The following is a 57,041-nucleotide window of genomic DNA, read 5'->3' as shown; positions in this document are numbered from 1 at the left end:
CAGGGCTTACGCCACACGTCCAGTTCCGGGTTCTTCAGCATCGACGACAGGCGCAGGGAGCGGGACCGGGGACAGAAGCGGGACGGGGCCTCCTCGTACTCCACGTGGAAGACCGCCTTGCCCGCCGCGATGAAGGGTTCGAGTCGGCCGCACTCGTCGAACTGGGCGCACTCCTCGTTGACCGCGAAGTCGAAGTGGTCCACCAGGGCGGGGATCTGGGCCAGGTCGTTCTTGAGGCCCACCGCCAGGCCGCGCTCGTGGGCGATGTCCGCGATCATGCGGTTGTAGCGGAGCTGGTCGTCCGCCGTCAGGGGAAAGCCGGTGTCGTTGCCGTAGCCCTCCACCAGGTCCGGTTCCACCGCGTCGAAGCCCTTGTCGCGGCACATGTCGAACCGCCGCTCCATCAGGGGGCGCAGGACGTCGACGCGGCGGACGTCCAGCCAGCGTTCGCCGTGCCAGCCGTTGGGGCCGCCCAGGACGGACTCGGGGAAGGCGTCCCGGTCGGGGCGGTAGTCCTCCCAGGCGCCCACGTTGACGTAGCAGATCACCTTTCGCCCGTCCCGGTGCAGCCGGGCCACGTCGACGGCGCCGTTCTCGAAGCCGTCGATGTCGTACACCGGCACGTCGACGGACGGGTCCACCCTGCCGTTGAGCTGCCACTGCCAGGACAGGCCGGGGCGCGGCTGCCAGCGCGCGCCGGACACGGGACGGCGGGTGGGCGCGGGGTCCGGCACGGGCCCGGTGGTCGTGGGCCGGCCGGTCGAGGTCCGGCCGGTCGAGGGATCGAGCGTCGGGCCGGGAGGCCGGGGCGTCGTCGGATCCCCGGTCGTGGGCGTGGGTACGGGCGCGGGGCTCGTCGGCCGGGCGGTCGCGGTGCTCGCGCCCGGTCCGCCCGTACCCGCTCCTCCGGCCGGCCCCGCGGGCTCCCCCGAGCAGCCCGCCAGGAAGGCCAGGGCCAGGAGCGCGGCCGTGAGGACCGCGCCCGGCCGCCGCCTCATCGGTCCGCCTCCGCCAGGGCCGGGGTCAGCCCCGCCCACGGGTTCGGCGGCTCTCCCGTCACCGGGCCGCAGACCCCCGCGCCCCGTTCGCGCGCGGTGCGCACGGCCAGCGGGACGAGCGGGGCGGGCACCCCGTACACCAGGTGGCAGAGCCGTTCGGACGGCAGTCGCGCCGTCCACGACGGGCGGCTGAACGTCGAGACGTACGTCGACCAGTGGCCCTCGAAGGTGACCGTCAGGTCCGCGAGCCGCACATAGCCGGGGGCGGGGTGGACCCCCGGGTTGATGACCACGGGGGAGATGCCCTCCCTGCGCAGCGAACGCACCGCGCGCCGGGCGGCCGGCAGGCCGTCCCGCCCCGCCGTCGTCTGGTCCAGGAAGCAGCCGTCCACCCCGTACCACTCCCGGTGCCGGAGCGCCTCCTCGGTGATGACCTCCGCGTCGCGCATGCCGTAGTCCGTGTCCACGTAGCCGAGCAGCCGGGCCCCCGCCGCGCGCAGCGCGCGGGCCGCGGCGACGAACGCCGGGTCCGGCGCGTCACCGGGACCGCTCGCCGGGTTGAGCACGACGGCGTACGTGTGCGCGGCGCCGGTGATCAGCCGGTGCCAGGCGTCCGGGTCCTCGGCCGGGTGGACGTACAGCGGGATCAGCAGACTCACGACGCCGCCACCCGGTCGGGCGCGCAGGCGTGCGGCCGGGCTCCCCACAGCGCCGCGAGCGACGCGTCGAGGGAGTGGGACGGGGCCCAGCCCAGGGCGGTGGCGGCCGCGGTGATGTCCGAGCACTGCCAGGACACGCGCGCGGACCGCTCCGAACCGCCCGCGCCCCCGTTCCCGTCCGCGCCCGCCTCCACGATCCGGCCCCGGAACCCGGCCGTGTCCGCGAGGCGCCGCACCAACTCCCGTACGGGAAGCGCCTCGCCGCCGCCGACGTTCAGGACCGGCGGCAGCGGCCCCGGCGCGGTCGCCGCCAGCTCCACCGCGCGCGCCACGTCCCGTACGTCCACGAAGTCGCGGTACGCGGAGAGGTCGCCGAGCCGCAGCTCCCCCTCCGGGTCCCCGGGGTCCTCCACCTCGGCCAGGAGGGCGGCGACCCGGCCCGGCAGGCCCGTGGCCGGAGCCCCGGCGCCCACCGGATTGCCCACCCTCAGCACGACCGCGTCGAGCCCCGACGACGTCACCGCCACCGTCCCCGCCAGCTTGGTCGCGCCGTACGGCCCCGCCGGGGCGCACGGCTCCGACTCCGCCACCCGCAGACCGGGCGTGCCCGGACCGTACTCCGCGGCCGACCCCAGATGGACCAGACGGGCCCCGGGGGCGGCCTCGCGCAGGGCCGCGCACAGGGCGGCGGGTCCCCGCGCGTTCACCTCCGCGAGCGTGACGGCGTCGCCGCCGGTCGCGCCCGCGCAGTTGACCACGGCGTCGGGCGCGGCCTTCGCCAGGGCCCCCGCCAGGAGGTACGGGCGGTCGGCGGCGAGGTCGACGGCCACGTCGGCCCCCGGGGAACGGCCGCCGACGAGGACCCGCGCGCCCGGGAGGGCGCGCAGCCGCTCGGTGACGTGGCCGCCCAGGTATCCGCCGGCGCCGAGGACGAGGATGCGCATTGCTGTTCAGGCTCCCTTGAGCAGGAGGGACTTGCGGCTGGTGAACTCCGCGTTGGCCCGGTCGTAGTCGTCGGGACGGCCGATGTCCAGCCAGTAGCCGTCGAAGTCGTAGGCGTGCGGGGGCGTCTCGGCGGCGAGCAGGTCGAGCACCAGCTCGTCGAAGCCGAGGGGGAGCCCCGGGGTGTAGGCGTCCAGGGTCTTCCGGGAGACGCCGTAGACCCCCATGGACACCCGGTAGTCGATGCTGGGCTTCTCGGTGAAGGCGACCACCCGGCTGTCGTCGGTGGTCAGCACCCCGAAGTCGATGTGCACCTTGCGGGCGTACGTGGCGATGGTCAGCGGCGCGCCCGACGTCTCGTGCCGGCGCAGCACGTCGGCGTAGTCGAGGTCGGTGAGCACGTCGCCGTTCATGACGAGGAAGTGCTCCGGCAGCCGGTCCCGCAGGTTGAGCAGGGGGCCCATCGTGCCGAGCGGGTTCTCCTCGGTGGCGTAGTCGATGCTCAGGCCCCACTGCGAACCGTCGCCCACGTAGGCGCGGATGATCTGCCCCAGGTGCCCGATGGCGAGGGTGCAGTGGGTGAAGCCGGCCTGGGACAGCTGGCGCAGCACGATCTCCAGGATCGCGTGCTGGTCCCCGATGGGGACGAGGGGCTTGGGCAGCGCGGTGGTGTACGGCCGCAGCCGGACACCCTTTCCACCGGCCAGGATCACAGCGTGCATGGCATACCTCCTGCGGGACGTGCCGGACGGGTCAGATGTTGTAGATGCCGGTCTTGTAGCGGGCCAGGTTCGCGGGGTCGGTGAACCACTCGGCGGTCCGCGCGAGGCCCTCCTCCAGGGAGTGGTCCGGCTGCCAGCCGGTCGCCGCGGTCAGCCGGGACGCGTCCGCGACCAGCCGCATCACCTCGGAGTCGGCCGGCCGCAGCCGGGCCGGGTCCTCGCGGACGTCGAGGGGGGTGTCCATGACCTTGCCGATCAGCGCGACCAGGTCGCCGACGGAGATCTCCCCGCCCGTGCCCGCGTTGAAGGTGCGGCCCACGACGTCCTCCGCCGGGGCCGTGCCCACGGTGAGGAAGGCCCGCGCGGTGTCCTTCACGTAGGTGAAGTCCCGGGTGGGACGCAGGTCCCCGAGGGTGAGGGTGCGCTCCCCGGCCGCCACCTGGCCGATGACGGTGGGGATCACGGCCCGCATCGACTGCCGGGGGCCGAAGGTGTTGAACGGGCGCAGCGTCACCACGGGGGTGCCGAAGCTGGCGTGGTAGCTGTCCGCGAGCCGGTCGCCGCCCGCCTTCGAAGCGGCGTACGGGGACTGGGTGTTGATGGGGTGGTCCTCGGTGATCGGGACCGTCTGCGCGGTGCCGTACGTCTCGCTGGTCGAGGTGTGCACCAGGCGGGGCGTCCCCAGGGCGCGCACGGCTTCGAGGACGTTGAGGGTGCCGGTCACGTTGGTGTCCACGTAACTGTGCGGCGCCTGGTAGGAGTACGGGATCGCGATCAGCGCGGCCAGGTGGTACGCGCAGTCGGCGCCGTCGAGCAGGCCGCGCACCGAGCCCGGGTCGCGGACGTCGCCCAGCACGATCTCCACCTGGTCGAGGACCTCGGGCGAGAGCGTCTCCAGCCAGCCGTAGGAGGAGAACGAGTTGTACTGGGCCATGGCCCTGACCCGGTGGCCGGAGGCGACGAGCGCCTCCGTGAGGTGCGAGCCGATGAACCCTTCGGCCCCGGTGACGGCGGCGAGCGGTGCGGAGGTCAACTCTTCGGTCCTTTCGACGGAGAACAGCACAGTGGTAGGGGGGAGGAGCGGCGGGCGGCCCGTCAGGCGTGCGGGGACGGCCGTCCCAGGAGGGCGACCACACAGGCCGCCAGGCAGACCGCGGCCGCGGCACAGACCGACGGCAGCACGGCGGACCCGTCGGGCAGGTCCGCCCGGGTGATGACCACGGCGCCCGCGGCGGTCGTCAGACAGACCACGGCCGGTGGCCAGGCCACGCCGAACGCCTGGAGCAGGAGGGCGGCCCACAGCACCGCCGCCAGGGACAGCAGCGCGACCGGTCCGGAGCCCAGGAGCAGCGCCGGGACCAGCAGGAGCAGCAGGTAGCAGACGAGACAGAGGGCGAGGACGCCGGAGGAGCGGAACAGGAACGCCCGGAGCGTCGCGCTGGCGCGCAGCGCGGCGACCGACCAGCCCCGGTAGCGGTAGAGCAGCCACTCCGCCGGGCCCATGCTCAGCGTCAGGACGATGACCGCGTACGGGTCCTGCCGGCCCTCCAGGGTCACGAGCACCGCCGCGGCGAGCCCGAACAGGCCGTACGGCACGGAGCCGCGCAGCCGGGGACGCGGGCCCTCGGCGGCCGGGACGCCGAGGCCGGAGGCCAGGACCCACAGGGCGACGGCGAGCGTGGCGAGGAGCGCGAGCAGCGGGAAGGTGAGCCGCAGCAGGGTGCCGGGCTCCCACCAGGGCAGCACCGCGGCGCCGGCGATCAGCGGGCTGAGCGCGGCGAGCAGCAGCCGCTCCCGGCCGAGCACGAGCAGGACGCCCGCCGCCGCCAGGTACAGCGACTGGGCCGCCGCCGCGACGGTGGCCGGGCCGCCCCCGGCGGGGATCGCGGCGAGGCCCGTGGCCACGCACGCCCCGAGCAGGGAACCGGCGAGCAGCGTGCGCGACGCCTCCCGCCGGCCCGTGGTGAGCCGCAGGTGCGCCCGGTGCCCGAGCCCCTGTCCCCACGCCCAGGAGACGACGCCCGCCGTGATCAGGACGGGGGCGTGCTCGTCGATCCGCCACAGCGGGGCGGTGAGCAGATAGGCCAGGGCCGGAAGCGCGAACAGCAGGCCGCGCAGCAGGCACCGCACGGTGTCCGGCCGCCACGGGTCCGGGGGCGCGGCCGGCTCGGGGAACGCCCGGGGCACCCGCTCGTACAGCGCCGCGGCCAGCGAGAACAGGGTGGGATGCCCGTACCGCTCCTTGATCATGGAGGCGGACAGGCCGTCCGCCTCCAGGAGCGCGGCCACCTCGTAGGGGTGGACGGCCGGGCCGATGCGGTCGGCGAGTTCGGCGGCGAGCGCGCTGACCGCCTCCTCGTCCGGGCCCTTCGAGGGGAGCCGGATCGCGAGCGTCGCGTCGTCCAGGAAGCGACGGGGGCGCGGCACGGCCAGGCGGATGGCGAGCGTGTCCTGCTCGGCCCCGCCGGGTTCGAGGAATATCGGGCCGCTCATCCGGCGAGGCTCCCCGTGCCGCTGACCGCCGGGACGGGCAGGACGATCCGGACGGGCTCCGACCGCCGTCCGCCGGCGGCCAGTTCGTGATAGATCGCGCGGAAGGTGTCGACGGTCTGCCGGAGGGTGAACCGTTCGATCACCCGCAGCCGGGCCGCCTCGCCCATCGCCCGGCGCCGGGCGGCGTCGCCGAGGAGCGCGAGCGCGGCGTCCGCCATCGCGGCCGGGTCGCGCGGCGGCACCACGAGACCGGTGTTGCCGACGGCCTCCCGGACCCCTCCGACGTCGGTGGAGACGGTCGCGCGCCCGCACGACATCGCCTCGATCAGGGTGAACGGGAAGCCCTCGCTGATGCTGGACAGCATCACGACGTTCCCGGCCGCGTAGGCGTCCTTGATGTCGTCGACGCGCCCCTCGAAGGTCACGGCGTCCGCGTGGCCGAGCTCGGCCGCCAGGGCCTCGCAGCGCTCCCGGTAGGCCTCCCCGCCCCGGGGCGTGCCGCCGAAGAGCCGCAGCCGCACGGCGGGCATCCGCTCCCGGACCAGGGCGAGGGCGCGTATCAGGGTCTCCAGGTCCTTGATCGGGTCCACGCGCCCGGCCCAGCTGAGGGTGGGGGCGTCCGGCTCGGGACCCGCGGGCGGGAAGGCGGCGGGGTCGACGCCGTTGTAGACGGTGCGGATCGCCTCGGGGTCGGCGCCGCCCTCCTCCTCCCACAGCCGGTTGTAGCGGTTGCCCGGGGTGATCAGGGCGGCCCGGCGGTAGCTCTCCTCCGCGAGCAGCCGGAAGAAGCCCAGGACCACGGCCTTCACCGGCCAGCGGTAGGGGGCGGTGCGGTAGCCGAGGTAGCGCTCGCGCAGGTACACGCCGTGCTCGGTGAGCAGCAGCGGCACCCCGTTGCGTTCGAGGGCCGCGAGGCCCGGGAGCGCGGCCACCCCGCCGCTGACGGCGTGCGCGACCCCCTCCGTGGGCGGCGGCGCGGACAGCGGCCGCAGGGCGTGTTCGAGCAGGGCCGTGGCGGTCAGCGCGTCGTGCAGGGTCGGCCGGGCCTCCCGCACGGCGAGCCCCGGCCGCCGCCACACGGCGGTGAGCACCGAGATCGCCGCGTCGCTCCGCAGGAACGGGCTGAGCAGACCGTCCCCGGCGGCGTGCGCGAGGGTGTACAGGGCGGGACCGAAGCCGGCCTCGGCGCTCGGGTCGAGCAGCGCCGTCAGGAACCTCTCGTAGGCGTCGGCGAGCCGTCGGCCCGCCCTGCCCCGGGGCGGCCGCCCGTCCGGTGCCGGCCCCCACATGGGGACGGACAGGACGCGGGAGACGTGGGACGGCAGGTCCCAGGCGAGCGGCTCGCGGCCGGAGCCGGTGACGGCGAGGACGTGGAAGTCGACGTCCGGCATGCCGGTGACGAGCTGGTCGCACCAGACGCTGACACCCCCGTGACTGTGCGGGTAGGTGCCTTCGGTCAGGAGGGTGACGCGCGGGGCGCCGGAGCGCCGAGCGCCGCGGTGTACGTGCATGGGTGTGTGCTCCACGGCCGTGGTGGGAGTGGTCGTGCCGGTCCCGGCCGCCGGTGGGCGGCCGGGACCTCGCCGCCCCTGCGGGGCAGGCGTCGGCGGTGCGGCGGTCAGCCGTCCGTGCCGGGGGCGACCGGTTCGGCGACGCCCGCGGGGACCCGGGCGGCCGGGGCCGGAGCCGTGGTCCGGGCCGGGGCGGGGCCGTCGGCCCGGAGGGGCGCGACGTAGGACAGCTCCAGGTCCAGCGGCGCGCCCGCGAGGGACGCCCAGCCGGACCGCTTGCCCGCGTACGCGTCGCCGAAGGCGGATTCGGAGCCGTCGTCGTACCGCAGGGTGCCCTCGGGCACGGTCACCGGGACCGTCGTGCCGTTCGGGGCCTCGACGGTCACCGTGTCACCGATGCGGTACGCCGTGACCTGGCCGTTCTGGACGGCCGTGCGCCACGCGGAGCGCCGCTGGAGCTCCTGCCCGATGTCCTTCATCCGCAGGTTCACCACCGGGGTGCCCGGAGCGAACAGCGCGTCGTACGCGTCGAGGACGCCGTCCAGGACCGGGTAGGCGATGCGGTCCTCGGCCAGGTTCGACTGGTGGATGAAGTGCGGCTTGGGGTCGTTGGCGAGGACGTGGCCCAGCGCGATCTGCCGCTCCAGGGGCACGATGTGGTCCGTGTAGCCGGTGGCCGGGTCGAGCGGGGCGGCCAGGCAGGTGGTGGTGGCCGGGTTGTCCTCGCAGATCCCGCTGCCGCCCTGCGCGCGGCTGGTGTAGATCCAGTTGTACTCGTCGACCTGCTCGGCCGCCCGGCCCGCGTTGTAGAAGACGTTCATCGGGTAACGGGGGACCGTCGTGGCCGTTCCGACCTGGCGCTGGCCGGGTTCGCGGGAGTTGTCCGAGGCCAGCCAGCCGATGCCGTTGTCGCCGAGGGCCGGCCCCAGGTTGGGGTTGTCGACGTTCTGCTGGGGCAGGACGCGCAGTCCGGAGTGCTCGCCGGTGACCAGCTCGTCGTTCTGCAGCGGGAGTCCGGCGGTCTGGCCCCACACGCGGTTGAGCGCGATCTCGTCGGAGACGTCCTGCCGGGAGACCCACTTGGTCGAGCCGTCGGGGTTGGTGGCGCACTGCCACGGCACCACGGTGGTGTTCTGCTCGCAGCCGAGGAAGGCGTGCGTGTAGGTGTGGTTGATCCAGCGGAAGTCGTTCCGCTTCGCGACGAACCGGTCGGCCAGCGGGTCCGCGCCGTTGTTGTCCGTGCGGAAGTCGACGGTTCCGGCGGCGTTGTACGCCATGTCCAGGGTGAAGCCGCGCGCGCTCTGCCAGGAGGCGGCGTGGTCCACGTCGGCCGCCGTCATCCGGATCGGGTCCGGCACCGCGTTGGGATCGGTGCAGTCCACGTCGCCGGGCGTGCAGTTGAGCGTGGAGTTCCAGCGGTCGTCGGCCGCGAACACGTCGTCGACGTGGACGGCGAAGTAGTTCCGGGAGGCGCCCAGGTGCGTCCCGCCGGTCATCCACTCCACGATGCCGCGGGCGAGCAGGCGGAACTGCTGCTGGTACTGGTTGTAGACGAAGGTGACGACCAGCTCGCGGCGCCCGTCGTGCCGGTACTCGCCGACCAGGGACCCGCGCTTGGTCGTCCCGGGTATCGCGGCATCGACGTACGAGGTGAAGTCCGCGCCCGCCGCCGGTGTCGACAGGTAGGCGTAGCTCTCACCCACGGAGGGCGAGTTGTCCTCGAACGGCACGGCTCCTTCGAGGTAGCCGAACGGCCCCGAGAGACCGGCGGCGGTCGTCTGGGCCCGCACCCCGTCGAGGCTCCCCGCGTATCCGCCGAGGACGGCGTACTGGAGGCCGACCTCGGGCCGGGCGTAGGTGTACGCGTCCACCTGCGGGACGTCGAAGGCCCGCTCGTAGTTCGCGAGCGCGCTCATCTCCGCGGAGCCGGCCGGGAACGGGTTGTCGTTCGGCAGGACGACGGCCTGGAACTTGGCCCGCTTCCGGCTGCCCACGGTGTCCGCGAGGTAGCCGGCGTCGATGACGGGACGGTCGGCGCGGTTGAGGTCGACCTTCGTGTACGGCGTTCCCGCGGCGTCCAGTTCGGCGGCGATGGCCTCCGTGGCCGGGCCGCCGTCGGTCACGACGAGGACCCGCAGGTCGATGCGCGGGTCCACTTCGGCGGCCTGCGCCGACGCGCCCGGCAGGACGAGGGCGGCGACGAGCGCGCCCGTGGTGAACAAGGTGGTGCTGGTGAGCCGCTTCATGCGGTGGTGTCCCCTCCCGGAGCAGGGGTGGGTACGGCTCCGAGGAGCGGACGCACCCCCTGGTGGGCGCCGGCATCCCCCTCGAAGGCCGGTCGTCCACGCATCCGTCGCGTCAAATGGTGAGGTATCTGTGGAGCTTTTGTGGTCCCGCCGCGAAAGGTGGCGGAAAAACGCGGGTGCCCGGGACGGTGGTTCCGGTGTGACAATCGGCCCGGAAGGCACGCCGGTGCCAGGCCGCCCCTCGCACCCGGGGATCGAAGACCAGGTGGGAGGGGAGGGAGGGGCGTTGGCGGGCCGTGGGGCCACTGAGGCGACCGCCATTGGTGTAGACCGGCGGGCCGGGCGGGGAATGGCCTGTTTCCGGACACGCCCCGACCGGTCGTCGCTCGCTCAGGCGCAGAGGACGCGGGTCTCGGGCGTGTAGACCGGACCGCCGCTGGTGCTGGAGCTGTCGCTGAACTCGGCGTAGAAGTACGAGTAGAAGCCGATGTTGCCGTTGCAGCCGGAATCGGCGGCGACCTGGAGGGTCAGGGTCACGGTCCTGCTCTGGCCGGGCGGCACGGTGGTCCCGTAGTTGGCGCCGAGGTTGGCGGGGCCGGTGCCGGAGCAGGGGGTGCTGCCGCCGGGGCCGGCGAGCGAACAGCCGGTGAAGGAGTACTTCAGGTCCGGGCGCTGGGTGGTCAGCCAGGTGGGGTCGATCGTCTGGTAGACGAACCAGATGTCGTGGGTCTTGTTGTTCGTCAGGGTCATGGAGAGGTTCACCGTGCCGCCGGGAGTGGTCGTGGCGGCGTCGGTGCTGAACGACAGCTCGGCGGGCGGGTTCGACTCGGCCGCGCTCGCGGCCGGCGCCAGGCCGAACACGGTCAGGAAGAGGGCGAGGACGGCGGTGAGGCCCAGGCGCCTCGTGAGGTGGGATCGCATGGCCCGGGAGGCTAGGGACGGGCGCGGCCCGGCGTCTGCCCCCGCGCGGGCGGCCCGGGCGCCCGGCGGCCGAAAGCGCGCTTCCCGTGAAGGAGCCGCGGGGAAAGCGTGAGGGGCCCCGGCCGCCCGCATCCGCGCACGCCGCGACGGGTGCGGCCCTTCGCCGCCGACCGGCCCGGCTCCCCGTACGCCTCCGAGAGGTGGGCTACACCATTGGCGCGTACGCGGCAGTTCCGCACGCCCGGCGTGCCCGCCGCGTCGGCCCGACACCGCTCGCTCCCGGCCAGGGGGCCGATTCTCGGCGCCCCGCGCACGTCCTTCCGGTGGGGGGCCCGTGTCCTTCCGCGCCGGGGCGCAAGTCCCGCCATGTGGGTGAAACCTTCTCGCCGCTCGCACCGTCCTCTCACCCGGGAGAAGGACCTGGAACAACGGGGAGTGGGCAATTCCATGGGGCGGAACAAGTACACAGCGCACATGGCCGTGGTCGCCTCCGCGGTCGGGCTCAGCCTGGCCGTGTGGGCCGCCACCGCGGTCACGCAGGCGGAGGCGGAGACGGACGCGGGGAGCGGACGCCCGACGGCCGGACGGTCACCGGCCGGACACACCGGGGGACCGGCGCAGGCGCCGCCGAGGAGGACGCCGGAGAGCATCGCGCACGCCGCCGAGGCGGGCGGCACGGCGGTGAACATCACGATCGACGACGGACCCGACCCGCGCTGGACGCCCCAGATGCTGGACATCCTGAAGCAGTACGGGGTCAAGGCCGTGTTCTGCATGGTGGGCCCCGAGGCGAAGCGGCACCCCGGGCTCGTCAGGAGGGTCGTCGCCGACGGGCACCGGCTCTGCGACCACACGATCTCCCACGACACCTCGATGGACAAGAAGTCCGTCGCGTACCAGAAGCGGCAGATCCTGGACGCGAAGAAGATGATCGAGGACGCGGCCGGGGGAGCGAAGGTCGAGTACTACCGGGCGCCGGGCGGCGCCTTCACCCCGGACAGCCGGCGGATCGCCGCGGCGGCCGGCATGCGCCCGCTCGGCTGGAACGTGGACACCAAGGACTTCGAGCTGCCCGGCACGGCCTCGATCGTGAACACGGTCAAGAACGAGCTGTCCAACGGCCCGACCATCCTCTTCCACGACGGCGGCGGCGACCGCGGCCAGACCGTCGCGGCGTTGAGGCAGGTGCTGCCGTGGCTCGAGCAGCAGGGCCACGCCTTCAGCTTCCCCGTACGGACGGCCCCCTGAGGTCCGCGCCGGGGCCCGGAGGCGCGAGGGAATCCGCGCCGGGGCCCGGAAGCGGGAGGGAATCCGCGCCCGGACCTGGAAACGCGAGGAGGACCGTCCGGCGGGTGCCGGGCGGTCCTTCCGCTGTTCGGGCCGTCCTCCAGAGCGCGGTACGGCGGCCCGAGCGTCTTCCGAGGTACGAGCCCTAGGACTTGTCGCGGTCCAGGGAGTCGCGGACGCCCTCGACCTTGCCCCGGGCCTTCTCGCCCACCTCGCGGGCCTGGCCCTTCATCTGGTCCGCCTGCCCCTCGCTCTTCAGGCGCTCGTTGCCGGTCGCCTTGCCGGCGGTCTCCTTGAGCTTGCCCTTGGCCTTGTCCATGTGGCTCTCACCCATGACTTTTATGCCCCTTTTCTGGTCGACTGGGGTACTTCGGTCACGTTAGGCGGGTTCCCCGGATTCCGCGCGTCAACCATCTAGTTCCGCATCCGACGCCCGGACCTTTCCGGACCGGGTGAAATCCGCATGCACGTGCGGACGAAAGGCTGGCAGCATGCCGGAATGGATCACGCCATCGAACGTCTGGTCGTCCGGCACACCCGCCGTCTCCCCGTCCCGGCCGGCCCCGCCGGAGACGGCGCCGGGGCGGCACGGCAGCTCGACACCGCCCTGATGTCGGTGGGGTTCAAGCTCTCGGCCGGCCTCCACGAAGCCCTCTCCGGCCTCACGGAGGAGACGGTCCTCGCGACCGCCGCCCGCACCCTGGACGCCGTCCGGGAGCTGGCCGGCGACCACGTCCGGCACAACGCCTACTTCAAGGACTTCCCGGCCGGCGTGCCCGACACCCAGGACTTCTGGGCGCGATGCGTCGCCGAGGCCCTCGCCGACCCGGCCGCGCGCAGGACCGTGGCCGAACGGCTGCGCACCGGCGTCCTGAACCTGCTCGACCTGCCGTCCTACGGCACCTACCGGCACACCTACGAGGAGATGCTCGCCGCCCACGACGAGCTGATCGCCGCGGCCGGCGACCGCGTGACCGTCCTGCACCCCGGCCGCCCGCTCGACGAGGAGTCCACCGCCCTCTACCTGGCCCTCGCCGGAAGCACCACACCGCTCGGCGACGACCACCTGCGCGACCTCGCCGTCCTCGCCGCCCACCACGCCCACGGGCCCGGGCCCGGGGAGATCCCGGTCAGGGAGGTCCGCGCCGTCGTCAACCGGGCCCGGCTCGCGGCAGGCGCCGACCCGCTGCTCGACACCGTCACCGACGTGCTCCGCCTCGCGTGCGCGCTCGCCGACGGCGACGTCACCCTGCGCGAACCGACCCGCTTCCGCGCCCTGTCCCGGCCGGTCCGCCGCGCCCTGCTCGGCGGCCTGGACGCCGTCGTCGCCGCGGGCCCCGCCAAGCTCGCCGACGTCTCCGCGCACCGCGAGGCCTGGAAGCGCCTGGGCGAGCGGCTGCACCCGCACGAGTACCCGCGGTGGCCGCACGCAGCCGAGGTCTTCGCCGTCGCCCGGGGCGAGAAGGCGGCCCCGTCCTTCGACAGCCGGCTGGAGGAGCTGCTCGGCCGGGGCGACGTCACCGGCGCCGCCGCACTGCTGGCCCCGGCCCCCGGCAGGCTCCTGCGCGCCCTCGACCGGCTGCTGCGCACGGCCGGGAGCCCGGAGGAGCTGGACGCCGTCGTCACCGCGTGCGAGCGGGTCCTCCCGGGGGTCTCCGGCCGCGTCGTCCTGTCCCTGCGCGAGCACCTCCGGAACCGGACGGGCGAGGGCGGGGAGCACCGGGTGTTCGTCAACCGCACCGGCGGCGCCTGGGTCACCGCCGACACCAGGCCGCCGCTGCCGGACGCCGTGCGCGAGCGCCTGTGCGCCGCCCTCGACGCCGAGACCCGGCGCCGGCTCCCCGCCCCGGGCCGCCTCCTCGTCGACCCCGCCGCCCTGGACGTGGCGCTCCCGCTCGGCGGCCGGGCGACCGCCGACGGCCTCGGCGTCCTGCCGCGCGGCTCCGTCTCACCGGTCGAGGGCGACCTGCTGCGCTTCTTCACGTACTGGAAGCAGACGAGCCGGAGCACCGACTACGACCTGTCGACCCTCGTCCTGGACGCCGACCACCAAACCGTCGCCTGGCTCTCGTACACCGCCCTCAACGCCGTCGAGGGCACCCACTCGGGCGATGTCACCGACGCCCCCGAGGGCGCCTCGGAATTCATCGACCTGCGGCTCGGCACCGTACGCGGCACGTACGTCGTCCCGCAGGTGAACATCTACTCCGGCGAGGGCTTCGAGGAGGTCGAGGAGTCGTTCTTCGGCTTCATGCTGCGCGACGCCGAACAGAAGGGGCGCCCGTTCGAACCGCGCACGGTCCGCATGAAGTCGGACCTGCGCGGCCCCGGCCGGGTCGCGCTGCCGCTCGCGTTCGAACGGGACGACGACGGCCGCTGGCACGCGCGCTGGCTGCACCTGTACCTCAAGGGCAGCCCGGCGGCGAACCGCGTCGAGGAGAACCGGGTGTCGGTCGCGGTCCTGCTCCGGGGACTGCTCGCCCGCACCCCGCTGACGGTCCGTCACCTCGTGGACCTGATGGCGGCGGAGGCCGTGCCGGCGACCGAGTGGGACGGTACGACGGTGCCGGACGGCCCCGTCACGTACATCGGTCTGGAACGCCCCGCCGACCTGCCCCCGGGCTCGCGGGTGTTCACCCCGGAAAACCTGCGCGACCTGATCCCCGCCTCACTGCTACGGTCGTCCCGGGCGAGGCCATGAAGAGGCTTCCTTCTCACCATTCGATGAAAATAGTCTCTTCGCTCTCCTCGCCCCTTCGCTTCCACGGCGGGCCCCCGTTCGGACGGTAGGGACGGGGGCGGCCGTGACCGCCGGCGGTCCACCGCGTTGGTGAGGGCATGACCTCAGCACGACGCATCTCCTCCGTCCTCGCCGTCGCCGCCGCCTTCTCCTGCCTGGGCGCGTCCGCGGCGAGCGCCGCCCCCGCCGCCGGCCCGCTCGGCCCGCCGATCAACCCGGTCACGGAGCTCGACTCCCTCGCCGCGACCGGCCTCCCCGAGGAGCAGGCCGGGAAGCTCCCCGGCATCTCCGAGCAGCTGGGCGGACTCCAGCGGATCCACGACCTCCAGCAGCTCCACCAGCTCACCGACCTGGCCGCGCCGGTCACCGGAGTGCTCCCCGCCGTCTCCGTCTGACCCGGCCGGACCCCCCCTCGCGACGGCACCGCGCCACCCGCGCGGTGCCGTTCGCGCGTCCGGACGGGGTTCCGTGGGTCACCAGCCGAAGCGCCGGTTCACCAGCGTCGCGAACTCCTCGAAGGACAGCACCCGGTCGCCGTTCATGTCGGCCTCGTCGAACAGGGCCGAGGAGTCGGCGTCGGTCCCCACGCCCCAGAAGGGGATCACGCCCCGCGCGGCGAGCGTGGGGCCCTTGGACCGCAGGGCGTTGATGACCTCGGTACGGGTCAGCGTGCCGTCCCGGTCGAGGTCGAGCGCGTCGAAGAGGGTCCGGGCCTTGTCGCTCATGGGGTGTCCTGGCTCCTGGGTCGGTGGCCGCCGGGCGGCCTCGGGTCCTGTGCGGAAGGACGCGGCGCGGGCGCGGCGGGTTGCCCCGGCCCCCGAAGGCGCCGGAAAACACGTGGACCCCGGAGGCGTTTGCGCGGAAGACTCCCTTTTCCCACCTTCAGCAGGACAGAAAGGGGGTTGGGAATGGGATCATCCGAAAAGCGTGAAGGATTACCCTCCAAGGGTTCGGTGTTCCTCGCGCTGCGCCACTACGGACGGGAACTGCTCCGCCTGCGGTGGCTGACCGCGCCGGCCATGCTGCTGCCGGCGCTCGGCAACATCGGCATCTTCTACGTCGCGCCGCTCGTCGTCGCCAAGCTCGTCGGTCAGGTCGCCGGGGACGGCGCCGGCGACCTCGGCGCACACCTTCCGTACGTCCTCGGGTTCGCCGGCGTGCTGCTGCTCGGCGAGGCGCTGTGGCGCGTCGGACTGCACTGCCTGAACCGCCTCGACGCCCGGGGCATCGAGAACCTGTACGTCGTCGGCATGGACGAGCTGTTCGCCAAGGACACCTCGTTCTTCCACGACAACTTCGCCGGATCGCTGACCAAGCGGGTCCTCGGCTTCGCCTCCCGCTTCGAGGTGTTCGTCGACACGCTGACCTTCTCGATCATGGGCAACTTCGTGCCACTGCTCTTCGCCTCGGTGGTGCTCTGGCGGTACGACCCGCTGCTCGTGGTCGGCCTCCTGACGCTGATCGCCTTCACGGGCGTGTGCGTCGCGCCCCTGATCCGCCGCCGCCAGGCGCTCGTCGCCCGGCGCGAGCAGGCGATCGCCCGGGTGGCGGGCCACGTCGCCGACAGCCTCACGAACATGGACACGGTCCGGGCGTTCGCCGCCGAGGAGCGGGAGGCCGCCGAACACCGCTCCCGCGTCGCGGAGTCGCGGCGGCTCACCCTGCGGTCCTGGGACTACGGCAACCTGCGCATCGACACGCTGGTCGCGCCGATGTCCGTCCTGACGAATGTCCTGGGACTCGTCCTCGCCGTCACCCTCGGCGGGGGAGAGCACGGCGTGGAGGCCGTCATCGTGGCCTTCACCTACTACTCCAACGCGACCCGGATCATGTTCGAGTTCAACCAGATCTACCGGCGCCTGGAGAGCGCGATGACGGAGGCCGGGCAGTTCACCGAACTGCTCCTCGAACCGCCCACCGTGCTCGACCCGGAGGACCCGGAGCCGCTGGAGCCCCGGGGCGCCGGCGTCCGCTTCGAGAAGGTCGCCTTCGCCCACGCGGGCGCGAAGCCCCTCTTCGACGGGCTCGACCTGGACGTGCCCGACGGGGCGAAGATCGGCTTCGTCGGCAGGTCCGGCGGGGGCAAGACCACCCTCACCCGGCTGCTGCTGCGGATGACGGACGTCGACGGCGGCCGGATCCTCGTCGGCGGACAGGACATCGGCCGACTGCGCCAGGCCGACCTGCGGAGCATGATCGCCTACGTGCCGCAGGACCCGGCGATGTTCCACCGGAGCCTGCGGGACAACATCGCCTTCGCCCGGCCGGACGCCACCGAGGCCGAGATCCGCCGCGCGGCCGGGGCGGCGCACGTCACCGAGTTCGTCGACGGGCTCCCCGACGGCTTCGACACCATGGTGGGCGAACGGGGCGTGAAGCTCTCCGGCGGCCAGCGCCAGCGGGTCGCCCTCGCGCGGGCGATCCTGCGCGACGCCCCGATCCTCCTCCTCGACGAGGCCACCAGCGCCCTCGACTCCGAGAGCGAGATCCTCGTCCAGGAGGCGCTGTGGCGCCTCATGGAGGGGCGGACCGCGCTCGTCGTCGCCCACCGGCTGAGCACGGTGGCCGGCATGGACCGGCTCGTCGTCCTCGACCGCGGACGGATCGTCGAGCAGGGCACGCACCATGCGCTGCTCGACGCGGAGGGCGCCTACGCCAAGCTGTGGCGGCACCAGTCGGGCGGCTTCCTCGACGACACCAGGGAGGGGGCCGAACTGGGCCGGTGACGGGCCGGGGCGGGCCGGGGACGGGCCCGGGGATGGGTCCGGGCGGGTTCTCCACAGGCCGCCCGGGCCCGGCCGGCCGGGGTTTTCCACAGGTTGCGGCGGACGGGACCGGGGTGTCGGCGCGGACGGATACGCTTCACGAATGGTCCTCTCCGACGCTTCCCCAGAGATCTCCGAGCCCGCCCGGGTGCTCCACCGTGTCTTCGGCTACAACTCCTTCCGCGGGGAGCAGCAGGAGATCATCGAGCAGGTCGTCGGCGGCGGCGACGCGCTCGTGCTGATGCCGACCGGTGGCGGCAAGTCGCTCTGCTACCAGATCCCGGCCCTGGTCAGAGACGGCACGGGCATCGTGATCTCGCCCCTCATCGCGCTCATGCAGGACCAGGTGGACGCGCTGCGGGCCCTCGGGGTGCGGGCCGGGTTCCTGAACTCCACACAGGACCCGTACGAGCGGCAGGCCGTCGAGCAGGCGTTCCTCGCGGACGAGCTGGACCTGCTCTACCTGGCTCCCGAGCGGCTGCGGACCGAGGGCACGCAGCGGCTCCTGGACCGGGGCCGGGTGTCGCTCTTCGCGATCGACGAGGCGCACTGCGTCGCCCAGTGGGGCCACGACTTCCGGCCCGACTACCTCGCCCTGTCCATGCTGCACGAGCGGTGGCCGAAGGTGCCGCGGATCGCGCTGACGGCGACGGCCACCGAGGCCACCCACGCCGAGATCGCGAAGCGGCTGGGCCTGGAGGACGCCCGGCACTTCGTCGCCGGCTTCGACCGGCCGAACATCCAGTACCGCATCGTCCCCAAGAACAACCCGACCAAGCAGCTCCTGGAGCTGATCAGGACCGAGCACGCCGGGGACGCCGGAGTCGTCTACTGCCTCTCGCGGTCCTCCGTCGAGAAGACCGCCGCGCTCCTGGTGGAGCAGGGCGTCGACGCCGTGCCGTACCACGCCGGCATGGACGCCCGCACCCGCGCCGCCAACCAGGCCCGCTTCCTGCGCGAGGACGGGGTCGTCGTGGTGGCGACGATCGCCTTCGGCATGGGCATCGACAAGCCCGACGTGCGGTTCGTGGCCCACCTCGACCTGCCGAAGTCCGTCGAGGGCTACTACCAGGAGACCGGCCGCGCGGGCCGCGACGGCGAGCCGGCCACGGCCTGGCTGGCGTACGGCCTCCAGGACGTGGTCCAGCAGCGCAAGCTCATCGACTCCTCCGAGGGCGACGAGCAGCACCGCCGGAGCCTCGGCCTGCACCTGGACGCCATGCTGGCGCTCTGCGAGACCGTCGACTGCCGCCGGGTCCGCCTCCTGGAGTACTTCGGGCAGAAGGGCGAGCCCTGCGGCAACTGCGACACCTGTCTGACCCCGGCCGAGTCCTGGGACGGCACGGTCGCCGCGCAGAAGCTGCTGTCCACGGTGTGGCGGCTCGCCAAGGAGCGGCGCCAGAAGTTCGGCGCGGGACAGATCGTCGACATCCTCCAGGGCAAGCGGACGGCCAAGGTCATCCAGTTCGACCACGACGCCCTCTCGGTGTTCGGCGTCGGCTCCGACCTGGGCACCGCCGAGTGGCGCGGGATCGTCCGCCAGCTCCTCGCCCAGGGGCTGATCGCGGTCGAGGGGGACTACGGGACGCTCGTCCTCACCGAGCAGAGCGGCGAGGTCCTGGGCGGGCGCCGCACCGTCCAGATGCGCAAGGAGAAGGCGGTCGCCCCGGCCCGGAAGGAGTCCGGGAGCCGCTCCGGCAAGGGCGCCCGCGTGCCGGTCGACCTGCCGGCCGAGGCCGTGCCGGTCTTCGAGGCGCTCCGCGCCTGGCGGGCCGCGACCGCCCGCGAGCAGGGCGTGCCGGCGTACGTGGTCTTCCACGACGCCACGCTGCGGGAGATCGCGACCCTGCGCCCCACCACGGTCGAGGAGCTGGGCACCGTCGGCGGGGTCGGCGAGGCCAAGCTGACCAAGTACGCCGAAGGCGTCCTGGAGACCCTGACGGAGGCCGGCCCCACGACCCCGGCCGGGCAGGACCCGGCCGCGTCCGCTCCGGCCGCACCCGCCCCGGCTCCGGCCGCGCCCGCCCGGAAGGAAGCGGCGTCCGCGCCCGCGTCCGCCGCTCCGTACGACGACGAACCGCCCTTCGACTTCGACGAACTCGAACCGCCGTGGGACGAGGAGGAGTAGCCGGACCGCCCCCTCGGACCGTGGGGTGAACCGGCGCGGCGGACGTTCCGGTCGCGCCGGTTTCGGGGTCCCGGCCGTCCCGTTCGTCCGTTTGCGGAGCGGTGGACATGGCGTTTCAGTGAGAGGGATTCCCCCCACGCTTCTCTGGAGCAGACATGTCGATGGCGTTCGGTTCACCTTTCGGTTCCTCCGATCCGTTCAGCGAGATGCTGAACCGGTTCTTCGGCATGTCACCGGCCTCCTCGCCCCCGGCCGTGCAGCGCGTGCCCATCGGAAGGCTGCTCACGGAGTCCTCGCACGAACTGCTCAACCTGGCCACCCGCAAGGCCGCCGAGGACGGCACGTCCGACCTCGACACCGAGCACCTGCTGTGGGCCGCCACCCGGGTCGACCCCTCCCGAGGGCTGCTCGCCCGGGGCGGCGTGGACCCCGACGCCCTCGCGGACCGGATCGCCCGGGTGCTGCCCGGGGAGTCCGCCGAGCCCTCCTCGGAGCCCGGCCTCACCCCGGCGGCCAAGCGCACCCTCGCCCTCGCCCACGCCCGCTCGCAGGCCGCCGGCGTGTCCTACATCGGTCCCGAGCACATCCTCGGCGCCCTCCTCGGCGACCCCGACTCCGGCGCCTCCCGCTTCCTGAGCGCCGAGGACCTGGACGCCTCGAAGCTGCGCGGCGCCGCCGACCGGGCCGCCTTCGGCGGCGAGAGCGCCCCCGCGGCCCCGAAGGAGCCGGCCACCACCCTCGACGAGTTCGGCCGGGACCTCACCGAGGAGGCGAGGGCCGGGAAGCTCGACCCCGTGGTCGGGCGGGCCGAGGAGATCGAGCAGACCATCGAGATCCTCTCCCGGCGCTCAAAGAACAACCCTGTCCTCATCGGCGAGCCCGGCGTCGGCAAGACCGCCATCGTCGAGGGCCTCGCCCAGCGCGTCGTGGCGGGCGAGGTGCCCGACACCCTCAAGGACAAGCGGGTCGTCTCCCTCGACCTCTCCGGGATGGTGGCCGGCGCCCAGTACCGCGGACAGTTCGAGGAGCGCCTGAAGAAGGTCATCGAGGACGTCCAGGAGGCCCGGGGCGACATCGTCCTCTTCATCGACGAGCTGCACACGGTCGTCGGCGCCGGGGCCACCGGCGAGGGCTCGATGGACGCCGGCAACATGCTCAAGCCGGCCCTCGCCCGCGGCGAGCTGCACGTGGTCGGCGCGACCACCATCGACGAGTACCGCAAGCACATCGAGAAGGACGCCGCCCTCGAACGCCGCTTCCAGCCCGTCCTGATCCCCGAGCCGACCGTCGAGGAGACCGTGCAGATCCTCGAAGGGCTGCGCGACGCGTACGAGGCGCACCACCGGGTCCGCTTCGCCGACGGCGCCCTCACCGCGGCGGCGGAACTCTCCGACCGCTACGTCAGCGACCGCTTCCTGCCCGACAAGGCCATCGACCTGATGGACCAGGCCGGCGCCCGGGTCCGGCTGCGCAGCGGCGGCCGCTCCACCGAGGTGGTCAGCCGCGAGGACCGGCTCGCGAAGCTGCGCCGCGAGAAGGACCAGGCCGTCGCGGGCGAGGAGTTCGAGAAGGCCTCCGACCTCAAGCGGCGGATCGCCGAGGTCGAGGGCGAGCTCGCGGGCATCGAGGAGCGGCGCGAGGGCGTCGTCTCCGTCACGGCCGCCGACATCGCCGACATCGTGTCCCGCCGTACCGGCATCCCCGTCTCCCAGCTCACCGCGAGCGAGAAGGAGAAGCTCCTCAGGCTGGAGGAGGAGATGCACGCCAGGATCGTCGGCCAGGACGAGGCGGTCACGGCGGTCTCCGAGGCCGTGCGCCGCAACCGGGCCGGCATGGGCGACCCGAACCGCCCGGTGGGCTCCTTCCTCTTCCTGGGACCCACCGGCGTCGGCAAGACCGAACTCGCCAAGACGCTCGCCGACCTGCTCTTCGGCGACGAGGACCGCATGATCCGGTTCGACATGAGCGAGTTCCAGGAGAAGCACACGGTCGCCCGGCTCGTCGGAGCGCCTCCCGGCTACGTCGGCTACGAGGAGGCCGGCCAGCTCACCGAGAAGGTCCGGCGCCAGCCCTACAGCGTGGTGCTGTTCGACGAGATCGAGAAGGGGCATCCGGACGTCTTCAACACCCTGCTCCAGATCCTCGACGACGGACGCCTCACGGACGGTCAGGGCCGCACGGTCGACTTCCGCCACTGCGTCGTCATCATGACGTCCAACATCGGCGCCCACCGCATCCTCGACCACCAAGGGGACGCGGCCGAGCTCAAGGACCGGTTGATGGAGGACCTGCGGGGACGCTTCCTGCCCGAGTTCCTCAACCGCATCGACGACATCATCGTCTTCCACAGCCTCACCGAGGAGGACCTGTCGGAGATCGTCGGCCACCTCCTGGACCGCAGCAAGCACCGCGTCCACGCGCAGGGCATGACCCTGGAGGTCACCGAGGCGGCCAGGAAGCTCCTTGTCGCCCACGGCTACCAGCCGGCGTTCGGCGCCCGGCCGCTGCGCCGCACCATCCAGACCGAACTCGACAACCGGGTCGCCTCCCTGCTGCTCGGCGGCGACGCCGAACCCGGCGACACGATCGTCGCCGACGTGGTGGACGACTCGATCCACTGCACGGTCCGCAAGGGCGACGCCGGGGGCGGCGCGCACCGCGAGGACGCGGAGAGCCCCGCCGCGGCGGCGTAGGGCGCCCGCGCGGGCGGTCCGGCCTTCCGGGTCCGCCCGCGCCTCCTCCCGGCGGCCGGCCTCAGGCCACCGGCACGGTCTCCAGGCGCTCGTCCCCGCAGTACACGTTCATCGACGTGCCGCGCAGGAACCCGACCAGGGTCAGACCGCTCTCCGCCGCCAGGTCCACGGCGAGCGAGGAGGGCGCCGAGACGGCCGCGAGCATCGGGACGCCCGCCATCACCGCCTTCTGCACCAGCTCGAAGGAGGCCCGGCCGCTCACCATCAGGACCGTCCCGCGCAGCGGCAGCAGCCCCGACCGCAGGGCGTGGCCGACGACCTTGTCGACGGCGTTGTGCCGGCCGACGTCCTCCCGCAGGCACAGCAGCTCGCCCTCGGCCGAGAAGAGCCCGGCCGCGTGCAGCCCGCCCGTGCTGTCGAAGACCCGCTGGGCGGCCCGCAGCCGGTCGGGAAGGGCCGTGAGCACCTCCGTGCCGATCCGCAGCGGGTCCTCCGCGACCGACCAGCCGGCCGTCGTGCGCACCGCGTCCAGGCTCGCCTTGCCGCACAGACCGCACGAGGACGTCGTGTAGAAGTTCCGCTCCAGGGAGGCGTCGGGGGCGGCCGTGCCCGGGGCCAGGACGACGTCGACCACGTTGTACGTGTTGCCGCCGTCGGAGGTGGCCCCCGCGCAGTACCGGATCCCGGCCACGTCCCCGGCGGCGTGCACCACGCCCTCGCTCACCAGGAACCCGGCCGCCAGGTCGAAGTCGTCGCCCGGGGTGCGCATCGTCACGGTCAGCGGACGCCCGCCGACCCTGATCTCCATCGGCTCCTCGGCGGCCAGCGTGTCCGGGCGGTAGGAGGCCCCTCCCTCCCGCACGCGCAGGACGCGCCGCCGCGCGGTCACTCGTCCCATGGTTCTTCCTTCCCGCGGCACCGGCCCCGGCTCCGCGCCGGGCTCCGGCCCCCTCTGACTCCGGCCCGGGGACCCGGACGCCGGATCCCCGGGTCCACGGTGTCACGCCGCCCGTACGGGGGCACCCGCGGGTTCCGGCCGCGCCGGACCCAGGCCCTCACCCGTATGCCACTCGGCCCGGAAGAGCCCACCGCGCCGGACCCGGGCCCTCACCCGTGTGCCACCCGGCCCGGGAGACCCCGCCGCGCCGGGCTGCGCGGTGGAACGCGCCCGCCTACGCTGGCGCTGTCTCGCGGTGTCCTTCGTCCCACCTGCCCTTCCCGTTCCGTCCAGCGGGGCCGTTCTCCGGCGGGAGCGCCATGGCCGTACCCCAGACCGTCCTCACGTCCCCCTCCCGGGCGACCTCCACCGGCGACGGGAGCCCCGGCTTCGAGCGGGGCGGCCACGCCGTCGCCCCGGAGGTCTGAGCCGTGCGTCCCCGGCTGCTCGGCGCCGTCCCCCGGCTCGTCGGATCGGCACTCCTCGGCGCGGCGGCCGGCGCCCTCGTCGCCGTGCCGACCCACGCGCCCCTCGGCGTCCTCGCCGGCATCGCCGCGGCGGAGACCGCCTTCGTCGTCACCGGCTGGATCGTCCTGTGGCCCATGGACGCCGCCACCACCCACCACAACGTCCGCCGCGAGGAGTTCCGGCCCGTCGTCGAGGAGTTCGCCGTCGTCGCGACCTCCCTGGCCGGCCTGGTCGGCATCGTCGTGCTGCTCCTGGTCGGCCGCACCGACCTGAGCCACGCGGCGGCCGCGACCGCCCTCTGCGGCGTCTTCATGTCCTGGGCGGCGCTCCACCTGATGTACGCCACCCGCTACGCGTACCACTACTACGCCCTGGAGCCGGGCGGCGGGATCGACTTCAACACGAAGGAACCGCCCCGGTACGCCGACTTCCTCTACTTCAGCTTCAACCTCGGCATGACCTACCAGGTCTCGGACACCGACGTCTCCACCACCGGCCTCCGGGCGGTCGTCCTGCGCCACTGCCTGCTGTCGTACGTCTTCGGAGCCTGCATCCTGGCCACCACCATCAACCTGGTCACCGGCATCGTCACCGGCTGAGCCCCCCCGCCCGCCTCCGGCGCGGCGCCGTCAGTCGACCGAGACCACGGTCGCGGTCGCCGGGCCCCCGGGCGTCTCGTACGTGACGGTGTCACCGGCGCCGTGGCCGAGCAGTGCCCCGCCGAGCGGGCTGTCGCCGGTCACCAGGGCGGGATCGAGCGCGTCGGGCAGCTCGGCGATCCGCACGGTGCTCTCGGTGCCGTCGTCGAACCGCACGGTCACGCCGCTGCCGACGCCGATCGTGCCGGCGGCCGGGGGCGCGGCGGCGGACGCCTCCCGGAGGCGGTCCTCGATCTCCCGGATGCGTCCGTTCAGCCGGTCGGCCTCGTCGGCGCGCATCAACTCGTCCGCCTGGTCGGCCCTGTCGCCCGTCTGGTCGCCGCCGCCGTCCCGCAGGGTGGCGGCGACGGAGTCGCGTTCGGCGCGCAGCTCGGCGAGCTCCTCGTCGAGCGCCTCGCGGGCCTCGGCGTCGACGGGCTCGGGTCCATCGGTCATGACTGCTCCCGTTCGGGCGATGATCAGGGCGAAAGCCAATGAAAGACGTAAATGTCCCAAGTCGATATTTACCGACGTTATCAGGCGCGGCGCGAGTGGAACGCGAGGACCGTCCGTACGGCCTCGTAGGGTGGCGCGGGGAAGATCCGAACGACAGGGAGAAGCGCACGATGGCCGTCATCCACCGCACCACGATGCAGCCCACCAAGCTGGAGCTGCTCACCGCGTGGCTGCCCACCCGCCCCTGGTACACCGGCGGCGCCGACGGCCCCCGGCCGGTCCGGGCGGGCGGCTTCCGGCTCGACGACCCCGAGGGCGAGGTGGGCATCGAGTTCATGGTGGTGACCGACGGCACCGGCCCGGACGCGATCGCCTACCAGGTCCCCCTGACCTACCGCGCGGCCCCGCTCGCGGGCGCCGAGCACGCCCTCGTCGGCACCTCCGAGCACGGGGTCCTCGGGAAGCGCTGGGTCTACGACGGCGCCCACGACCCCGTCCTCGTGGAGCGGTTGTACGCTCTGCTCGACGGCCGCGCCGAGCCGCAGGCCCAGAGCACGACCGACACGCCCGACCCCACCGTCGCCGTCTCGCCGCTCGCCCCGGCCGGCGCGGGAGCGGACGCGGAGCCCGTACGGGTCGAGGAAGGGCCCGGCCACACCGACGTGGTGCTGCGGGAGCCCGGCGCGCCCGAGCCGCTCGTCCTGCGGCTGCGGCGCGTCCTGCGGACCGGGGACGACGGGCCGGCCGGCGGCGACCGGGGCCGGGTGACCGGCGAGTGGCAGCGGCCCGACGGGACCACCGCCCGGGGCACCTACGCCGCGGCGCTCACGGCGCTCACGGTCTGAGGGCCGTCGCCAGCTGCGCCCGGGAGCGGACGTCGAGCTTCTGGTAGATGCGGGTGAGCCGCGCCTCGACCGTCTTCACGCTCAGGTACAGCTTCGCCGCCGCCTCCTGGTTGCTGGCGCCCTGGCCCACGAGCCGGGCCAGGCGCAGCTCCGCCTCCGTGAGGGAGGAGAGCGCCGGAGCCGTCTCCTCGCCCCCCGGGCCGCCCGCGGGGCCCTCGCCCGCCGGGGTCTCGCCCGCCAGGGCCAGCCACGGCGCCGCCCCGGCCCGCTCGAACACCGACGCCGCCTCGTGCAGGGCGGCCTGCGCCGCCGACCGGCGCCTCCGGCGGCGCTCCACCCGGGCCAGGGCGATCAGCGCCCGGCCCCGCTCCAGGGGCAGCCCGGCCCGCCCGAACTCCCCGGCCGTGCGGGTCAGCAGCTCCGCCGCCTCGTCCGTACGCCCCTCGGCGGCCAGGCACAGGGCGTACGCCCGGTCGCAGCCGAGCAGGACCGTGGACCGCCCGAGGCGCTCCGCCACCGGCCGCACCTCCGCGAGGAGCGCCAGGGCCTCGCCGGCGGCGTCGTTCGCGAGGAGCGCCTCGGCCAGCTCCTCGTGCCAGCGGAGCATCGACGGGTCCACGGTCGACTGGGCGCGCTCGTCGGCCTGGACCCGGCGCAGGGTCTCCAGGGCGGCCGCCACGTCCCCGTTGACCAGCTGGACCCGGCCGAGCGCGTACCGGCTGCGGGAGAGGAAGACCCGGTCGCCCTCCTCCTCCGAGGCCTGCACGCTGCGGCGCGCATAGCTCGCGGCCCGCGCGAAGCTGCCGCCCGCCGTCTCCGCCAGCGCGAGCGCGTACCAGGCGGGGCCGGGGGAGAGCCCCGCCTCCAGGGTGAGGGCGAGGGACTGCCCGGCGTGGGCGAGGGCCGCCGGGCACGGGCCGATCCGGGACTCGATCTCGGCCAGCGTACGGAAGAGCTCGATGGCGTCCTCGACGGAACCGCGCCGCTGCACCAGCGGAAGCAGCGCGCCCAGCTCGTCACGGGCCTCCACGAGCCGGTCGTCGAACAGGGCGTGGCGGATCGTCAGGATCTGGGCGGCGTTGCGGATGCCGAGCGGACGCTCGGCCAGCTCCAGGGCCCGCGCCCGGTCGAGCACGGCCTGCGCGTCCGGCGAGCCGAGCGCCCGCTCCATCCGCGCCTGCACGGTCAGCGCCTGCGAGGCCGTGCGCGGGTCGCCGATGGAGGCGGCCAGCGCGGCCGATTCGACCGCCGCCGTCCGCGAGCGCTCCGGATCGCCGTCCGCGAGCACGTACTTGAGGGCGAGCCGGAGCTGCACGGCGGCCCGCAGGGCGGTGTCGCCCTCGGAGTCCTCCATGGCGTGGACGTACATCTCGTCGAGGCCGGTCAGCCCCTGGCCCGCCGTGTCGAGCACGGCGAGCCGCGCCCGCACCCGGTCGGCGGGCACGGCGTCCCGGGCGAGCAGATCGGTCGCGGCCCGCATCGCGAGGTCGGCGCGGGCCGCCCGCGCCGCCTCCTCGGCCGCGTCGACGAGCCGCGCGATCCGCCGCGTGCCGTGCCGTCCCGGCGTCGTCTCGGCCGCGAGGAGGGCCAGTTCGGCGGCGAGCGCGCTGTTCCCGCGCCGCCGGGCCAGATCGGCGGCGGCCGCGACCTCGGCGGCCAGCTGCTCGTCCGGGCTCTCGGCGGCGAGCGCCCGGTGCCGCACGGCCTCCACGGGGTCGTCCACGACCTCCGCGAGGGCCGCGTGCCCGGCGCTCCGCTCGGCCCAGCAGGCGTCGTGCACCAGGGTGGAGGGCAGCAGGCCCGCGGTGAAGGTCACCGAACCGTCCTCGGCCAGCGACACCAGATCGGCCCGCTCGGCCGCCGCCAGGTCCGCCTCCGCGTTGGGCCGCCCGGCCCGGCGCACCAGCGTCGCCGACGGGCGCAGCGCCAGGGCGGCGAGCAGCAGCGTCTCCCGTACGGCGGGGGGCGCGGCGCCCAGGAGCTGACGGGCCAGGTCGCGGGCGCGCCCGGAGAGCGTCAGGGCCTCGGCGTGGTGCACGGGCGTCCGCGCGTCGGCCAGCGAACGGCCCACCGCGAGCGCGAGCCGCGGATTGCCGCCGCTCGCCCGGTGGATGCGGCCGGCCATCCGGGACGGCAGCCGGTGGTGGATGAGGAGTTCGGCGATCTCGTCGGCGTGCAGCGGCGGGACGCGCAGCACGTCCGCCTCCGACGGCACCCAGAGGTGGCTGGCGTGCGGGTCCTCGGACCGGTGGGGCTCGGCGTACGGGGCGCGGGCCTCCCCGTACGGCTCCGGGGTCTCCACGGCCACCACCCGCAGCGCGGGCGGCGCCAGGTGGAGGGCGAACCGCAGCAGGTCCGCGCTGTCCGGGTCCACGTGCTGCACCCCGTCGACGACGAGCAGGACGGGCCCCCGGCAGGTCAGGGTGCGCAGGATCTGGGCGATGCCGAGGCGCAGCGCGATCGGGTCCCAGCCGTCCGCGTCGATCGGCGCCTCGCGGCAGAGCATGGCGACGGCCGTGCGCTGGGGGCCGGGCAGCTCGTCGAAGACCCCGGAGGCGAACACGCCGGTGGTGTACGGCCCGGGGGAGTGCGGACCGGTGCCGTACGCCCCCGTGGCGTGCGCGCCGACGGCCGGGGCCGGGGCCGGGACCTGCGCGCCGGGGGTCCTGGGGGAGCCGACGGCGGGGAGGACCGGGACGGACGGCCCGGGGCCGGGCGCGTCGGACGGATCGGGCCGGACGGCGCCGGGCCCGGACCGGGTCGCCGTCGCCGCCGCGGAGGCGACGAGCGCGGCGGCCGAGGCACCGGGTATCTCGCGGTCGGACGGCAGGGACGCGAGCCACAGCACGGTCTCGCCGCGCGCCTCGGCGCGTGCCGCCCCGGCGAGCGCGACCTCGGTCTTGCCGACGCCCGCGGGCCCGGTGAGCAGGGCGCGGCCCCGCGTGTGCAGGGCCCGCTCCAGCCGGGCGAGAAGCTCTTCGCGGCCCACCGGCGCGGGGTTCGTCCCCACGCCCGCGGGGCGCAGGGCGACGTGCGGAGCTGTCGTCACTGGTCCACCACCTCCGGCCGCTCGGGCCCCCGGCCCACGAGCCCCGTGCGCAGAGAATACGGAGCCCACCGGCGGAGTCCAGGCCCCTTGTCCGGCATACGGACAGCGCGCCCCGGTCGCGCACACTCCCACAACGCCAGGACGCGCCCGTGGTGTAGACCACGAGCGCGTCGCTGACCAGCAATGATGCTGATGTGGGGGGTGGGTCGAAGGTGGTGCGGTGGTGCGTTAGAAGGTGAGGCTCCACGAGTTGATGTAGCCGGTGTCACCCGTGGCCACATCGCGCACCTGGAGCTTCCAGGTGCCGTTGGCGAGCTCGCTCGACGCGTCGACCGTGTAGGTCGCCACGACGTTGTCGGCGCTGTCCGAGGACGACGACGTCTTCAGGTTGCGCACCGTGCCGTCGGGGGCGACCAGGTCGACGACCAGGTCTCCGCGCCAGGTGTGCCTGATGTCCACGCCGACCTTGAGGGCGGCGGGGGCGTTGCCGGTGCGGCCGGAGACGGTGATCGGGGACGTCACGGTGGTGTTGTCCGGGACCGTCACGCGCGTCGTGCTGGTGTAGACGTTGCCGGCCGGCGGCGTGGTGGTGGTGACGGCGTTGACCGTCTTCGCCGCGTCGGCGATGCCGGTGCCGCAGCCGCCGGTGCAGGTGCCGGGCAGCGGACGGGCGTTGGTCTTGATCGCGGACTCGATGTCGGCCGGGGTGAGGGTGCTCTTGGCCGACTTCAGGAGGGCGGCGAGGCCGGCGATGTGCGGCGCCGCCATCGAGGTGCCCTGGTAGGGCTTGTAGTTCTCGGTCGACTGGACCGTCGTGCCCGAGTTCAGCGTGGAGAGGATGCCGTTCTCGGGAGTGGTGACGGTGCCGGGCGTGTCGGTGGCGCGGCGGGTCTCGCCGCCGGGCGCGGCCACGTCCACGAGGGTGCCGTAGTTGGAGTAGTACGACCGGTTGCCCTCACGGCTGGTCGACGCCACGGCGATGACGTTCGAGCAGTTGGCGGGGGTGAAGCCGGAGGTGTTGGCGTTGCTGTTGCCCGCGGCCACGACGACGGTGGTGCCGCGCGAGACGGCGCCGTTGATGGCGGTCTGGTAGACGCTCGGGCAGGTCGAGCTGGCGCCGCCCAGGCTCAGGTTGATGACCTTCGCCGGGGTCGCGTTGGCCGGGACGCCCGGCACGGTGCCGCCGGAGGCCCAGGTGATGGCGTCGGCGATGTCGGCGGACGAGCCGCCGCACTTGCCGAGCACGCGCACGGGCTGGATCTTCGCGTTGTACGCGATGCCCGCGATGCCCTTGGTGTTGTTCGTGACGCCGGCGATGGTGCCGGCCACGTGGGTGCCGTGCCAGGAGGAGCTGGAGGCCTTGGAACCGCTGCCGCACTCGTTGTCGGTGGCGTTCCAGTCGCCCTCGTCCTTGGCGTCCGCGTCGCGGCCGTTGCCGTCGCGGGCGTCGCCGGAGGTCGAGATGAAGTCGTAACCGGAGACGACGTTGGCCGCCAGGTCCGAGTGGGCGGCGTAGCCGGTGTCGATGACGGCGACGGTGACGCCGGAGCCGGTCGTCTTGTCCCAGGCCGCCGGGACGTTCATGCCGCCGGTGGCCTCGAAGAGGTCCCACTGCTTGGCGTACTCGGTGTCGTTCGGCGTGACCGCCATCGCGTAGGCGCGGATGTCGGGCTCGACGGAGGCGACGGCCGGGTCGGCACGGAAGGCGTCCATGACCTTCGTCACGTCCTGCTTGGTGGCGCTGTCGCCCAGGTCGACCAGGGCGCCACCGGCGGCGAGGCGACGCTCGAAGGAGAGCTTCTCGCCCGTCTTCGCGGCCTTCTCGGCCGTGTCGCTCTTCGCGGCGGCGTTGGAACCCGCCTCGGCGGCCTGGTTCCTGTAGGTGACGATGAGCTTTTCGACCGGGGCGCTGGGGAGCGCCTGGATCGCCTGCGAAACCGGGGCGGGCTTCGGGGTGGGAGCGGCCGGGGCGGCGGCGAACGCCCCGGAGGTGGTGGCAGCGGCACCGAGGATCGCGGCGCTTGCGACCACGGATATGACTCTCCGCCTGGAACCGTTCAAGGTGTGGCCCTTTCGAGTACGACGTAACTGCGGAGCAGTGGCGGCGGCGCGGGACACACGGGGCGAAGTGGGGTCGCGGTCCGGCGTTCCCTGGGCTTGGGGGGCCCGTGCGCCGCCACCGGCGCGACGGCCCGGGTCAAGGCCGTCACCGGCGGATGCCACCCTTCACATGCACCTGTCATGGTGCGACTCGGAGGATGATAACTGCCGGTGCGGAGGACAGTAGGGAACGGGGGGATGAACCCGATACGGGGAAAACCCTTGTCACCCCTCGGGGGTGGCGGGGGGTCGGTGAGGGGAGGGGGGAACGGGCCCGCCCCGGGCCCGGCGGAGCCCTTCCTTCAGCCCAGTTCGAGCGTGGTGACGCCGAAGACGCGCTCGCGGGCCACCGGCCGGACGGGCCCGGTGTACATCCGGGCCGTCTCGAACGTCGGCTCCAGACCGCGCTCCAGGGCCAGGCGCGCCGCCGCCGGATTGACCTCCGGCATGTCGACCGCGATCCGGTCCGAGCCGAAGTCCCGCGCCTCGGCCGCGAGTCCGTCGAGCAGGGCCGCCGCGTCCGCCGGGGTGTCCGCGAACAACGGCCCGATCCGGGCCTCGTCCCGGGCGGGACGAACCACTCCGTACCCGGTCAGACGCCCGTCGACGACCCGGGCCAGGGCGCGGTGCCCGGGGGTCGTGAGCCAGGCGGAGAGGAACCGCGGCCGGCTCGCGTGGTGACAGGCGTCGTCGTACGCCGCGAGGGCGGCCGGACCGATCCGCCCGGCGGCCACCAGACCGGTCGGCGGGCCGTCCGGGGCCGGGACCTCGCCCACGTACCGCGCCGTGCGGTACGCCGTCGTGAAGCCGGAGCGCCGGTAGTTGGCCTGCTGGTCGGGCACCCCGTCGAGCCCGACGGCCCGGCCGCCCGCGTGGCCGAGCGCGGCCCGCCAGGTGGCCAGGCCGTGGCCGAGGCCGCGGAGTCCGGGCCGTACGAGGTAGAAGCCGAGGAAGGCGTAGGCGTCGTCGTAGTCGACCACCGAGACGGCGGAGACGGGCTCCCCGTCGATCCGGCCGAGGAAGAAGCCGCCGGGGTCCTGCGCGAAGAACGCCGTGGCGTCGGAGAGCCCCGGGTTCCACCCCTCCTCGGCGGCCCAGGAGCGCACCAGCGCCCAGTCCTGCGGCGTGGCGGGGGAGACGGTCAGCGAACCGGGGGCCATGGGGATGTCCTTCGACGACCGGGGAGGGGCGGGAGGGCGCGGAGCGGGCCGGACGACCCGGCAAAGGCCGGGCGGATATCGGGGCAAAGCGCGCCGAGCATAACGCCCCCCGGACCGCCGTCCGTTCCGCACCGATCGAATCCGGCCGCACGGGCGGCGGGACCGGGGAGGCGTCCGTGTCTCCCGCCGCCCGCACCCGGGGGCACCCCGCAGCCCTTGGGGCCGGGAGGTGTCCCGAGCCGTCCCGCCCTCCCGCCGTCGCGCGCCGGAACTCCGCCCCGCCGTCCTCCGCCCGACGCGGTGCGCGGCGCCGGACGCCGCTCCCGGGGCCGGTCCGATCGGCAGGACGCCCTCCGGGAGAAACCCCCGGCTCAGTGCACCAGGCGCAGGCGCGCGGCGGCGACGCCGAGGCGGACCGTCTGGCCCCACGTGAGTTCGAGGGCGTCCGACTCGACGCCGTCGCCGAAGGCGATCAGACGGTCCGACTCGACGGTGAGCCGCAGGCCCCGGCCGGGACCGAGGAGCCCTTCGACACGGGTGGTGCCGGTGGCCGGCGACGGCCAGGCCTCGCGGACGAACCAGGCGAGCCGGGGGTCCGACGGCGCGGGCAGCGCGAGGGCGCTGGAGCGCTGCTCCCACAGGGAGCGCAGCCAGCCCGTGGCCCCCGTGCCGGTGCCGACGAGGACGCCCGACGACGCCTGGGCCTCGGCGGGCGCGTCCGTCCCGTCGAGCCCGAGCGTGTAGCGGGCGGTCTGGTGGCCAGGCGGCCCGACGTAGATCTCGTTGAGCGCGAGGAGCCGCTGCGCGTCGTCGGTGACGGCCTCGACCATCGTCAGCTCGTCGACCGCCGCGCCCTCCTCCGCCGCGTACGGCAGCAGCCGCCGCGCCCGGGAGGCCCGGTGCCGGACCAGGACGCCCGGGTTGCGTCCCGGGTCCGCGTCGACGCCGACGACGGGCTGCCCGGTCAGGTACTTCGCCGCGTTGGCGACCAGGCCGTCCTGGCCGACCACCACCACGACGTCCTCGGGTCCGAACAGGAACCGGTCCAGATCGGCGCGTTCCACCCGGGTCCGCCGCCACGTCAGCGGCACCGCGGCCGCCACCTCGGCGAGCGCCCGGCGGGCCCGCTCGTGCCGCTCCCGCACGTCCTCGATCGAGCGGCCGCGCGCGGAGAGGAAGAACGCGGCCTGCCCGTGCGTGCCGTGCCGGGCGAGCAGCTCCTCGTACTCCGTCGTCCGGTGCACGAGCACCGCGCGCGGCGCGAGGCTCACGACCGGGCCCCGCCCGTCCCGCCGGCCCCGCCCTCGCCGCCCAGCCGGGCGAGCAGCCCGGTCAGCACGTCGGGGGAGAGCGTCAGGTGCTCGATCCGCGGCAGGTTCTCGGCGGCCCGGTGCACGGCGAGGGCGTGCAGGACGGCCGGATCGGCCTCCGCGTGCGCCCGCAGCCACGCGGACTGCGCCCCGGCGCGCGCCTCGCCGACCTCGCGGGCGGCCTCCGCCTCGGCCCGGGCGAGCCGGACCTTCCGTACGGCCTCGGCCTCGGCCCGCACCGCGTCGGCGGCGGCGTTCTCCTCGGCCTCGCGGCGCGCGTTGGTGCCGCGCTGCTCGACCAGCCGCTCCTCCTGCCGGGCCAGCTCGATCCTGCTGGCCAGCTCGTTCTCGGCGATGGCGCGTTCCCGTTCGACGGCGACCGCCCGGCGCTCGTAGGTGGCCCGGTCGGCCTCCTGCTGGATCTGCTCGCGGGCGGGGGTGCGCAGGGCGCGCTCGACCTCGGGTTCGGGGCGGATCGCCACGACCCGGACGGCGACGACCTCGATGCCGGTGTCCGGCAGGCGCGGCTCGGCGGCGAGGCCGGTCGCGATCCGGTCCCGTACCGCCGCCACGCCGTCGACGAGCGCGGCGGCGAGGGCGGTGCGGGCGAGGACGTCGAGGGCGTGCTGCTGGGCGGTCTCGGTGAGCAGGGTGGCGATCTGCTCCAGCGGGGTGCCGCGCCAGGCGCCCGTGTCGGGGTCGACGGAGAAGTCGAGCCGGGTGGCCGCCGCGCCCGGGTCGCCGATCCGGTACGTGACGGTGGACTGCACGCTCACGTCCTGGAAGTCGGCTGTGCGGGCGTGGAAGGCCATCGCCAGCTCCCGGTCGTCCACCGGGACCTCGGAGAGGGCTGCGGTGCGCGGCCGGAACCAGAAGCTGAGCCCCGCGCCGTCGTGGACGAGCCTTCCCCGTCGCTGGTGGCGGATGTGCGCGGTGGGCGCGGAGCGCAGGTGGCGCCAGCCGGCCCGCCGGGTGATGTCGGCCATGGAATCCCCCTTGTCGTCATGTTGACGATAGAGGGTCGGTCCACTTGTCGTCAAGGTGACGAATGCGGGGGTCGCCCGCCCTCACCCCGCGAGCGGGACGCCCGCGGGTTCGGCCTCCGGCACGGCGAGCCCGGCGACCCGGGCCGCCGGAAGGCCCCCGGCACCCCGCGCGACGGCACCGCCCTCCACGAGAGCACCGGCCCCGGTCCCGGTCCCGGCCTCCGTCCCGGCCCGGGTTCCCGCCCCGGCCTCCCCCGCCCCGCCCCCGCCCTTCGTCAGGAGCACCACGCCCCGCGCCGCGATCAGCGACGCGCCGGCGGCGGCGAACCAGCCCCAGGCGCCGGCCCGGAAGGTCTCGCCGAGGAGGGCCACGCCGATCACCGCGGCGGCCGCCGGGTTGGAGAGGTTGACGACGGCCAGCGGCGCCGCGAACCCGCCCCGGTAGGCGGCCTGCGAGAGCAGCAGCCCGCCCGTGGCGAAACCGGATATGAGCACCGCGAGCAGCGCGGTCTGCCACCAGGTCGGCTCGGCGCCGGGAAGGTCGAGGGCGAGCGCGGCCGTCAGGGTCTGGGTGAGCGCCGAGGCGACGCCGGAGGCGATGCCGGACGCCGTGGCGTGCCCGAGTCCGCGCCCGGCCCGCCCGCCGTTCCCGTGGTGGCGGCCCGACGCGAGCGCGGCGATCAGGAACGCCGTCGCCGCGGCGACGACCAGCGACTCGCGCAGGCTGAGCGCCTCGCCGGGGGCCGCGGGCCCCGTGACGGCGACCAGGCCGACGAGGCCGGCCAGGGTCCACAGGGCTCCGCGCCACTCGGTACGGGTCACCCGCCGGCGCGCGCAGTACGCGCCGAGCGGCAGCGCCGCCACGAGGGTCAGCGCGCCGAGCGGCTGGACCAGGGTCAGCGGCCCGTAGTGCAGGGCGGCCACGTGGGCGAGGGCGCCGGCGGCGTTCAGGCCGACCGCCCACCACCACTGTCCGCGGGCGAGCAGCGCGCGCAGCGCCCCGCGCCCGTCGGCGGCGGCGGGGGACGCGGCGGCGAGCCGGGACTGGGCGACGGCGGCGAGCGCGTACCCGGCGGCGGAGACGAGGGAGAGGAGCACCGCGAGCGCGGTGCCGGCGGCGGGGTTCATCGCAGGGCTCCGACCGGGAGGGAGGCCGTCACGGGCGGGCGGCGTACGGATGGGGGCGTCGCCCGGTGCCCGGGGACGCGGACGGCGAGCAGCGCGAGGCCGAGGAGCGCGGCGGCGGCGAGCGCGTCGAACCAGTAGTGGTTGGCGGTCCCGACGACGACGAACAGGGTGAGCAGCGGGTGCAGCAGCCAGAGCACCCGCCACCGGGAACGCGTGGCGGCGATCAGGCCGACCGCGACCATCAGGGCCCAGCCGAAGTGCAGCGACGGCATGGCGGCGAACTGGTTCGCCATCGAGTCCGTCTCCGGCACCGCCCCGTAGACGGAGGGGCCGTAGACGCGGGCGGTGTCGACGAGTCCGGCGGTGGCGAGCATCCGGGGCGGCGCGAGCGGCATCAGCAGGTGCAGCGCGAGCGCGGCGGCGGTGAGGAGCGCGAGCACGCGCCGCGACCACAGGTAGTGGGCCGGGCGGCGCAGGTACAGCCAGGCGAGGAAGGCGACCGTGGCGGGGAAGTGCACGGTCGCGTAGTACGTGTTCGCGGCCCGGACCAGTGGTTCGCCGTGCATCAGGAGCTGTTGGACCGTTCCCTCACCCGGCAGGCGGAGCGCCCGCTCGGCGTCCCAGACGCGGTCGGCGTTCCGGAAGGCGCGGGCCTCGTGGCCGTTGGCGAAGAGCCGGCCGAACTTGTAGACGAGGAACAGGACGGTGACGAGCAGCAGCTCGCGCAGGAGGGGCGGTCGCGAGGCCGCTCCCGGGGCCTCCCCGTTCGTTCCGTCCCCCTCCCCGATGTCGGATCCGGCGGGGCCGGGCGTAGGCGTCGCCCCGGGTCCCGCAGGACGTGGTCCTCGTATCCCACGTGTCCCGGCAGCCATCGCGCGGCCCTCTAATCCGTCAAATCGGCAACAAACGGAGGCAGCCTAGATCCGTTTTCAGCGAGACGCAAGCGTCTCGATACGTTTGCGTCTCGATTGTGCACCCCCTACTCTCGTATGTGCAGAGGCAGACCCGTACGGGAGAGACGCCAGGGCCGTACGGGAGACACACAGCGGGGACACGAGGTGTCCGCCCGGGAGGGACCGATGTCCACACAGGCCGCGACCGCCGCAGCCCGGCGCAGCAAGATCACGCCGGAGCGCGAGACCGAGCTCTACGACGCGGTGCTCCGCCTCCTCCGCGAGGGCGGCTACGACTCGGTGACCATGGAGGGCGTCGCGGCCCTCACCAAGTGCGGCAAGGCCACGCTCTACCGGCAGTGGGGGACGAAGCCGCAGCTCGTCACCGCCGCCCTCGCCCGACGCCGCTGCGTCGTCTTCGCCGGCATCGACACCGGCACCCTCGCCGGCGACCTGCGCGAGGCCGCCCGCATCGCCGCCTCGCACCAGGAGCGCGACGCCGGCCTCATGGAGGCCGTCGCCCAGGCGTACATCCAGCACCCCGACCTGCGCGCCGCGTTCCGCGAGACCGTCATCGCCCCCGAGATCGCGGCCATCGACGCGATCGTGGCGCGCGCGGTCGAGCGGGGCGAGGTCGAGGCCGGCAACCCCGCCGTCGACTTCGTGGCCCCCTCCTTCCTCGGCATGCTCCGCATCGAGCGGATCTGCGAGGAGCGGTTCACGGACACCTCGACCATGCGGAGCTTCGTCGACGCCGTCCTCCTCCCGGCGCTGCGCGTCGCCGGGTGAGCCGGGGTGCCCTCCGGCACCCTGGGCCCATGACCGCCCGCACCCCCCGCCGTCCGCGTCCGCCGCGTCTACGAGACCCCGTCGCCCGACGACGGGGTGCGGATCCTCGTCGACCGCCTCCGGCCGCGCGGCCTCGCCAAGGCGGACGCGCACGTCGACGAGTGGCCCGAGGCGCTCACCCCCTCCACGGAACTCCGCCACTGGTACCACGGCCCCGAGGGCGAGGACGAGGAGTTACGCCGCCGCTACCGGGCCGAACTCACCGCCCCGGCCGCCGCCGAGGCCCTCGCCCGTCTGAAGGACCTCGCGCACCGCGGAACGGTCACGCTCCTCACGGCGACCAAGGACCCGTCGGCCGACCACGCGTCCGTACTGCGCGAGGAGATCGAGGGGACGGGGGAGCAACGGACCCGACGGACGCCGTCAGGAGGCGCCCCGGCGCAGCCGCGGCGCCTCGACGGCGGCGTCGACCACGACGGAGCTCCCCGCCCCGCCGCCCCCTTCCGTACGGTCGGCCAACTCCCGCGCCCAGGAGACGAGCCCGCCGACATCGACCCCGTACGGACCGGCCGGCGAGGTCCGGACCCCCGGCGACCCGGCCGCCGAGCCTTCGGCCGCCAGCCGGTCGGCGCCGCGCCGCAGCAGACGCGCCCCGCCCGCCGTGTTGCCCCGGGCGGCGTGCGTCAGGCCCACGGCGAGCTGGGCGAGCCCCTGCCACAGGTCCCGCTCCGCCTCCGGACCGGACTTCCAGGCGTCCTCGAAGACCTCGTGCGCGTGGAACGGCATCCCCGCGTCGAGCAGCCGCTGCGCCTCGCGCAGGGTCGCGTCGGGATCCCGTACGACCCCCTCGGGCTGCCGGGGCACCCCCTCCGCCCCGTACGGCAGCGGCCGGCCGAGCCCGTCGCGGGGACGGGCGCTGCGGGCCCGTCCCTCCTCGTCGCGGTCCCTGCCTCGGTCACTCGTGGTCCGGTTCACCCCTCCATTGTCGCCCCCGGAACGATCAGGAACGCTAGGCTCGTCCGACAAGCGCTTCGTGCCGGTCCGCGTGGGTCTCACCGGCCGCGGCGCGCAAGGAGCTCGGGTAGGGGAGTGAGTCACCGGTGTCGTCGGATCCCGAACAGCCGTCGCCCGTCACGCCGTTCGTTCCCGTGGTCCCGGACGGGTCCCACGGCGGACTGCTCGAACGCGCCCCGGAACTCGCCGCGGCCGCCCATGCCGTCGACGAACTCGTCGCCGGAGCGGCGGCGGACGGTCCGGTGCGCGGCGGCATCCTCGTCTACCGGGGAGAGTCGGGGATCGGCAAGACCACCCTCCTCGACGAGATCCACCGCACCGCCCGGGACCGGTGCACCGTCCTGAGGGCCCGAGGCGGCGAGACCCTCACCTCCGTCCCGTTCCACGTCACCCGCCAGCTCCTCCAGCCCGCGCTCGACCGCTTCGACGAGGAGGACGTCCGTCTCCTCTTCGGCGGCCACTTCGACCTGCTCGCCCCCGCGCTCGGTCTCGCCCCGCCACCCCCGCCGTCGGCCGCGCCGGCCGACCCGCAGGGCGTACGGGACGGCCTGGCCAAGCTCCTGGGACGGCTCGCGGACCGGCTGCGGGACCGGCCCCCGGTCCTCCTCGTGGACGACGCGCACTGGGCCGACGCCGAATCCCTGGCGTGGCTCGACGCCTTCACCCGGATCCGGCGGGACCGCCGTCTGCCCGCCCTCGTCGTCCTCGCCCACCGCCCCCTGCCGGAGGAACCGCGGCGCACCGGGGTGCCGGCCGTCCTCGCCGCGCTCGCCGACCGCGCCGTCGTGACCCTGGGCCTGCACGCCCTCACGCCCGGCGCCACCGCCGTCCTCGCCCGGGACATGCTGGGCGGCCACGCGGACGAGCCGTTCTGCCGCGAACTGTGGTCGGTGACCTCCGGCAACCCGTACGAGACGGTCGAACTCCTCGCCAAGGCCCGCGACCGGATGCTCGAACCCGTCGCGACCTCCGCCTCCCTCCTGCGCGGCCTCGGCGCCGAAGCGCGCGGCGGCGGGCTCGTCGCCCGTCTCGAAGAGCTCGGCACCGGTCCGACCCGCCTGGCCTGGACGATCGCCGTCCTCGGCGCGGACAGCACGCCGGACCTGCTGGCGCTGCTCACCGGCATGAGCGGGGGAGAGGTCGCCGAGCACACCGAACTCCTCCGTCAGGCGAGGATCGTGACGACGGGTGCGGACCGGGCGGCACAGACCGAACCGCCCGCCCGGCCCGGACAGGGCGCCGGTCCGGGCACGGCGGACGGCACCGGGGCCGGCACCGGTCCGGGGACCGGCTTCACCGCGACGCCCGCGGGACGGTCCGACCACCTGGAGTTCGCCCACCCCCTCATCGCGTCCGCCGTGTACGGCTCGATGTCACCCGCCGCGCGGACCGCCATGCACGGCCGGGCGGCCTGGGCGCTCACCGAGGCCGGCCACGGACCGGCCGCCGTCTCCCGGCACCTCCTCGAAGTGCACCCCGACGAGGACGAGGACGTCGTCGGCCAACTGCGGGCCGCCGCCGTCGAGCACCTCGCCGTGGGCGCCCCGGACGCGGCCCGGCGCTGTCTGGAGCGCGCCCTGGCCGAACCGCCGGCCCCGGAGTCGTACGCCAGGGTGCTGTACGAACTGGGCTGCGCCTCCCTGCTGACCGCGCCCGCCGCCACCGTCCGCCACCTGAGCTCCGCGCTCGACCTGCCGGGCCTGGACGACGACCTGCGCATCGACGCGACCTACCGGCTCGCGCAGGCCCTCGCCCACAACAACCAGCTCCGGGAGGCCGCGCGGGTCCTCGCCGCCGAGGCCGTCCGCACCCCGCCCGGCACCGACCGCCGCCGCCTGCAGGCCGCGAACTTCATGTACGAGGGGTTCCAGGCCGTGGAGGAGGACGGCCCCGGCCGCTCCCGCCGCCTGGCCGACCTCACCGCGCACTTCACCGGCGCGGACAACTCCGAGAGGGCCCTCCTCACGGTGCGCGGATTCGACGCCATGATGCGCGGCGAACCCGCCGACGAGGTCGTACGCCTCTGCGACCTCGCCCTCGTCGACGGCATACCGGCCCACGGGCTCGGCTGGACCGACCCCACCTGGGGCTTCGAGATCCCGGCCCTCACGGGCATCGCGTACGCGTTCTCCGACCGCCCCGACCAGGCCGGGATCCTCTTCACGGAGGCGGTCCGCGCCTTCGAGATCTCGGGCTGGAGCGGCGCCCACCTCGCCTTCGCCCACACGCTCCTGGGCCTGGTCCACCGGCGCCGGGGCAACCTGCCGAGGGCGCAGCACTACCTGGAGGAGGGCCTGCGCCTGGCCGACCGGGTCGGCAACGGCCTCCCGGTGCACTGGGACACCGCCTGCCTCCTCGTCGACACGCTCGTCGCCCGGGGACGCACGGCGGAGGCGCGGAGCGTGGCCGACCACTACTCCTTCGGGCCGCCGTGGCCGGGCGCGATCGTCCTGCCCGACGGCCCCAGCGTCCTCGGCCGGCTCCTGCTCGCGGAGGGGCGCGTCGAGGAGGCGGTGGCCACCCTGGAAGCCGCGTCCGAGGCCCTGGTCGGCCGGGGCCGCCACCACATCGTGTGGGCGCCCTGGCCCCTGGACCTCGCACGGGCGCTCGCCCCCACGGACCCGGACCGCGCCGCCGGGCTCGCCGCCGAGGCCCGTGCCCACGCCGAACGCATCGGCACTCCCACGGCCCTCGGCGAAGCCCTCCGCTGCGCGGCCCTCGTCGCCGACCCGCCCGAGTCCCGCCGCCTCCTCACCGAGGCCGTCGCCCACCTGACCGCGTCCCCCTCCCGCTACGAGGAGGCCCGAGCCCGCCTCGACCTGGCCCGCGCCACCGGCTCCCAGGCCACCCTCGCCGAGGCGACCGCCCTGGCCACCACCTGCGGCGCCTCCCTCCTCCCCTCCGACGCGGTGACAGCCCGTGCGTCGTCCCACCCTCCGGAGTGAGGTAATGTTTCCCCTGCACGCCGACGCGGGGACACCCCGCCGACGACGCGCATCGGGACGTGGCGCAGCTTGGTAGCGCACTTGACTGGGGGTCAAGGGGTCGCAGGTTCAAATCCTGTCGTCCCGACTGGAGACAGTCGCGGATCAGGGGCCGTTTCAGAGCGATCTGAAACGGCCCCTCGATCGTCTCCGGGGACCACTCCGGGACCAACCCGCCTTGACCGGGTGGACCATGATCACGGTGGCCGGGCAGTCGCTCCGCGAGACAACCGGCTTGTGCGAGCCGGATCGCGTCGGCGCCGCAGGCCGGCCCCGGCGGCCGGGAACGTAGTCGGCCGGACCGCCGCGCAGATCGGTGCTCAGTTGGTCGCCCTCGACCTGGAGGGTGTGGTCGAACCGCAGTGAGTGGCGGGCCGTGGCGTCGCTCACGACGCCGTCGACTGCGGCGCGCAGGACTCCGGAGACCTCTGTCGGCTTTCCACTCGGCCGGCTGTCCCCGGAGCGCCTTCGCGCTGTCGGGGGCGGGGCTCCGGGTCGACCGGAGCCCCGCCCCCGAGGGTCAGCCGGTGGGGAAGTCGTCGGTGGTGCTGATCCGGCTCTTGATCAGTGCGCCCGACTCCGTCAGCACGCCGCTGCTGCTGTAGTCGGTGCCGTTGCAGGTGCCGGCGCGCAGTGCCGCGCTGGACTCGGGCGCGTCGGAGTAGGTCCAGTTCGCGTAGCCGATCTTCAGCTGGTCGAGCAGGTCCAGCCAGGCTGTGGTGCTCGCCCGGTCCAGCGTTCCGCCACCCGTGGCGCTCACCGTCCCGAACTCCGTGACGAAGAGCGGAAGTCGGGAGGACGCTCGGCTCACCGTGGCGCGGTAGTCGTCCTTGTGGCTCGCGGCGTAGAAGTGGAACGCGTACATGATGTTGGTGGCGTTGACGGGATTGTTGACGATCTCGCTCTCGTTGGAGCCGTCCGACACGCCCAGCGAGGACCAGCCGCGGGTGCCGACGATGATGACGGCGTCCGGGTCGGCGGCCCGGATCACCGGGATGACCTGCTCGGCGTAGTTCTTGATGGCCGCCCAGCTCACGCCGTTCGGCTCGTTGGCGATCTCGTAGATCACGTTCTTCTTGGCGGCGTTGCGGGCCGCGACGGACGCGAAGAACGTCTTCGCGCGGTCGAGGTTGTAGTTCGGGTCGCCCGGCGTCAGGGTGTGGAAGTCGATCATCGCGTACATGCCCCGCGCCTCGGCCGTGTCGACGAGGCCGTTCACGCGGTTGGTGAAGCCGGCCGGGTCGGTCTCGTAGCCGCTCTCCTGGACGTACATGGCGATGCGCAGCAGGTCCGACTTCCAGTCCTTCGCGAGCGCGTCGACGGACGCGGTGTTGTAGCACTTGCTGAACCACTGGATGCCGTGCGTGCTCATGCCCCGCAGCTGGATGGGTCGGTCGTACTGGTTGCACAGCTTCACGCCGCAGACGCGGAGCTGACCGTTGACGTCCACGGGGGTGCCGGTGCCCGGGCCCGGCGTCGGCTCCCCGCCGCCCGGCGGAGGCTCTTCGACGCTGCCCGTGCAGGCGACGCCGTCGAGGGTGAACGCCGTCGGCTTCGGGTTGGCGCCCGTGAAGGAGCCCACGAATCCCAGGTCGGTCGACGTGCCGGTGCCCAGCGCGCGGTTCCAGTCGGCAGGGGTGGCGGTGACCGTCGAACCGGACTGCGCCCAGGTGGCGTTCCAGCCCTGGACGACCTTCTGCCCGGCGTCGGGCATGGTGAACTTCAGGGTCCACCCGCTGACCGGCTCACCCAGGTTGGTGATCTTCACTGCACCCTGGAAGCCGCCCTGCCACTGGTTGGTGACGGTGTAGTCGACCTTGCAGCCGGCGGCGGCCGCCGCCGGGGGGTTCGACAGGGCCGTGAGCCCGAGGGCCGTCGCGCCGGCCGCGATCCAGGCCAAGAGGCGTTTCACCGTGTTCCTCCTCGTACGGGTCGGAAGGAGCCGTCTCGAGCACTCCCGTGGTCCGCCGGTGTGCCCTGGTCGGCCACGAAGGAGGCCATCCAGGTCAGGGCGGAGTTCCAGTTGATGGTGAGCTCGTTGGTCGACCAGGACTGGATGTCGTCGATGAAGCAGAACTGCCCGGTGCAGCCCCGCAGTTTGCCCTGGGCGAGCGGGTCCTGAATGCTCGAGTTCGGACCGCCGGAGAGCGAGCCGGCGGGCGGCTTGGGCAGCTTCGGATCGAGCTGCCGGGCATACCAGCGACTGTGCTGGTTCTGCACGCTGACCTCGCCGTAGTCCGTGACGTACGAGACGTTCAGGGCGTTGCGCCCCAGGATGTAGTCCATGCTCTGGACGGCTCCGTCGCGGTACTTCGCGCCGCCCGTGATGTCGTGGGCGGTGGCCAGGACGACGGCGTTGTTGAGCACCTGGTGGGTGGATCCCCAGTCGTACCTGTGACCCTCAGGGGCGTACGGCATGCCGTACGGGTGGGCCTTCAGGGTGGCCAGGTAGCGGTCGGCCCCTTCCCGTACGGACCGGCGGACCTCGTCGCGGCCGGGCAGCCGGTTCGGGACGGTGGCCAGGTCGAGGCGGGCGGGGACGGCCGTACGCGCCCAGTCGAAGCTGATCGGCCCGAAGACGTCGGCGGTGTGGACCGGGGAATTCAGGATGTGGTCCCGGAACTCCCGGCCGCCCGTGGTCAGATACAGCTCGGTGGCCGCCCAGTAGAACTCGTCGCTGACGTCGCGGTCGGCGTACGTGCCGCCGCCGATGCCGTCGCTCTCGGAGGCCAGCACGTCGGGGTGGGCGAGAGCCGCGGCCCACGCCTTGCGGGCTGCGGCGAGCGCGGTGGCGGCGAACCGGGGGTCGTACGCCCTGTAGAGGCGGGCCGCCTGGGCGGCGGTCGCCGCGAGGTTCAGGGTGGCCGCGGTGGTCGGCGGGTGCAGTTCGCGCTTCTGCGGGTCGTCGGAGGGCAGCAGGGGCAGGCCGGTCCACTGCTCGTCGTGGATCTTGTGGTGGACCATGCCGGCGAGCGGCTCGCCGTCCGGCACCTGCATCTTCAGCAGGAACTCCAGCTCCCAGCGAGCCTCGTCGAGGATGTCGGGGACCTTGTTGCCGCTCTCCGGAATGTCCAGGGTCCCGTCGCCCAGCTTCTCGGCGTGTCCGGTGCGGGCGATGCGGGCGCGCTCGTAGGTGCTGAGGAGCTGCCAGACGGAGATGCCGCCGTTGACGACGTACTTGCCGTGGTCGCCGGCGTCGTACCAGCCGCCGGTGGCGTCGAGCGCGTAGTCGCACACGCCCGGCTGGCACGGCACGTTGCCGTCTCCCTGGTTCGGGGCGACGTCGATGTGCCCGGCCTCGCGGCCGTATCCGGGCCGCAGGTCGTCGCGGATCCCGGTCCCGCTGCGCTGGGTGTAGTAGAACTTCGCGGCGTCCAGGCGGAGCTTCTCGTACGCGGCGGTGCCGATGTCGAAGGGCCGGCTGGTCTCGCCGTCGGCGACCAGGGTGAGGTCCGACCCGGCCCCGCGGTGGCCGCCGAAGTCGATCGTATGGACGTTCTGTCCGGAGGAGGGGTCCACCCCGCGCGGCACGGTGCGGCCGCTCGCGACGACAGTGCCGGACGCGTTCTTCAGCTCCCAGGGCAGCGGCTCGGTCGCCCCGGTGACGAGCGTGGCGTTCTTGGGGCCGGCCGGCAGGTAGGCGACCTGGTTGACCCGGACCCGGGGACCGGTGTCGGGCTTGTACTCCTCCGGTGGTACCCCGCCGAGCAGCGACACGTCGTCGAGGCAGAAGCGCCAGGGTGAGGCACCACCGCCGAGCTGGAAGGCGACCTGGCCCTGCGGTGTGTCGACCGGTGAGGTGAACGTGTAGGTGTACGTGTTGCCGGAGACGCTCAGCTGCGGGGTGACCTCGTGGTACGCGTCGTACGGCGCCACTTGGAGCCCCACGACGGCGCGGACGGAGTTGGCCTCGGGGGAGCCGGTCGCGCTGAAGCGGAACCGGTACGACTCTCCCTTGACGAGCGTGAGGTCGTTCTGGCCGACGGCGGCGTCCCAGCGGTTCGCCGTCCCCCCCGGCACGTCGGCGCAGAGTCTGCCGTCGGCCGGTCCGACGGTGACGTTGCTCGTCCACCACGAGTCGGTGCCGGTGTCGAAGGCGCCGTTCCTGACCCGCTCGACCTCGTCCGCTCCCGCGGGACCGGCCGGGACCGCGGTGAGCCCCGCCGCGAGCAGGGCTGTCAGGGACAGCAGGGCGGTTCTGCGTTTGTTCACGTCTCGGCTCCTCACAGGAGACAGGGGGAGACCCGTGAATGGGAGCGCTCCCATCGGGCGGGGTCATACTTGTGGCTGGCGTACTGGGCCGTCAACGCCCCGGACAGGACCCGTTGCACGAGAACGCGCCAACGACTCCTCGCCCCCGGCACGCACTTCGGGTCCTCGAAGGCGGGCGGGGCGACCGCGGAGACGCATCGGTCGAGCGCGCGACGGGTCGTGAGATCGGGGCCCTCGGGGCTGTCACCGTGTTGGGACGCGGTTCGGGCACACCGACGCCGGAGGAGGTCGCCGTCCGCGCGGGAGCGGGGCGGGGCACGGTCTCCCGGGTGATCGGCAAAGCGTCGGGTGTCAGGAAGTCCACCCGTCGCGCCGTGCGGCGTGCCATCGGTGAACGGGTCCATGTGTCGGCCTCGCGGCGCGCTCACCGGCCGGCGGCGGGCGGAAGGCCATCGCCGTGATCACCGGACCGCCCGACATGCACGTCGCCCGGTGCAGGCCGCGGGGCTGTCGGGAGGCGCTGGCCGGCTTCGGAACCGGCCGGGCGGACGGACCCCCGCCGACCACCGTCCGTCAGTCGATGGAGGAGATCGCCGGACCGTGGTACGGCTGCTCCTCGAGGAGGGGAGGAGCCGGAGGCGGCCTGATGTCATGCGCCCCTCCGAACCCGGCTGATGGCGCGCGGATCGGCCTGAGGGTCCGCGCGCGGCTCGCGGGCTCGGCCGACCGGGCGTCCGGGACCTTCGACGCGTTCGACGCCGATGGGTTGTCAGCGGTCCGTGACTCTCTTACAGTCCCCTCCGAAGTCGCGAATGGGAGCGCTCCCAAACCCAAGCCCAGGCCCGGGACCCCCGAACCGGCGCCCGGGATCCTCGAGTCCGCGCCCGGGATCCCCCGACCCACGCCCGGGGTGCCCACGACCGGAAAACGAGCCGCAAGGAGGAAAGCAAGAGCCCGAACCACCCCCGCACAGGTACAGGAGACATCCATGGTTCGACGCAAGAAACGACTGCTCTCGCTGGCGGCGGTCTTCACGACCCTGCTCGGCGGAATCGGTCTGGTCCTGCTGGGGCAAGGCAGCGCCCAGGCCCATGGCGTCACGATGATGCCCGGATCGCGCACCTACCTCTGTTACCTCGACGCCAAGACCAGCACCGGCGCGATGGATCCGACCAACCCGGCCTGCCGGGCCGCGCTCGACGAGAGCGGTGCCTCGTCGCTCTACAACTGGTTCGCCGTACTCGACTCCAATGCGGGCGGACGCGGACCCGGTTACGTACCGGATGGAAAGCTGTGCAGCGCCGGTGACCGGTCGCCGTACGACTTCACCGGGTACAACGCCGCCCGCGCGGACTGGCCCCGGACGCACCTGTCATCCGGGAGGACGATCCAGGTCAAGCACAGCAACTGGGCCGCGCACCCGGGCTCCTTCCGGGTCTACCTCTCCAAGCCGGGACACTCGCCGACGACGGAACTGGGCTGGGACGACCTGGAGCTGATCCAGACCGTCACCAATCCGCCGCAGACGGGCTCTCCCGGCACGGACGGCGGGCACTACTACTGGAACCTGAACCTGCCGTCCGGCCGCTCGGGCGACGCGGTGATGTTCATCCAGTGGGTGCGCTCGGACAGCCAGGAGAACTTCTTCTCCTGCTCCGACATCGTCTTCGACGGCGGCAACGGCGAAGTCACCGGCATCCGCGGCTCGGGTGGCACCCCGACCCCGACTCCCACTCCCACCCCGACCCCGACTCCCACCCCGACCCCGACTCCCACCCCGACCCCGACTCCCACCCCGACCCCGACTCCCACCCCGACCGATCCGCACACCGGGTGCATGGCCGTCTACAACGTGACCAACGCCTGGAACGGTGGCTTCCAGGGCTCCGTCGAGGTGATGAACCACACCACGACGGCACGCGACGGCTGGGCCGTGCGGTGGAAGCCCGGCGCCGGCACGAAGGTCACCAGTGTCTGGAACGGGGCTCTGACCACCGGATCCGACGGCACGCTCACCGTCGCGAACCTCGACTACAACCGGATCGTCCCGCCGGACGGCGGTGTCACCTTCGGCTTCACGGCGACCTCGACCGGCAACGACTTCCCGGTCGGCTCCATCGGCTGCGTCACCCCGTAGCCGCCGCCGCGTGAGAGCGCCGCTTCCCACCCCGCGCGGGAGGCGGCGCTGCTCCGCGCGGTGGCCGGGCATGCCGGGGTTCGTGCCGGTCGACACGACGTCCGGCCTGTCCTCGATGGCCACTCGGCCCGTACTCGCCGAGCTCACCGCACACATCCGGCTCGCCCACGGGTTTCCCGTGCGCTTCGACTCCGCCGGCGGGGTCGAGATCGCGCGGCGGATGCGCGAGGGAGCCGAGTCCGACGTGCTGGTGCCGGCCGAAGGCGCGCCGGCCGCACCGGCCGCGGAGGGGTACGTACTCGGCGGCACGATACGCCCGCTCCGGGTCTCCCGGATCGTCGCTGCCGTGCCGGAGGGAACACCGGCACCCGCACTGCGCTCGGCCTCCGACCCGCGAGCCGCGCGGAAGATCCGAGTGCCTCCCGGAGCGCCTCCGACACGCGCCCCGGGAGATCCCCGCCCGTCACGGCAGCGGCAGACCCCGCGCCGTGATCCAGAGTTCGTACCACTCCTCGTGGGTGAGGCGGGGTTCGGTGGTGGCGGCGTCGCGGCAGGCCCTGATGCGGGTGGGGCTGGTGGTGCCGATGACGGGGACGATGCGGGCCGGGTGGCGCTGGAGCCACCACAGGACGATCGTCTCCGGGGTCGTGTCCCTGGCCTCGGCCAGGCGGGTCACCAGGGCGGCGGTGGCGTGTTCCTCCGCGGTCTCCTGGCGGCCGGTGAAGCGTCCCTGGGCGAGCGGTGCCCACGCCTGAAGGGCGACGCCGTGGGCCAGGCAGTGTTCGACGGTGCCCGCGGGGAAGCCGTTGGCGGCCGAGGCCGGGGTGTTCACGAGGACCCCGTCCTCCAGCCAGTCGCGCCTCGCCAGGCTCATCTCCAGCTGGTCGACCGCCAGCGGCAGCGAGAGGTGCGCCTGGAGGCGGGCGATCTGCGGGGCGTTCATGTTGGAGACGCCGAACCGGCGGACGAGGCCCTGCGCGTGGAGGGAGTGCAGGGCCTCCGCCACGTCCTCGGGGTCCGCCAGCGGGTCGGGGCGGTGCAGCAGGAGCGTGTCGAGCACGTCGGTGCGCAACCGGGACAGGGTCTCCTCGACCCTCCGCACGATCGACGCCCCCCGCAGGTCGTACAGGCCCGGCCGTTCGCCGCGGGCGAGCACGATGCCGCACTTCGACTGGATGCCGATGCGCGCCCGGAGCGAGGGGTCGCGGGACAGGACCTCGCCGAAGACCGCCTCGGCCTTGCCCCGTCCGTAGATGTCGGCGTGGTCGAAGGTGGTGATCCCGCTGTCCAGCGCGGCCGCGACGGCGTGCTCCGCGGCCTCGACGTCGGCCGCCGTGTACGACTCGGCGTCCCAGGGGCCGCCGAGCCCCATGCAGCCGAGGACCAGCCGGTCCGTGGTCGGGGGTGTGGTCACGAGGAGGCCTCCTGCGGGGCGCGGGGCGGCCCGGCCCTCGACCGGCCGGCGCGCCCGACCGGTGGTGGGCCGCCGGTGGGTCGGCCGGTCGCATCGTAACCCGGGCCGTACCGCGCGGAACGCGGTCGTGTGCGGGCGCGTGGCCGGGTGCCTCGCCGGTGTCGTGGGCGCGGCCGGCGGCAGTCACCGGCGGAGAACGTTTCCGGGATCCGGCAGTGAACCCCCGTACCGCCGCGTGACAGCATGGACCGGCCCGCGCCGGAGCGCCGTGGGGTCCCGTGACCGGACGTCAGGGTCGGTGCCGGGCAGGGGGCTCGGACAGCCGGGGGGGAGACCATGACCGTAGTGCCCCAGGTGAACGGGCGGTCGCACGACGGCGGCCACATGGTCGTCTGCGGGGACGACGCGCTCGCGCACCGGATCGCCGTCGAACTCGCCGACGTGTACCGGCGGGCCGTCACCCTGGTCGTACCGCCGCCGGCCGGTTTCGAGGGGGTGGCCGGTCAGCCGACGAGCCTCTCCCGGGCCTCGGCGCTGCTCGGGCGGATGAGCGCGGCGGTCGGACGGCCCGGCGGACTGCCCGGGGACGTCGCGCAGGGCGCGGGAGTACGGGAGACGACCGCCGCCGTCCCCGACGAGCAGACGCTCTCCGAGGCCGGCGTGGCGCGGGCCGAGGCCCTCGCCCTCCTCTACGAGGACGACGAGGCCAACATGCGGGCCGCGTTCCTCGCCCGCCGCCTCAACCCGAGGATCCGGCTCGTCCTGCGGATGTACAACCGGAACCTCGGCCGGCGCATGGCGGACCTGCTCGACCAGGCGACCGACCTCACGGTCCCCGAGAACGTCCGCGGCCGGCACGACACCTCGACGACCGTCCTCTCGGACGCCGAGGTGTCGTGCCGGCCGAGCTGGAGCGGATCCTCGCCGTCCTCGGCCGGCTCCTCACGGACCGCGAGACGGTCCTCGCCGTCAACGAGGAGTGCATCGCCTCCGCAGCCCGGGACGACGCGTCCCGCACCGCGCCGCCGTTCCGGCTCCAGGGCTCGTACCGCACCATGAACAGGATCGCGGCCCGGATCTCGCCCGCCATGAACGACGCCGAGCTGGCCGCCGTGATCGACGACCGCTACACCGCCGAGGCCCGGACCCTCACCGGCGGGGCGGAGGCCGACCTCCTCCGCCTGGCCGGACTCCGGGGCACCCTCACCCCGGAACAGGCCGCCCGCCGGGCCGAGGTGAGCGCCGCGTACGTCCGCGCGCGGGCGCTCGGCGGGTCCGGATTCGGCGCAGGGTCCGGGTCCGGCTCCGGCTCCGGGGACGAGCCCCTCGCCCGCGCGGTCGCGGTCCTCGGGCTGCTCGCCGACCGCGTCGCCGCCGTCGAGGCGGCGATCGACCGGGCGGCGGACCCGGGGAACCCGCCGCGGACCCCGCGCCACCCGTGAAGGCCCCCCCGCCGTCAGCCCGCCCAGCGTCCCGTCATGAACGTGACGGCCAGGACGGTGCTCAGCGGCGCGACCAGACACAGGTACGCGAGCGTGACCCACCGCCGTCGCACGCTCCAGACGGCGAGGCCGACCCACAGCGGCCACCACAGGAGGGTGCTGCGGGCGACGGACATGTACCAGTACGAGGTGCCGAGGGCCCACAGCGTCAGCCCGATGTACACGGCCTCCGGCCAGCGGCGCCGCACGACGAGGACGGCGAGCAGCAGCACGCCGAGCACCATGGCGACGAGATCCGCCTGGAACTGGGCCGCGTAGCCGGTGGCCTGGACGTGGTCGAAGGCCTCGTGCCAGGTCTGCGACCAGGCCTCCCAGGGGGCGCGGAAGTGGCGGTACCAGCCGCGTTCCTGCGCGTGCTTCCACGCCAGGGGGTCGCCGGTCCGCCCGTACAGGTACCAGAAGTGGAGGAGCGCGGGCAGACCGGGCAGGACGAGCCAGGCGGCGGCGCGCTTCCGGCCGGCCCCTCCGTCCCGCCGCGTCGTCAGGAAGAGGACGACGAGCGCGGCGGCGAGGAAGAGGCCGCTGACGCGGACGGTGGTGGCGCCGGCGGCGAGGACCGAGGCGAGGAGCCACCGCTGCCGCCGGGCCGCGAGCCAGGCCGGCAGGGCGAGGGCGAGGAAGAGGGACTCGCTGTATCCGGCGGCCAGGAAGACCGCGCAGGGCGACACCAGGAGGAACAGGGCGGCGCGGCCGCCCGCGCGGGAGCCGGGCAGGTGGAGTTCGGCGATCCGGGCGAGGGCCACGGCGGCGACGGCCCCGGCGACGAGGGAGACGAGCAGCCCGGCGACGGTCCAGTGCGGCACGAGGACGTGCACGGCGCGCAGGACCAGGGGGAAGCCGGGGAAGAACGCCTCCCGGTTGTCCCCCTCGCCCGGCCCCCCGGGGAAGTAGCCGTCCCTGGCTATGTTCAGGAAGTGCCCCCAGTCCCAGTGCTCGAAGGGCGCGAGGACCGGCTCGGGCACCCGGGCGTCGCCGGACGCCGGGAACAGCAGGCGGGTGCAGTACGCGGTCGTCCACACGGCCACCCGCGTCAGCAGGTACAGCCACAGGACCTCGCGGTCGACGGGCCGGAACCGGAACGGTACGGCCCCGGGCGGGACTTCCGCGCGGGCCGGACGCACGACGGGGTCCGTCCGTACGGTGGCACGCCGGGGGGAGGGGGGCGCCGAGATCGGCATGGGCGAGGTCTCTCCGTGAGGACGCGGATACGTGGGTACGCGGGTACGCGCGGGCACGCCCGTGGGACGGTACGGGCGGACGCGGGGGTACGGGGGATACGGGGGAGGGCGGGGCGGCCCGGTCGGTGCGGGGCCGCTCCGGAGGCACGGACGCGGGACCGGTCGGGCGGTCGTGCGTGTCCGGGAAAAGAGGAAGGGGTCAGCCCTGTGGCGGTGTCGTCGTCGCCGTGGTCGCCGTCGCCGGCGGGACCACCGGCGTCGTCGTCCGGCCGGGGGCCGTCGGCGGATGGGTCCGTCGTCCCTCCGTCGTCGCGCTGCCGGGACCCGGCGGAGTGGCGCTCTCCGTCTCCCGGGGCAGGGGCCCGGGAAGGCCGGAGGAACTGGGACCCGGCTCGGGCACGGAGGGGCTCGTCGCGGGCAGGGCGGGCCCGGCGGGGCCGGGGGCGAGCGAGGCGGCCGTGGCCACGCCGAGGACGGCGACGACGCTCGCGGTGACCGTGGCGAGGGCCACCCGGCGCCGGTGGACCCGCCTGCCGCGTTCGGCGATCCGGGTGACCGGAAGTGTCGTGGCCTCCCGGCTGCCGTGGTCGGCGGCGGCCCGGAACAGGGCCCTCAGGGAGGGATCGGTGTGGTCGTTCACCGGGATCCGGCCTCCTGCTCGGTGTCCTGGAGCCGGTCGGCGAGGGCGGCGCGCCCCCGGCCGAGGTGCGTCTTGACGGTGCTGGGGGACAGCCCGGTCTCGCCCGCGATCTGCTCGACGGTGAGGTCGCACAGGTAGTGCAGGGTGACGGTGCGCCGCTGCTGGGCCGGCAGGGTCCGCAGGGCGTCGACGAGGACCACGTGCTCCGGCCCCGGCCCGGCCGTGTGGGACGGGGCCGCCCGCCGGCTCCAGGCGTCGGCCGTACGCCTCCGGAAGCGCCACCGGCTCACGGCGAGACGCCAGGCGACCGTGCGGATCCACGCCTCCGGTCCGCTGTCGCCGTCCAGCCGGCGCCGCCGGTTCCAGCCCTTGACGAACGCCTCCTGGACAACGTCTTCAGCCTCCTGCAGATCGCCGAGCATGACGTAGAGCTGCCCGGTGAGCCGCCCGACCGACTGGACGTAGAACGCTTCGAACTCTTCGACGGTCAACGGCAACTCCCGGGTCTCTCGCTTCACCGGGCATACGCCTGGCACGGCCCCGACGGTCGACACGGTTTCCGAAGAAGGTACGTGAGCCCCGTCACACCGCGGAGCGGCGCGGTCGTTCACCGACCTTAGACGACGCCCCTCGCGGCGTGCCTGCGCACCGGATCGTCCACGGTGACATCCGATGGCGCGTCTGGACGTGGCTCCCGCGGATTGAAATGATCTCGGCCCTCACCCGTTCCCCTCGCAAGAAGGCCAGAGCATGCCGACTCCGCATCACCCTCCGAAACCCCGCTCCCATCACCGTGTCCGCTGGGTCGCCGTGCTCGCCACGGCGGTCCTGGCCCTACCGGTCCTCAGCGCCCCGGCACTGGCCGCGACCCCCGGAGACCCGGCCACCGCCTCCTCCTTCAACCTCAAGCCCGGGCCGGACCTGAGCAGTATGGTGACCGCGTTGAAGGCGGCCCTGCCGACAGAAGGCGTCCAGGACCTGCTCGACGACGGCAACCGCATCGCGAAGACCGACGCGTCGTGTCCCACGGATCCGTTCGGTACCGGTGACAACGGCGCGGTGCTCGCCCCGGCCCGCAAGCTCTGCTGGGACACGGGCGACGCCGGGACCGAGGAATGGATCCCGCAGGGCATCACGGGCGTCTCGGACGCCCAGGCCGACGAACTCTGGGGAACCCGCAAGCCGCTGGTCACCGCCTGGTACGACAAGGCGAGCACCGGCCTGTGCGCGGCGGACCCCGGCACCTGCCCCGACAAGGGCGCGCGGCTGTCGTTCCTGGACCCGGAGACGCCCGTGACGGGCACCCCCGACGGGCGCCGGTACCGCCACGTCCTCCTCGTCGAGCCGTACGTCAACTCGTACGGCAACGCCTCCTACCGGGCCGTCGACGTCCACGCCGGAGGCATCGCCTGGTACAAGTACCACCTGTACGTCACCGACACCCTCAACGGCCTGCGGGTCTTCGACATGCGCTCCATCCTGGACCTCAACCCCGACCGGAACGCCTCGGTGGACGACACCACGCTCAACGGGCTGAAGAGCAACGTCACGGACGAGAACAAGATCGGCCGGCAGAGCAGCGTCTACTACGGCCACACCTACCGGTACGTGATGCCGCAGGTGGCGTCGTACAAGTTCGTCGCCGCCCAGGGCAACTCGTCCGCGGCCACCTGCGTGGCCACCGGCGCCCCCAAGGCGTCGTACATCTCCGTCGACCGCAGCGCCCCCGCCGCTCCCGCGCTGATCATGGGCGAGTACTGCAACTCCGACACCGACCACCCGGAGAAGGGCCGCGTCGGCGCGCTGCCCATCGACGACACCACGGGCCTGCTCCAGCAGACCGGCGAAACGGTCACCGCCACCTCGGCGTACTACCTGCCCCGCGACCTCACCCAGGGCGCCGCCCGCTACGACGGCATGTACTACTTCAACCGCAGCTACCTCGACAACAGCGGAAGCCTGCGCCGGGCCACCGTCACCAGTGGTCGCCTGGTGGACTACGGCAGCAACATCACCAACGCGGTGGGTCCCGAGGACCTCTATGTCGAGCACGGCCAAAGCGTGTCCGGCGCCACCCAGTACCTCTGGTCGCTGACCGAACACCGCGCGGACACCACGGCGGGCTGCACCGACAAGGGCTCCCCGTGCGGCCGGGTGATCTACGCCCACCGACTGAGCGACGTCCTGGCCCGCCCGTAACGGCGGGGCGTCTTCGAGCGGGTCGGCCGGCCCGGCCCCGGGCGGCGTGCGGGCCGCGCCCCTCCCGGGGAGGCGTCCCGCACGGGCTCCGCGCGCTCTGTGCTCGGACTCCTCCGCAGTCGCGGAAGCTATCATCGTCCATGATTGTTTAAAGTGAAACTACAGGTTTCCGGAGGGGACGAGGATGAGCGACAAGACGGAGGCCGGGACCGGGGTCGAGGTGCTGTCCGCCCGGGACGTCCCCCTGGGCGGCCCGCGGGCGATGACCGTACGGCGTACGCTCCCGCAACGGGCCCGGACCCTCATCGGGGCCTGGTGCTTCGCCGACCACTACGGCCCCGACGACGTCGCGGAGTCCGGCGGCATGGACGTGGCCCCGCACCCGCACATCGGTCTGCAGACCGTGAGCTGGCTGTTCAGCGGCGAGATCGAGCACCGCGACAGCCTGGGCAGCCACGCGTTCGTACGCCCCGGCGAGCTCAACCTCATGACGGGTGGCCACGGCATCAGCCACTCCGAGGTCTCCACCGCCCGCACCACGGTCCTGCACGGCGTACAGCTGTGGGTCGCCCTCCCCGAAGAACACCGGGACACCGCCCGCGACTTCCAGCACCACGCCCCCGGGACCGTCCGCCTCGACGGGGCGGACATCAGGGTCTTCCTCGGCTCCCTGGCCGGCGAGACCTCCCCGGTGCGGACCTTCACGCCGCTGCTCGGCGCCGAGATCCTCCTCGACCCGGGCGCGACCGTCACCCTCCCCGCGGACCCCGCCTTCGAACACGGCCTCCTCGTCGACGAAGGAGAGGTCCGCCTGGCCGGCGCCCTCCTGCACCCGACCGAACTGGGCTGCGTCGCCCCCGGCTCCGACACCCTCACCCTGACGAACGAGTCGGCCACCCGGGCCCGCACGGTCCTCCTCGGCGGACCGCCGTTCGAGGAGGAGATCGTCATGTGGTGGAACTTCATCGCCCGATCCGGTGACGAGATCGTGCAGGCACGGAACGACTGGGAGAAGGGCGCGCGGTTCGGCGAGGTACACGGCTACGACGGCGCCCGCCTGCCGGCCCCGGAACTGCCCACCGTTCCGCTGAAGCCGCGTCGACGAGTGCGCTGAACCGGGGAAACCCATAGCCGGGCATGCCCTGCTCCCACTGACGGCCGCTGAACTCGAGAGAAGGCATGTCGAATCTCGTATTCGGGCCTGTGTGTCAGGGTTCGATCGGATCGATACCGGGCGTCGCGGAATCCAGATGTCGAACTCGCCCGGCTGTTCGGCCGAGCCGCCCTCGCGGGCTCAAGGGGTCCGGGCCTGCCTTCGGACCGGACCCCTCGGCGCGTACTGCTCCGCGCTAGGCGGCTCGACCCGCCGGGTGGAAGTTGATGCGTTCACGGACGACGGGGAAGCCGGCCTTGGCGAAGTTCGCGGCCATGGGGAAGTTGCCCCGGTCCGTCGCTCCGCCGATGAACTCCGCACCCTGCGCGACGAGGAAGTGGGTGCACTCCGCGAGGAGGTCGTAGGCGTAGCCGCGACCGCGCTGTTCCGGGACGACTCCGATGAAGCCGATGGTCGGGCCGGAGGGGTTGTGGGCCGGGATGTGGATGCCGGCCAGGTCGCCCTCCGGCGTGTACGCCGTCTGCCACCACTCCCGTGGGGAGGGGCACCAGTGGAAGAAGTCGAGTTCCTCCCGGGCGGCTTGGTCGAGGCCGCCCTCCTCGGCGGCCCTGAGCGCGTGGGCGTCCAGGGTGACGGAGTGGATGCGGCGCAACGCGTCGAAGAACACGGCGTCGTCGGGTTCGGCGCTGAAGCGCAGGCGTCCGGGCCGCTCGGGCAGACCTCGCTCCGGGGTCCAGCGGTACAGGAAGCGTTCCACCAGGAGTTCGTACCCCGCGGCTCGTGCGGCGGCGAAACGCGCCTCGGCGCCGGCGCGCAGGTCGGGCCTGTCCCGCCAGCCGCCGGGCAGGTTGATCTCGAGTTCGACCTGCCAGGGGGCGGAGCGCAGGAGTGCGGCCCCCGCCTCCTCCTCGCCCTCGGCCACGTCGAACCAGTTGATGTTGACGGGCTCCGCGTCGTCGGGGCCGCCCCACCACGCACCGCGTGCGACGACCTCGCCGTCGCGCAGGGCGACGCGCTTCCAGTCGGGGCGGAACCGGGTGCGCCGATGGCCTTCACGGGCGCCCAGGGGGTCGGGGTGTGCGTCGAAGAGATGGGCGTCGCTCGCGGAGAGCGCGCGGATGACCGTATCGGTCATGGATTCCTCCGGGATAAAGGCTGCTCGGAGCGCTCCCGGTCAGAACTCACGAACCACGCCGGGACAGCGAAAAGAGGGAGCGCTGGAAAGGTGTGAACCGCACGGCACTCGCCTCCTTCCATCCGTCTCTGGGCGTGGAGCCACACATTAAGTGATCTGCTGCGGGCCCGTCCACGGATTTCCCTCGGACCGTCGAGGGAACCTTCCCATCCCGCAAGGGCCTGGCCGGACTGGACGACCACCAGGTCCGGTGGGGCATCGGGAGGGGATCAGTCGGGCTGCGCGGCCGAACGCGGGTCGGAGGTGTCGATACGTCCGGCGAACCGACGGACCTGGTCCTCGACGGGTTCGTTCCCCGTGACGGCCATGGTGTAGTGGCGAAACGCCGTCGCGAGGAACGAATCCTCGACGCGGAACCGCATCGTGACGCAGGCCTCCTCGTCACGGCTGCCGACCGAGACGCCGAGCCCCCGGGGCGGGGGCAGGCAGTTCCACCGCCGGTGCCAGTCGAGGGCGATCAGTTCCCGGGCGAGGAGGCGTGCGGCGGTGTCGACCGGCTCCTCCCAACTGCGGTCGGCGGCGAAGCGGTCCAGCTCGGCGTCGTACCGGTCGGCGTCGAAGTGGGAGTCCGGCGGCAGCGGCACCCGG

The 57,041-nt window shown here is 73.9% G+C and carries 42 protein-coding genes, 1 tRNA gene and 5 pseudogenes (2 of these 48 cut by a window edge); 19 read left to right on the top strand and 29 right to left on the bottom strand.

The window, feature by feature from the left end; all coding sequences use genetic code 11:
* The 9 genes from ACFY7E_RS27720 to ACFY7E_RS27680 all read right to left on the bottom strand — a co-directional run.
* Positions 1 to 998, bottom strand: the 5' portion of a protein-coding gene (locus ACFY7E_RS27720; protein ID WP_389489464.1) for an endo alpha-1,4 polygalactosaminidase. It extends 4 nt beyond the left edge of the window; only the first 998 of its 1,002 coding nucleotides appear in the window; the start codon lies at positions 996 to 998; the stop codon falls past the left edge of the window.
* Positions 995 to 1,657 (bottom strand): spherulation-specific family 4 protein, encoded by a 663-nt coding sequence (locus tag ACFY7E_RS27715; protein ID WP_383439062.1) that lies wholly within the window; start codon positions 1,655 to 1,657, stop codon positions 995 to 997. Before ACFY7E_RS27715 ends, ACFY7E_RS27720 begins: the two co-directional genes overlap by 4 nt.
* On the bottom strand, positions 1,654 to 2,601 hold the full coding sequence (locus ACFY7E_RS27710) for an NAD-dependent epimerase/dehydratase family protein (protein WP_389489460.1): 948 nt from the start codon (positions 2,599 to 2,601) through the stop codon (positions 1,654 to 1,656). Before ACFY7E_RS27710 ends, ACFY7E_RS27715 begins: the two co-directional genes overlap by 4 nt.
* A 6-nt stretch (positions 2,602 to 2,607) precedes the next feature.
* Entirely contained in the window at positions 2,608 to 3,321 is a 714-nt protein-coding gene (locus ACFY7E_RS27705; protein WP_389489458.1) for an NDP-sugar synthase, read from the bottom strand.
* 31 nt (positions 3,322 to 3,352) lie between these two features.
* Positions 3,353 to 4,354: a GDP-mannose 4,6-dehydratase gene (locus ACFY7E_RS27700; RefSeq protein WP_383439067.1), complete on the bottom strand. Its 1,002-nt coding sequence runs from the start codon at positions 4,352 to 4,354 to the stop codon at positions 3,353 to 3,355.
* 62 nt (positions 4,355 to 4,416) lie between these two features.
* Complete coding sequence (locus tag ACFY7E_RS27695) at positions 4,417 to 5,814, bottom strand: hypothetical protein (protein WP_389489454.1); 1,398 nt, start codon at positions 5,812 to 5,814, stop codon at positions 4,417 to 4,419.
* Positions 5,811 to 7,325, bottom strand: a complete 1,515-nt coding sequence (pelF, locus tag ACFY7E_RS27690; RefSeq protein WP_389489451.1) for a GT4 family glycosyltransferase PelF — start codon at positions 7,323 to 7,325, stop codon at positions 5,811 to 5,813. The genes ACFY7E_RS27695 and pelF overlap by 4 nt, the downstream gene beginning before the upstream one ends.
* Positions 7,326 to 7,432: 107 nt before the next feature.
* Positions 7,433 to 9,571, bottom strand: coding sequence for a hypothetical protein (locus ACFY7E_RS27685; protein WP_389489449.1), 2,139 nt, complete (start codon positions 9,569 to 9,571; stop codon positions 7,433 to 7,435).
* Positions 9,572 to 9,961: 390 nt separating this feature from the next.
* Complete coding sequence (locus tag ACFY7E_RS27680) at positions 9,962 to 10,492, bottom strand: hypothetical protein (RefSeq protein WP_389489447.1); 531 nt, start codon at positions 10,490 to 10,492, stop codon at positions 9,962 to 9,964.
* 447 nt (positions 10,493 to 10,939) lie between these two features.
* Between ACFY7E_RS27680 and ACFY7E_RS27675 the strand changes: the two genes are divergently transcribed.
* Positions 10,940 to 11,740, top strand: coding sequence for a polysaccharide deacetylase family protein (locus tag ACFY7E_RS27675; protein ID WP_389489445.1), 801 nt, complete (start codon positions 10,940 to 10,942; stop codon positions 11,738 to 11,740).
* A 184-nt stretch (positions 11,741 to 11,924) separates the two neighbouring features.
* Here ACFY7E_RS27675 and ACFY7E_RS27670 read toward each other — a convergent pair whose 3' ends face one another.
* A complete protein-coding gene (locus ACFY7E_RS27670) occupies positions 11,925 to 12,113 on the bottom strand; it encodes a CsbD family protein (RefSeq protein WP_389489442.1) in 189 nt (62 codons plus the stop codon).
* Positions 12,114 to 12,278: 165 nt separating this feature from the next.
* Here ACFY7E_RS27670 and ACFY7E_RS27665 point away from each other — a divergent pair, with 165 nt between their 5' ends.
* Together ACFY7E_RS27665 and ACFY7E_RS27660 are read left to right on the top strand one after the other, a co-directional pair.
* On the top strand, positions 12,279 to 14,480 hold the full coding sequence (locus ACFY7E_RS27665) for a hypothetical protein (RefSeq protein ID WP_389489440.1): 2,202 nt from the start codon (positions 12,279 to 12,281) through the stop codon (positions 14,478 to 14,480).
* Between the two features lie 137 nt (positions 14,481 to 14,617).
* A complete protein-coding gene (locus ACFY7E_RS27660; RefSeq protein WP_383439081.1) occupies positions 14,618 to 14,914 on the top strand; it encodes a hypothetical protein in 297 nt (98 codons plus the stop codon).
* 78 nt (positions 14,915 to 14,992) lie between these two features.
* On the opposite strand, the gene ACFY7E_RS27655 is transcribed toward ACFY7E_RS27660, so the two are convergent.
* Positions 14,993 to 15,244 (bottom strand): EF-hand domain-containing protein, encoded by a 252-nt coding sequence (locus tag ACFY7E_RS27655; RefSeq protein ID WP_383439083.1) that lies wholly within the window; start codon positions 15,242 to 15,244, stop codon positions 14,993 to 14,995.
* Positions 15,245 to 15,427: 183 nt separating this feature from the next.
* Here ACFY7E_RS27655 and ACFY7E_RS27650 point away from each other — a divergent pair, with 183 nt between their 5' ends.
* From ACFY7E_RS27650 to ACFY7E_RS27640, 3 genes are all read left to right on the top strand, one after another.
* Complete coding sequence (locus ACFY7E_RS27650; RefSeq protein ID WP_389489436.1) at positions 15,428 to 17,245, top strand: ABC transporter ATP-binding protein; 1,818 nt, start codon at positions 15,428 to 15,430, stop codon at positions 17,243 to 17,245.
* Positions 17,246 to 17,387: 142 nt separating this feature from the next.
* Positions 17,388 to 19,412 carry a DNA helicase RecQ gene (gene recQ, locus ACFY7E_RS27645; RefSeq protein ID WP_389489434.1) on the top strand — a complete coding sequence of 675 codons (2,025 nt, stop codon included), beginning with the start codon at positions 17,388 to 17,390 and terminating at the stop codon, positions 19,410 to 19,412.
* A 155-nt stretch (positions 19,413 to 19,567) separates the two neighbouring features.
* Positions 19,568 to 22,105 carry an ATP-dependent Clp protease ATP-binding subunit gene (locus ACFY7E_RS27640; RefSeq protein WP_389489432.1) on the top strand — a complete coding sequence of 846 codons (2,538 nt, stop codon included), beginning with the start codon at positions 19,568 to 19,570 and terminating at the stop codon, positions 22,103 to 22,105.
* Between the two features lie 61 nt (positions 22,106 to 22,166).
* Here the strand turns inward: ACFY7E_RS27640 and fdhD are convergent, their stop codons facing one another.
* On the bottom strand, positions 22,167 to 23,003 hold the full coding sequence (fdhD, locus tag ACFY7E_RS27635) for a formate dehydrogenase accessory sulfurtransferase FdhD (protein WP_389489430.1): 837 nt from the start codon (positions 23,001 to 23,003) through the stop codon (positions 22,167 to 22,169).
* Between the two features lie 470 nt (positions 23,004 to 23,473).
* Between fdhD and ACFY7E_RS27630 the strand changes: the two genes are divergently transcribed.
* Entirely contained in the window at positions 23,474 to 24,109 is a 636-nt protein-coding gene (locus ACFY7E_RS27630; RefSeq protein ID WP_389489428.1) for a DUF1345 domain-containing protein, read from the top strand.
* Between the two features lie 30 nt (positions 24,110 to 24,139).
* Here the strand turns inward: ACFY7E_RS27630 and ACFY7E_RS27625 are convergent, their stop codons facing one another.
* Positions 24,140 to 24,604 (bottom strand): GreA/GreB family elongation factor, encoded by a 465-nt coding sequence (locus ACFY7E_RS27625; protein WP_389489425.1) that lies wholly within the window; start codon positions 24,602 to 24,604, stop codon positions 24,140 to 24,142.
* A 170-nt stretch (positions 24,605 to 24,774) separates the two neighbouring features.
* Here ACFY7E_RS27625 and ACFY7E_RS27620 point away from each other — a divergent pair, with 170 nt between their 5' ends.
* Positions 24,775 to 25,449 (top strand): 1,4-alpha-glucan branching protein, encoded by a 675-nt coding sequence (locus ACFY7E_RS27620; RefSeq protein WP_389489423.1) that lies wholly within the window; start codon positions 24,775 to 24,777, stop codon positions 25,447 to 25,449.
* Here ACFY7E_RS27620 and ACFY7E_RS27615 read toward each other — a convergent pair.
* From ACFY7E_RS27615 to ACFY7E_RS27585, 7 genes are all read right to left on the bottom strand, one after another.
* Positions 25,439 to 28,498, bottom strand: a complete 3,060-nt coding sequence (locus ACFY7E_RS27615) for an AAA family ATPase (RefSeq protein WP_389489421.1) — start codon at positions 28,496 to 28,498, stop codon at positions 25,439 to 25,441. The two genes, ACFY7E_RS27620 and ACFY7E_RS27615, sit on opposite strands and share 11 nt — an antisense overlap.
* A gap of 228 nt (positions 28,499 to 28,726) precedes the next feature.
* Positions 28,727 to 30,529, bottom strand: a complete 1,803-nt coding sequence (locus ACFY7E_RS27610) for a S8 family serine peptidase (RefSeq protein WP_389489419.1) — start codon at positions 30,527 to 30,529, stop codon at positions 28,727 to 28,729.
* Positions 30,530 to 30,900: 371 nt separating this feature from the next.
* On the bottom strand, positions 30,901 to 31,758 hold the full coding sequence (locus tag ACFY7E_RS27605) for a GNAT family N-acetyltransferase (RefSeq protein ID WP_389489417.1): 858 nt from the start codon (positions 31,756 to 31,758) through the stop codon (positions 30,901 to 30,903).
* A gap of 371 nt (positions 31,759 to 32,129) precedes the next feature.
* Positions 32,130 to 33,029: a hypothetical protein gene (locus tag ACFY7E_RS27600; protein ID WP_389489414.1), complete on the bottom strand. Its 900-nt coding sequence runs from the start codon at positions 33,027 to 33,029 to the stop codon at positions 32,130 to 32,132.
* Positions 33,026 to 34,054 (bottom strand): SPFH domain-containing protein, encoded by a 1,029-nt coding sequence (locus ACFY7E_RS27595; RefSeq protein WP_389489411.1) that lies wholly within the window; start codon positions 34,052 to 34,054, stop codon positions 33,026 to 33,028. The genes ACFY7E_RS27600 and ACFY7E_RS27595 overlap by 4 nt, the downstream gene beginning before the upstream one ends.
* Before the next feature lie 81 nt (positions 34,055 to 34,135).
* Positions 34,136 to 35,182: a DMT family transporter gene (locus ACFY7E_RS27590; protein WP_389489409.1), complete on the bottom strand. Its 1,047-nt coding sequence runs from the start codon at positions 35,180 to 35,182 to the stop codon at positions 34,136 to 34,138.
* Entirely contained in the window at positions 35,179 to 36,054 is an 876-nt protein-coding gene (locus ACFY7E_RS27585) for a phosphatase PAP2 family protein (protein ID WP_389489407.1), read from the bottom strand. Before ACFY7E_RS27585 ends, ACFY7E_RS27590 begins: the two co-directional genes overlap by 4 nt.
* 207 nt (positions 36,055 to 36,261) lie before the next feature.
* On the opposite strand from ACFY7E_RS27585, the gene ACFY7E_RS27580 reads away from it, so the two are divergent.
* Together ACFY7E_RS27580 and ACFY7E_RS27575 are read left to right on the top strand one after the other, a co-directional pair.
* A complete protein-coding gene (locus ACFY7E_RS27580; protein ID WP_389489404.1) occupies positions 36,262 to 36,864 on the top strand; it encodes a TetR/AcrR family transcriptional regulator in 603 nt (200 codons plus the stop codon).
* Between the two features lie 48 nt (positions 36,865 to 36,912).
* Positions 36,913 to 37,266 (top strand): annotated as a pseudogene (locus tag ACFY7E_RS27575) (DUF488 domain-containing protein); the annotation flags it as partial.
* A gap of 21 nt (positions 37,267 to 37,287) precedes the next feature.
* On the opposite strand, the gene ACFY7E_RS27570 reads toward ACFY7E_RS27575, so the two are convergent.
* Complete coding sequence (locus tag ACFY7E_RS27570; RefSeq protein ID WP_389489402.1) at positions 37,288 to 37,839, bottom strand: DUF309 domain-containing protein; 552 nt, start codon at positions 37,837 to 37,839, stop codon at positions 37,288 to 37,290.
* Between the two features lie 200 nt (positions 37,840 to 38,039).
* On the opposite strand from ACFY7E_RS27570, the gene ACFY7E_RS27565 reads away from it, so the two are divergent.
* Both ACFY7E_RS27565 and ACFY7E_RS27560 read left to right on the top strand, forming a co-directional pair.
* On the top strand, positions 38,040 to 40,823 hold the full coding sequence (locus ACFY7E_RS27565; RefSeq protein ID WP_389489489.1) for an AAA family ATPase: 2,784 nt from the start codon (positions 38,040 to 38,042) through the stop codon (positions 40,821 to 40,823).
* 53 nt (positions 40,824 to 40,876) lie between these two features.
* Positions 40,877 to 40,950 (top strand) — tRNA-Pro (locus ACFY7E_RS27560).
* A gap of 432 nt (positions 40,951 to 41,382) precedes the next feature.
* On the opposite strand, the gene ACFY7E_RS27555 is transcribed toward ACFY7E_RS27560, so the two are convergent.
* Both ACFY7E_RS27555 and ACFY7E_RS27550 read right to left on the bottom strand, forming a co-directional pair.
* Positions 41,383 to 42,774 carry a cellulase family glycosylhydrolase gene (locus ACFY7E_RS27555; protein ID WP_389489400.1) on the bottom strand — a complete coding sequence of 464 codons (1,392 nt, stop codon included), beginning with the start codon at positions 42,772 to 42,774 and terminating at the stop codon, positions 41,383 to 41,385.
* 62 nt (positions 42,775 to 42,836) lie between these two features.
* Positions 42,837 to 45,074: pseudogene (locus tag ACFY7E_RS27550) on the bottom strand (glycoside hydrolase family 9 protein); the annotation flags it as partial.
* A 38-nt stretch (positions 45,075 to 45,112) separates the two neighbouring features.
* Here ACFY7E_RS27550 and ACFY7E_RS27545 point away from each other — a divergent pair.
* The 3 genes and pseudogenes from ACFY7E_RS27545 to ACFY7E_RS27535 all read left to right on the top strand — a co-directional run.
* On the top strand, positions 45,113 to 45,535 hold the full coding sequence (locus ACFY7E_RS27545) for a LacI family DNA-binding transcriptional regulator (RefSeq protein WP_389489398.1): 423 nt from the start codon (positions 45,113 to 45,115) through the stop codon (positions 45,533 to 45,535).
* 527 nt (positions 45,536 to 46,062) lie between these two features.
* Complete coding sequence (locus tag ACFY7E_RS27540; protein ID WP_389489396.1) at positions 46,063 to 47,211, top strand: lytic polysaccharide monooxygenase; 1,149 nt, start codon at positions 46,063 to 46,065, stop codon at positions 47,209 to 47,211.
* Positions 47,212 to 47,281: 70 nt separating this feature from the next.
* Positions 47,282 to 47,590, top strand: a pseudogene (locus ACFY7E_RS27535) (substrate-binding domain-containing protein); the annotation flags it as partial.
* A gap of 84 nt (positions 47,591 to 47,674) precedes the next feature.
* On the opposite strand, the gene ACFY7E_RS27530 reads toward ACFY7E_RS27535, so the two are convergent.
* On the bottom strand, positions 47,675 to 48,625 hold the full coding sequence (locus ACFY7E_RS27530) for an aldo/keto reductase family oxidoreductase (protein WP_389489394.1): 951 nt from the start codon (positions 48,623 to 48,625) through the stop codon (positions 47,675 to 47,677).
* Positions 48,626 to 48,961: 336 nt separating this feature from the next.
* On the opposite strand from ACFY7E_RS27530, the pseudogene ACFY7E_RS27525 reads away from it, so the two are divergent.
* Both ACFY7E_RS27525 and ACFY7E_RS27520 read left to right on the top strand, forming a co-directional pair.
* Positions 48,962 to 49,351, top strand: a pseudogene (locus ACFY7E_RS27525) (potassium transporter TrkA); the annotation flags it as partial.
* Between the two features lie 173 nt (positions 49,352 to 49,524).
* Positions 49,525 to 50,067: pseudogene (locus ACFY7E_RS27520) on the top strand (DNA repair ATPase); the annotation flags it as partial.
* Positions 50,068 to 50,081: 14 nt separating this feature from the next.
* Here the strand turns inward: ACFY7E_RS27520 and ACFY7E_RS27515 are convergent.
* From ACFY7E_RS27515 to ACFY7E_RS27505, 3 genes are all read right to left on the bottom strand, one after another.
* Entirely contained in the window at positions 50,082 to 51,305 is a 1,224-nt protein-coding gene (locus ACFY7E_RS27515; protein ID WP_389489392.1) for a mannosyltransferase family protein, read from the bottom strand.
* 199 nt (positions 51,306 to 51,504) lie between these two features.
* Positions 51,505 to 51,945, bottom strand: coding sequence for a hypothetical protein (locus ACFY7E_RS27510; protein ID WP_389489389.1), 441 nt, complete (start codon positions 51,943 to 51,945; stop codon positions 51,505 to 51,507).
* Positions 51,942 to 52,436 carry a SigE family RNA polymerase sigma factor gene (locus ACFY7E_RS27505; protein ID WP_383433713.1) on the bottom strand — a complete coding sequence of 165 codons (495 nt, stop codon included), beginning with the start codon at positions 52,434 to 52,436 and terminating at the stop codon, positions 51,942 to 51,944. Before ACFY7E_RS27505 ends, ACFY7E_RS27510 begins: the two co-directional genes overlap by 4 nt.
* Before the next feature lie 259 nt (positions 52,437 to 52,695).
* Between ACFY7E_RS27505 and ACFY7E_RS27500 the strand changes: the two genes are divergently transcribed.
* Together ACFY7E_RS27500 and ACFY7E_RS27495 are read left to right on the top strand one after the other, a co-directional pair.
* The gene (locus ACFY7E_RS27500; protein WP_389489387.1) at positions 52,696 to 54,144 is read left to right on the top strand and encodes a hypothetical protein; all 1,449 of its coding nucleotides are present in this window, start codon (positions 52,696 to 52,698) and stop codon (positions 54,142 to 54,144) included.
* Between the two features lie 184 nt (positions 54,145 to 54,328).
* The gene (locus ACFY7E_RS27495) at positions 54,329 to 55,258 is read left to right on the top strand and encodes a pirin family protein (RefSeq protein ID WP_389489385.1); all 930 of its coding nucleotides are present in this window, start codon (positions 54,329 to 54,331) and stop codon (positions 55,256 to 55,258) included.
* A 235-nt stretch (positions 55,259 to 55,493) separates the two neighbouring features.
* On the opposite strand, the gene ACFY7E_RS27490 is transcribed toward ACFY7E_RS27495, so the two are convergent.
* On the bottom strand, positions 55,494 to 56,393 hold the full coding sequence (locus ACFY7E_RS27490) for a GNAT family N-acetyltransferase (RefSeq protein WP_389489383.1): 900 nt from the start codon (positions 56,391 to 56,393) through the stop codon (positions 55,494 to 55,496).
* Between the two features lie 269 nt (positions 56,394 to 56,662).
* Positions 56,663 to 57,041: the 3' end of a hypothetical protein gene (locus tag ACFY7E_RS27485; protein ID WP_389489380.1), read on the bottom strand. Its footprint extends 434 nt past the window's final position; the window shows 379 of its 813 coding nt (coding positions 435-813); its start codon lies off the right edge, out of view; the stop codon is at positions 56,663 to 56,665.

The organism is Streptomyces sp. NPDC012825 (genome assembly GCF_042900925.1).
Taxonomy (GTDB): domain Bacteria; phylum Actinomycetota; class Actinomycetes; order Streptomycetales; family Streptomycetaceae; genus Streptomyces.
The sequence above is the reverse complement of the archived record's forward strand: the minus strand, read 5'-3'. Positions and strand labels throughout refer to the sequence as shown.

What these genes read in the sequence shown, in the direction of transcription:
- pelF (WP_389489451.1), bottom strand. Translation starts at nt 7,325, where the DNA reads ATGCACGTACACCGCGGCGCTCGGCGCTCCGGCGCCCCGCGCGTCACC.
- ACFY7E_RS27540 (WP_389489396.1), top strand. Translation starts at nt 46,063, where the DNA reads ATGGTTCGACGCAAGAAACGACTGCTCTCGCTGGCGGCGGTCTTCACG.
- ACFY7E_RS27675 (WP_389489445.1), top strand. Translation starts at nt 10,940, where the DNA reads ATGGGGCGGAACAAGTACACAGCGCACATGGCCGTGGTCGCCTCCGCG.
- ACFY7E_RS27680 (WP_389489447.1), bottom strand. Translation starts at nt 10,492, where the DNA reads ATGCGATCCCACCTCACGAGGCGCCTGGGCCTCACCGCCGTCCTCGCC.
- ACFY7E_RS27625 (WP_389489425.1), bottom strand. Translation starts at nt 24,604, where the DNA reads ATGACCGATGGACCCGAGCCCGTCGACGCCGAGGCCCGCGAGGCGCTC.
- ACFY7E_RS27595 (WP_389489411.1), bottom strand. Translation starts at nt 34,054, where the DNA reads ATGGCCGACATCACCCGGCGGGCCGGCTGGCGCCACCTGCGCTCCGCG.
- ACFY7E_RS27655 (WP_383439083.1), bottom strand. Translation starts at nt 15,244, where the DNA reads ATGAGCGACAAGGCCCGGACCCTCTTCGACGCGCTCGACCTCGACCGG.
- ACFY7E_RS27620 (WP_389489423.1), top strand. Translation starts at nt 24,775, where the DNA reads ATGGCCGTCATCCACCGCACCACGATGCAGCCCACCAAGCTGGAGCTG.
- ACFY7E_RS27500 (WP_389489387.1), top strand. Translation starts at nt 52,696, where the DNA reads ATGCCGACTCCGCATCACCCTCCGAAACCCCGCTCCCATCACCGTGTC.
- ACFY7E_RS27515 (WP_389489392.1), bottom strand. Translation starts at nt 51,305, where the DNA reads ATGCCGATCTCGGCGCCCCCCTCCCCCCGGCGTGCCACCGTACGGACG.
- fdhD (WP_389489430.1), bottom strand. Translation starts at nt 23,003, where the DNA reads ATGGGACGAGTGACCGCGCGGCGGCGCGTCCTGCGCGTGCGGGAGGGA.
- ACFY7E_RS27650 (WP_389489436.1), top strand. Translation starts at nt 15,428, where the DNA reads ATGGGATCATCCGAAAAGCGTGAAGGATTACCCTCCAAGGGTTCGGTG.
- ACFY7E_RS27660 (WP_383439081.1), top strand. Translation starts at nt 14,618, where the DNA reads ATGACCTCAGCACGACGCATCTCCTCCGTCCTCGCCGTCGCCGCCGCC.
- ACFY7E_RS27665 (WP_389489440.1), top strand. Translation starts at nt 12,279, where the DNA reads ATGGATCACGCCATCGAACGTCTGGTCGTCCGGCACACCCGCCGTCTC.
- ACFY7E_RS27670 (WP_389489442.1), bottom strand. Translation starts at nt 12,113, where the DNA reads ATGGGTGAGAGCCACATGGACAAGGCCAAGGGCAAGCTCAAGGAGACC.
- ACFY7E_RS27605 (WP_389489417.1), bottom strand. Translation starts at nt 31,758, where the DNA reads ATGGCCCCCGGTTCGCTGACCGTCTCCCCCGCCACGCCGCAGGACTGG.
- ACFY7E_RS27490 (WP_389489383.1), bottom strand. Translation starts at nt 56,393, where the DNA reads ATGACCGATACGGTCATCCGCGCGCTCTCCGCGAGCGACGCCCATCTC.
- ACFY7E_RS27590 (WP_389489409.1), bottom strand. Translation starts at nt 35,182, where the DNA reads ATGAACCCCGCCGCCGGCACCGCGCTCGCGGTGCTCCTCTCCCTCGTC.
- ACFY7E_RS27640 (WP_389489432.1), top strand. Translation starts at nt 19,568, where the DNA reads ATGTCGATGGCGTTCGGTTCACCTTTCGGTTCCTCCGATCCGTTCAGC.
- ACFY7E_RS27710 (WP_389489460.1), bottom strand. Translation starts at nt 2,601, where the DNA reads ATGCGCATCCTCGTCCTCGGCGCCGGCGGATACCTGGGCGGCCACGTC.
- ACFY7E_RS27705 (WP_389489458.1), bottom strand. Translation starts at nt 3,321, where the DNA reads ATGCACGCTGTGATCCTGGCCGGTGGAAAGGGTGTCCGGCTGCGGCCG.
- ACFY7E_RS27495 (WP_389489385.1), top strand. Translation starts at nt 54,329, where the DNA reads ATGAGCGACAAGACGGAGGCCGGGACCGGGGTCGAGGTGCTGTCCGCC.
- ACFY7E_RS27545 (WP_389489398.1), top strand. Translation starts at nt 45,113, where the DNA reads ATGGGAGCGCTCCCATCGGGCGGGGTCATACTTGTGGCTGGCGTACTG.
- ACFY7E_RS27580 (WP_389489404.1), top strand. Translation starts at nt 36,262, where the DNA reads ATGTCCACACAGGCCGCGACCGCCGCAGCCCGGCGCAGCAAGATCACG.
- ACFY7E_RS27585 (WP_389489407.1), bottom strand. Translation starts at nt 36,054, where the DNA reads ATGGCTGCCGGGACACGTGGGATACGAGGACCACGTCCTGCGGGACCC.
- ACFY7E_RS27685 (WP_389489449.1), bottom strand. Translation starts at nt 9,571, where the DNA reads ATGAAGCGGCTCACCAGCACCACCTTGTTCACCACGGGCGCGCTCGTC.
- recQ (WP_389489434.1), top strand. Translation starts at nt 17,388, where the DNA reads ATGGTCCTCTCCGACGCTTCCCCAGAGATCTCCGAGCCCGCCCGGGTG.
- ACFY7E_RS27695 (WP_389489454.1), bottom strand. Translation starts at nt 5,814, where the DNA reads ATGAGCGGCCCGATATTCCTCGAACCCGGCGGGGCCGAGCAGGACACG.